This window comes from Butyrivibrio sp. AE3009 (assembly GCF_000420845.1).
GTDB lineage: Bacteria > Bacillota > Clostridia > Lachnospirales > Lachnospiraceae > Butyrivibrio.
Window position 1 is genome coordinate 115,344 of record NZ_ATVS01000003.1, and the last position, 57,671, is coordinate 173,014.

Sequence of the window (57,671 nt, forward strand, 5' to 3'; positions counted from 1 at the left end):
TGGGATCCGTGGTAACAAGCTCATCAGCCATACCCAGAACTCCGGGTTCCTCAAGAGCCTCCTTGGCTTTAAGCTCCGGAGGATTATCCAGGGCTGTAAGAGGAAGGAATGTTGCTCTTCCTGCCTTGGTCTCTTTAAGATAGGCGATCATTTTCTTGGCTGTATCCTCATCATCGGTAACGATGTTCTGGATGTTTCCGCCAAGAGCCACCTCAATAGCTGTCTCATACTTTTTCTCAGTCTTGATGATATCGGCAACAACACCTATGATTCCCTTGGTGTCATCCTTCCTCTCCATGACCTTCTTGACGCTGCCGCCATAACCTTCGTAGCGCTCTGTAATGTTGGAAATGGATGCAAGCTTGGCCTTCTCCATCTGATAGAGCTCCTGGGTCTTACGAAGCTCGGTATCCTTCCTGGTCATTTCCTCTCTGATTGAAACAATCTCAGCATCGGTAGACTTCTGCTTCTTGTTCATCTCAGAAATCTCGGCAGTTATCTTGTCGAATTCATCTCTGAGTTTCTTGATGGTTTCTTCCTGCTTGCTTTCGTCTGAACGGGCTCTTACGAGCTTGCCCGTAAGCTCTGCCTTTCTGATCTTGACCTGTTCGGTCATGGTATCAAGGGAACTGAGCTTAGACTTGATTGTAGCCCTTGACCCCAGGGTTTCGATAATTGTGCTCTTGCATTCTTCAATCTCGTCGTTTATGGAACTGATCTGACCAATTACTCTGTCCAGCTCTTTTCTTGCTTCATTACGATCTGCGGAAAGAGATGCTGCTTCCTTGTCAATCTCCTCCTTTTCCTCGAGATATTTATCAAGCTCAAGGTTTCTTGCCTCGATCTTGGCTTCTTCATCCTTCTGTCTGGTTCTGAAATGTTCATCATTGGTTGATGCAGCCTTGATTTTCTCATTAAGGATACCTATCTGGCCTTCAAGCTTTTCTTTCTGAACAGAGGAATCCGTAATCTTGGCCCTCGCTTCATCAATACCCTTATCTACTTCTGTCAGCTTGGTCTGAATACTGTCATATTCTTCCCTTGCCTTCTCATAGCCCGCCTTGGCTTCTTCCAGTTCTACAGTTGCATTCTCAAGATTGGCGGAAGTCTCTTCAAGGAGCTTATTCTGATTCTTATTCTCCAAAAGAAACATGTTAACATCGAGGGTTTTAAGACGATCTCTGTATTTGAGGAACTCCTTAGCCACCTCGGACTGTTTCTCCAAAGGACCTATCTGCTTTTCAAGCTCGGATAAAATATCGCTAAGACGTGTGAGGTTGATCTTCTCTTCCTCAAGCTTCTTGATAGCTGTCTCTTTTCTGGACTTAAACTTAACAATTCCGGCAGCCTCGTCAAAAAGGTTACGTCTGTCCTCAGGCTTACTGGAAAGGATCTGATCGATCTGGCCCTGTCCGATGATGGAATAACCCTCTTTACCGATACCTGTATCCATAAAAAGCTCATTAACGTCTTTAAGACGACAGGAAGCACCATTAATCATGTACTCGCTCTCGCCGGATCTGTACAGGCGCCTTGATACGGTCACCTCATCATAATCAATTGCCAGGGAATGATCTGAATTGTCCAAAGTGATGGCAACGTAAGCATAGCCAAGGGGCTTCCTCAGCTCTGTGCCCGAAAAGATTACATCCTGCATAGAGCCGCCTCGAAGCTGCTTGATACGCTGTTCGCCCAATACCCAACGAACAGCATCCGCTACATTACTCTTACCGGAGCCGTTAGGACCAACGATTCCGGTGATACCATTGTGAAAATCAAATTTTATCTTATTTGCAAAGGATTTGAACCCATGCACTTCAATACTCTTTAAATACATTAATCTTTACTTCTTCAATGCAAGAATCGCCTGATAAGCAGCCTTCTGCTCAGCTGCCTTCTTGGTTTTTCCTGTCCCCTCTCCAAAATTCTTTTCTCCGATATAAACGCACGTCTTAAATATTTTATCATGTTCAGGACCACTTTCGCCACAAATTTCATAACGGATTTGTCCCAGGTCTCCCCCCTGTACAAGTTCCTGCAATATAGACTTGCTGTCGCTGAACATCTGCATGCTCTCTACGTTTGTAAGGACATAGCTGTCCACAAATCTCTTGGACTGCTCGATTCCGCCATCAAGGAAAAGCGCACCTATGACCGCTTCCATAACATCGGCGATTATAGACTCCTTATTTCTTCCACCTGTGGCCTCCTCTCCCTTTCCAAGCTGAATGTAGCTCTTAAGGTCAAGGGCCTCCGCGTCGTAAGCAAGGGCCGGTTCACACACAAGAGAAGCTCTGATTTTGCTCATCTGTCCCTCTTTTTTGTCCGGATAGTTCTTGAAAAGAAACTCGCTGGAGAGCATCTCAAGTACCGCATCCCCAAGAAACTCAAGCCTCTCATAATCCGGTTTCTTGTTGATCTTCTGCTCATTAACCAAAGAGCTATGGGTAAAGGCCTGTATCAAAAGAGCCTTGTCCTTGAAGGTGTAGCCGATTTTCTCCTCAAAGCTTCTGATTTCCTGTTCGCTAAGCATAATTATCCTTTCCGCTTTGCATGTTTCTTTATTATATACAGCCTTGCGCTATCCATAATAAAGAAAATGAGGCAAGTCACCCCTGCCTCATCCCAAAGTCAATTATTATAGTTTATTATTTGCCTGAGATTGCAGTCTTCAAAAGCTCAACGGCTTCGCCAACTGTTGTGATGTTTTCTGTCTTCTCAGGATCGATCTGAACGTCAAACTCATCCTCAAGTCCCATGATGATCTGGAAAAGATCGAGAGAATCTGCCCCAAGATCCTCTGTAAATGTAGTATCAAGGGTGATCTCCTCAGGATCCACATTCAGTACATTAGCTATAACTTCTTTCATCTTCTCAAATTCCATAATAATCTCCGTTCCTTTTAAGCGTTTTGCTTATATATTTGTATCAGTAAAATTATCTTTATGCAAGCTTTTCACTGATTTTTTCGCTAATTTTTTGCTCAGTAAAATCTACGCACTGAATTATTGAGTTCTTGACCTCAACATCATTAGCGCTTCCGTGAGTCTTAACTACAAGTCCCTTAAGTCCCAGCATAGGAGCTCCGCCGTACTTATCCATACTGTAATTGGAAAGAGTCACCTTCAGATCCTTCTTGATCAAAAGAGCTCCGATCTTGGTCTTCAAGCTGCTCATAAGGCTGGCCTTGATGACATGCATCAAAGACTTGGCTACACCTTCGTACATTTTAAGAATAACATTTCCGGTAAAAGCTTCACATACGATGATATCAGCATATCCTGCAGGTATATCCCTGGCCTCAATACTTCCGATAAAGTTAATATCCGGGCAATTCTTAAGAAGTGGGAATGTCTCCTTAACAAGTGCATTACCCTTCTCTTCCTCGGCGCCGATATTGACAATGGCAACCGTAGGATTCTTCTTGCCCATGATATTCTCCATATAAACGGTTCCCATCTTGGCAAACTGAACCAGGTGATTGGATCTGGCATCCACGTTGGCACCGCAGTCGATAAGAAGTGACTGTCCCTTCTCTGTGGGAATGAGCGGAGCAAGAGGTGCTCTGTCCACGCCCTTAAGCCTTCCTACTATTACCTGGCCGCCTACAAGTGTAGCTCCTGTACTTCCGGCTGAAACGTATGCATCAGCCTCACCATGGTTAACCATGTACATAGCCTTGACAATAGACGAATCCTTCTTGGTTCTGATGGCCATAACAGGTGGTTCGGCCATTTCAATTTCTTCAGTTGCGTTAACAACTTCAATTCGTGATTTGTCGTAGGTATATTTGGAGAGCTCTTCGTTAACCTTATCTTCCTTACCTACCAGGAACACCTTGAGGTTACTGCTCTCATTAACTGCGTCGACTGCTCCCTTTACTGTAACAAAAGGTGCATTGTCGCCGCCCATTGCATCAACCGCAACTCTGACTAATTCAGCCATAAACTTCCCCCATATATGATCATTTTATTGTCTGCTTTCGCAGCCGCTAAAAATTAATATACAAGAGTAAAAGGCAAAAATCAAGGCTTTCCGAAATCTCGGAAAGCCTTAAAATCAATGACTATTCATCATATTAAGCATCAACTTCAACGATGCTCTTCTTATTGTAGTAGCCGCACTTCTTGCAAGCCATGTGAGGCTGCATAAGAGCTCCGCAATGACTGCACTTAACCAGTGTTGGAGCTGTCATTTTCCAGTTAGCTCTTCTCTGATCTCTGTGGCCTTTTGATGACTTATTCTTTGGGCAGATTGACATTTCAGTAACACCTCCTTACCGTATCCGTATAAGAAACTGCCGTATACAGGCAATTGTTTACGTTTATTCATTAGCATACCTTGATATTTTACTAATAGCCGCAGTATTTGTCAACATATTTTTTAACAATACTTTTCTTTCCCGATTGAACAGGTTATCTGTTGCAATATTGCGAATACTTCTTAGGCGATATACCAACGGACTTAGTGAAAGCCTTAAGGAAATTACTGTAGTCAGTAAAGCCGCATCTGTCACAGACTTCACTGACACCTGTTCCTTCAGCAAGGAGCGACTTGGCTATGGAAATACGCCTGGCCGTCATGTATTTGTTGATGGTTGTGCCGGTGGCAGACTTAAATATTCTGCAAATATATGACTCACTTATATAGAAATGCTTGGCAAGATCCCCTATGCTGATAGGATACTGAATATTGTTGTTCAGATATGACAGGATCGCATCCACCTGCTCATTATAAGTTGCTGGTTTCTCTGAAGTCTTGTTGTTCTTCTTGTCGGAAATGATCTGATTGATCATGACAAAAAGCTCTGTAAAAGTAGCCCTCTCAAGAAGATCATGTCCGTAGCCGTTGCTGGTAAGTATCTTGTTTATAAAATAAAGAAATCTTCCCTGCTGTTCCTGATTCAAACTGAGTTTGTGTGAAAATTTCTCTCCTCTGTCCTGAAAACAAGCATCAAGATCAGTCTCATTACTGGAAATACTGCGCATATAATCCGGATCGATCATAATGACGATCCTCTCATGAAGCTCTTTATCAATCTGTGTAAGATAATGTGAATCATACTGATTAATAAGAAACAGATCGCCCGGTTCTATATCATAAACTTTATTGTCTATAAGGAACTGTTTACCACCCGAAATGGAAAAATACACCTCATAGCAGTCATGAATGTGCATCTCCATAGCCTTCTCATCCTTATAAAGATGAGCCACGGCAAAATACTTGTTCTCAATGCTTGCAGCCATGGCATCCTTACATGAATTTAATTCTTTCATAACCTAACCTCTTTCCCAATACATATTTCCCCAAAAACACAAACAACATGTTATATCTTAACCCGTGCCTTCAAAATTTGCAATATTTTTATTAAGCGCCGTTCAAATAAAGAAAATTTTGATATTACTTTAACAAAAGACTAAAGGTCAAAAAAATAAGGACCCTCTCGAGTCCTTATTCTTTGTATTTACATTATTAGAATGATCGTATTCCTGATTATTTGCAAAGTGCATATGTATCACGGGCAATTGCAAGCTCTTCGTTTGTAGGAACTACAAGAAGTGTTACCTTGCTGTCATCACCTGAAATTCTCTGCTCTTTGCCACGAACCTTGTTAGCTTCCTCATTGAGAGTTGCTCCGATAAAGCCAAGTCTCTCACAGATAAGCTTACGAACAAATCCGCTGTTCTCACCAACACCTGCAGTAAAGCAGATATCGTCAACGCCGCCCATGGCAGCAACATAAGAACCGATATACTTAACAACTCTGTAACAGAAGGTATCAACTGCTCTCTTGGCAGCCTCATCTCCCTTAACATATGCATCCTCGAGATCTCTGAAATCGGATGAAAGATCATTTGAAAGGCCGAATACACCTGACTTCTTGTTAAGAAGATTGGTAACCTCAGCTACAGTAGAGTTCTCTTTCTTCATAATAAATTCAACAACTGAAGGATCGATATCACCGGTTCTGGTACCCATGATAAGTCCCTCAAGAGGAGTAAGTCCCATAGAAGTATCTACACACTTGCCGCAATCAACAGCTGAAACAGATGCACCGTTACCAAGGTGACATACGATAGTCTTAAGTGAAGAATAATCCTTGCCGAGGATCTCTGCTGCGCGCTTACTTACATAAGAATGGCTGGTGCCGTGGAAACCGTATCTTCTGATACCGTATTTCTCATAATATGAATAAGGAAGTCCATACAGATAAGCATCCTGAGGCATTGTCTGATGGAAAGCAGTATCAAAAACAGCAACCATGGGAACACCAGGCATAGCCTTCTGGCAAGCTCTGATTCCGATAAGGTTGGCAGGATTGTGTAAAGGTGCAAGATCTGAAACATCCTCGATAGCCTTGATTACTTCCTCATCGATAACAACAGACTTGGTGAACTTCTCACCGCCATGTACGATTCTATGACCTACAGCTCCGATCTCATCAAGAGAAACTACGCCGTTCTCACTGTTTGTAAGTGCCTCGATAACAAGCTCGATAGCTCTGTTATGATCAGGCATGGGCTCAACCTTGGTGATCTTGTCCTTCCCTTCGGGTGTATAAACTATCTGACTTCCGTCAATGCCGATTCTCTCACAAAGGCCCTTGCAGATTACCTGCTCTGAGTCAGAATCAATAAGCTGAAATTTAAGTGATGAACTACCACAATTAATAACAAGAATTTTCATGATATACCTCTCTTTGGAATTCTCTGAAATAAAGTACTTTGACTTTGCAGAATCTGTATGTAAAGATAATATACAAAGTTACATTAATATTTTAACAACGTTCTTTTTATTCGCAAGGAAAAAATTGTACAAAAGTCAGCATTTTTTGAAAGCGCTTACAATTTATGAAAACTATAGGAATCATCGCAGAATTCAACCCCTTCCACAACGGGCATAAATACTTAATTGAAAAAAGCATGCAGGAAACCGGCGCGGATTTCTGCATTGTTATTATGAGCGGAGATTTTGTCCAAAGAGGTGCCCCTGCCATAGCAGACAAATTTATCAGAACCAGAATGGCCCTGCAGTCAGGAGCAGATCTGGTGCTGGAACTTCCTGTATACTACAGCCTTGGAAGTGCTGAATATTTCGCATCCGGAGCTGTTTCCATACTTGACCGTATCGGAGCCTTGGATTATCTGTGCTTTGGCAGTGAGTCAGGAGATATCTCCTCTCTTGAGAAGATTGCCACAGTACTTGCCAATGAACCTGAGAATTTCAGATCAGTTCTCGCAGCCGGCCTCAAAGCAGGCAAAAGCTTCGCTGCAGCCAGAGAAGATGCACTTGCCTCAGAGCTTGACGGCGAAAGCATAAGACCGATACTTCAAAGTCCCAACAATATCCTTGCAATTGAATATATCAAGGCACTTATCAAAAGAAACAGCAGCATCCGTCCATTTACCATCCCTCGCATAGGTGAATCCTTTCATTCCACTGCCCTATCGGATTATGCCAGCGCTACAGCTATCCGCAAGGTTCTTGCAGGAAACACTGAAAAAGAGGCTGTATCTGCTTCCATCCCGGCAAGCGCCATGAAAGAATTTGTTGAATACAGTGGTCATCTGCTTGATTCCAACGATTTCTCGACACTTCTAAACTATAGACTTATCTGTGATAAAGAAAATGGCTATGACAAATACCTTGATGTCTCCGGGGATCTGTCAAACAAACTGATTAATTCGTTCACTCCGGGAGATACCATTACCTGTCTGTGCGAAAAATTAAAGACAAAAGATCTGTCCTACTCCCGTATCAGCAGGAGCCTTTTCCATATTCTCCTTGGGATCACCGATGAAAATATGGCTCAATATAAGGCCGATGACTATACCGGCTATGTCAGGATCCTCGGCCTAAAAAAGGATTCCTCCGCGGTTCTGTCATTGATCCATGACAACTCCTCTCTTCCTGTTCTGGACAGATTGAAGGATGCAGAGCATTTACTGAATCCCCTACAGATGAGACTCCTAAGCGAAACTCTGTCAGCAGGAGCAGTATATAATCTCCTTGCCCAAAACGGCGTAACCTCAGAATACAGCCTTAGAAACATCGTGATATGATATCCATTTTGCGTTAATTATCTTTTAATATTTTGACAGCCCCATTTCATTGAAGTAGCCTTATGAACGTGATACCATTATTATGTATACGGTATTAGGATTCTCATGGAGGAATACTATGGGACTTGTTAAACTCGAAAAAGGTCAGGTTCTGCATAAAGCTGGTAAAGATATTGTCGAAACCGTAGAGGTTATTGTAAAGGGCAGTATCAAAATATCCAATGCCTTCTCCTCCATAACCCTGGGTGTAGGCGGCTTCGTGGGAATAGTTGAAACCCCCGGTGAGCCCTATGTGTACAACATAGAGGCCCTTGAAGAAGGAGCCGTATATTCATACCCCTTCAGTTCCAAAGATGATATTCCCAAAGTAGTAATGTCCAATCCAAAGATTGCACCGATTTTGGCCGCTCAGTCCGCTGAAGCAGCCGCTTTGTGCTGCGATGCTTTTGAACAGGAATATAATGAGGCTCTTACCGAATATGAGAAAATCAAGGCAGACTATGCCGATTATCCAAATCTGTGTATCAAGGTTGGTGAAGTGCCCAAACAGTTCCCTGAACTGGATGACCTCACTCCTCCGGAGCGAAGCGTCAATCTGCCTGAGTGGGCCATCTCCTTTGCAAGATCCTTAAGAACCCACAGTGCAAGCCTCAAAAAGACCTTCTATCCGTTGGGCCTTGATATTGCCACAGGCATGGTAATGACAACCTACGAAATATATCAGAATGTATCAAAAGAGTCTCAGGCTCTTACCGTATACAGAAAAGCGCTCAAGCAAAAAACCAAGGAATTCCAGGCGACTATGCAGATGATAAACGCCAAGCTCAGCAATCTGGACAGCGGCATTATTGGCGGAATTGCAATAGTAAATGCCCTGAACACCATCATTAACTATGCTGAAGTATCTCCTGAGCTTGCAGAGAAATTCGAGGAGCAGGTAAACGAATTCAAATCAAACGAGAATAGAAACGACTCCTCCGATGAGGCAAGAGCCCTCAGAAGAAGCATTGCCTCAACCTTCTATGACATCTACACCGCAGCCTTCTTAAAGAGCCTGGATGATGAGGATCTTCCCCTTGAGGTTCAGATGTTCTTCATGTTCGGTTTCGTTGACGAAGAGCTGGCCGGTGATAAATACACTATGGCCCTTGCCAATATCGCCAGATCCTACATGCCTGACCCCGACGATAACGTAGTCCTTCTCTATGAGTGGCTTGTTAAGATATATAATCTTGAGGTTGAGCCTTCACGAAACGAGTTTGATCAGGACTGGCTCACATACCTGCGTGATCAGAAGCTCAGCGGTGATATCAGGGAAGAGCAGATGGAAGCCATGATAAACGATCCGGAAGCCAGGCTGAAATTTGAGATCCACAACCTCTTTGCATTGGGAAACAGAATGACCTTCGGAAGGATCTCCTCTTTCGTTCCGGTATTTGATTCTCAGAACGTATTAAGGCCTCTTGACATGGCGTATCAGAATACCGCCAAGGTCAATGAATATTTCAGATATATCAGAAGCGTTGATTTCGGTGTATTCTGCAGAAATGCACTGTTCTCAAATGTTGAGATAGGTGTCCCTCAGGTTCACTACCAGGACGACATCACACCATATATGATCCTGATGCCCAATGCCGGAAGCAGAGCCTGCCTCTGGCAGGAAATTGAAGGAAAAAAGAGAAGTTCCAAGGCCCGTATGCTGGTCTCCATCTTCAACACAGAGAACACCGAAGATTGTATGATCAAGCTGTTCGGAGAGTTCAGATGGGAAATGTGCAAGACCGAGCAGGGCGTTCATTGGAACGACGTAACAGATCCTTCTCTTACTTCCATGTACTGCGACTACCTGCAGTTCTTCAAGAAGAACTCTGCACTGTCAACGGAACAGAAGGATAAACTAAGAACTGACCTTAAGAAATACAGCAATAACTACAAAAACGTATTTATTGCCGACTATCTTGCATATATAAAGTTTGAGTCAGCCAGCTCTCCAAGACTCAACAAGGTAGCCCGTGAGATTCTCTTCACCTTCTGCCCCTTCGCCAAGGAGCTCAGGGAAAAGATTGCAGATAACCCTCAATACGGAGAACTGATCAACCACTATAACGCTCATATCGGAGGCCAGATCAAGCCTCTTGTAAACATTGTTCACAGACTTCAGAAGGAAGAGATCGAAGTACCGGAGGTTATCCTGGGGCAGATCGAGCATCTGAAGAAATAACAGCCAAATACTGCAGCTATCAGCCAGCCATAGCTATCTTTTCAGCATAGCGCAAAAGAGCATTCTCTATCCTATTGATATCAACTTCCGTGCTGCATGCATATTCATCAACATGCATGGCTCTATCGTCAAGGTACACATCACAGGTGATCTTCCTTGAGTTAGAGCCATATTTTATGATAGTTTCAGGAAGATTATCATTGACTGCATCAAAAATAAGGCCGTTATCCCTACAGAACTCCACCGCTCTGTCAAGGGGTTCTCCTGCCCTGCAGGTCCAGAGAATAAGCTTATCTCCCATTCGCTGTCTCTTTATCAGATAATCTATAAGCTCCGTATTGGCGGGGCCAACCTCCGGCCATTCGCCCATACTAAGTGTACCGTCAAAATCAACTGCATAAACCATAACCCGGCCTCACTTTCAATTACAAAAAGGAATAACATATCACGACTTGGATTCAAGAAACCATTTGGCTCCGGAGGGAGAATCCTCAAAATACAGATGAATCTCCTTGCCATCGACAATGCAGGTATACACAAGTCCTGCTCCGCCTGCTCTCCTGCTGGCTCCGGGAACACAATCCTTGACTCTGGTGATCATGTATTTCCTGCCGTCTTCCCATTCTATGGACAGAGGCCTTACAGCGCCCTCATCCGAATATTCCACAACCGTATCCACGTAGACCTTATGACCTATCCTAATCGCCATAGCATGCTCCTGTTCTATAAATCGTTATCCCCAAGAACATTGTTGCCATTCTGAAAATAAGCCACAGGATGGATCATGTGATCGTCAGCCTTGGCATCAAGGCCGGACAGCTCCTTATCAAAATACATCAGGCCACGAAGAATGGAATTATATCCAAAACGCCTCCTGATATCATCGACCGCAATATCAGCCTTGAGGTGCTTGTCCCTGACCGCCTCACTCATGAACAGGTCGGTCTGATAAGGCGAAGTATCGGGGATAAGACCTGACACCCTTACTCCCACGCTTCTTATCGGATGTTCCCAATCATAATTGGCCTTAAAAAGCTGCCAGGCATATCCCGCTATCTCCTCCGAGATATTGGTGGGAATCTTGACCCTGTGCTGTCTTGTAAAACTATAGAGGCCATTATCTCTGATACTTAGTCCTATGACATCTCCCTTGAAGTGATTATCTCTAAGTCTTGAAGCCACGCTCTCCGAAAGAAGATAGATAACCATTCTGACGTCTTCATCATTCTCAAGGTCCCTTGGAGTTGTGGTACTGTTACCGACACTCTTGATGGGCGCCGCATCCGCTTCTGCAGCAACCGGAGTCTGATCCTCGCCCCTGGCAAAAGCAGACAGAATATATCCCACCTTGCCGAATATCTGATGAAGCCACTCCGGATCTGCACAGGCAAGATCTCCTATAGTAAGGATCCCGTATTTCCTGAGCTTATTATCTGTGCGTCTGCCAACATAGAGAAGGTCCGATACAGGGCTATTCCAGACTATATCCCTGTAATTCTCCCTGGATATCTGAGTAATGGCATCAGGCTTCTTGTAATCAGAGCCAAATTTGGAAAAGATCTTGTTCCAGGAAACACCTATGGAAACAGTAATCCCAAGTTCCTTCTTAACCCTGTCGGAAATCTCCCCGGCTATACGCATGCCATCAGAAGTTCCCAGCATCCTTGCGGAATCCGTGATATCAACCCAGGATTCGTCAAGGCCATAGGGTTCGATCAGATCGGTATAGTCGCCATATATCTTCCTGGCCTTCCCGGAAAATCTGATGTACTCATCATAGCTGGGAGCGACAAATACCACGTCCCTGCATACCTGTCTGGCCTGCCACAGTGCCATTCCCGTCTTGACGCCCCGCCTCTTGGCTATGTAATTGGCTGTAAGAACAATTCCATGGCGGGCCTCGGGGTCTCCCCCTACCGCCATTGGAACGTCTCTAAGTTTAGGATTATGCAGCATCTCAACTGCCGCATAAAAACAGTTGCAGTCAGAATGAAGAATAATCCTGTCTTCCATACACCCACCTTACCACGCAAACATATGTTGCAAACATTTGTTCTTGGATTAATTCTTATTATACGAATGTATGTTCTGAAATGCAACCGCTATATATAGTACCTTATTAAATTATAAATACAAATTATATAAGTTTTGCTTCGTAGCCCTCAATGCATTCTCTTGCTGCTACTGCATTATCGGGCTTGGTATCCTCGAGAGTCGCATGAATATAGGGCTTGTACTTATGTGCAAACTCCACAATGCTTGTATAATCCATCTCTCCAAGACCGCACCCCATGCTGACGATCCTGTCTTTTTCGCACACGCAGTCCTTAAGATGTATCATGCAGATATCATCCTTAAGAAGATCCATTGCCTCCTCAAATACTTCATATCTCTGAGCATAATTATCAGTCCAGAGAAGATTGACCGGATCAAAAATGATCTGAAGGTTCGGAGACTCTATCCTGTCAAGAACCTCCCTTGCTCTCTTGGGATTCCATACAATATGTCTGTAAACAGGCTCAATGGCAACAATCACACCCATTTTTTCAGCGTAATCAACCACAGGACGAAGATTGGTGATAAAGGTCTCAAGGGCCTCCTTCGAATGGCATGCCTCCTTATCATATGAATAGGTCTCGTTGGGTGCGCCGGTCTCAGTTCCCACCATTCCTGCACCCATAAGGGAAGCAAAACGAATATGAGCCTTATACTTCTCCTGGATAGCATGAAGCGAAGCCTCATTGGGATTAGCCAGATTAAGGTAGCACCCAAGAACTGCCACATCCAGGTCTGCTCTTCTGAAAGCATCCCTCATGTACATAGCATATCCCGGTGTAAGCGCCGTTGTATCAGCCGTAAATCCCGGCACCTTTGAAAGAGCAATATGAGTACAGCTAAATCCCTGTCTCTTAATCTCCTGAAGCCTCTCCTCAAAAGGAAGCTCCACTGTATCATGAAATCTGATTCCTATCTGCATATCATCCTCCTAAATATCTCTGTTATATCTCTGTATAAATCGGGTCTGTAAATCTGACCGTAAGATCATTCTCTGTACCGGCGTATGCGAACATTCCTACAGTTGCGCCTGTAAATCGCTTTCCCTTGGAAAGTCCCTCATCACACAGATAACACACATCTGTCAAAGTATGCCAAATACATTCCTCGCCATTAATACTATAGCTGAGGGTTCTGACAAAATCCACTGTATTCATGGATAATTTAATGCTTCCGGATGCATTTTCCAAGGCTTCCTCGGAAATCGTCCATCTGTCCTCATCTCCAATATGTTCATGGGAAAAAACATGCATTTTTCCCTCAGCGCTCTTTAAACCAAAAGTAAAATATGTATTCTCATCATAATACCCGGTTATTCCTGCGCTCTGCCCATCCTTTAGTTCCGGAATCTCCATGTTCACGTCATATTCAAAAGAAAAACTCGTCTGCCTTCTGAGCACAATATTCCGGGCATCAATTGATGACATAGGAGCAGAACAGCCTTTTATCGTAAAGATCCGTCCATCTTCAGTAGCTTCATATACCAGAGTTCCTTTTTCAAAGGGCCGCGGCGTCATGTAATCAAAAGGAAGTCCGCAAGGAGAAACACCAATTTCATCACTGCAATCATCCCTCTCATCAGCAAAAGGCTTAACCTGCATACATGAGGGCCCTTTGAGTCCGTTAACTATTGGCCAGCCATCTGCAGTCCAGGTCACAGGATCAAGGGCAGTTTCTCTTCCCAGAATGCTGTAGCCATCTCCCAGTTTCCTTCCGCAGAGATATACCATATACCATCGTCCATCAGACGTATCTACAAGACAACCGTGACCGCATCTTTGAATCACGGCTCCTTCATCCGTCTGCCTCATTATGGGATTATAGGGACAGGGCTCATATATCCCCATCAGCTCCCTGCTTCTTGAAACCGTAGCTCTGTGTCCCGGCCCGGTTCCGCCTTCAGCCTGCAAAAGATAATAATATCCGTCTTTTTTGTATATATGTGGGCCTTCAGGTGCTCTTTTGTTACTTCCGTAATACAAAAGCACCGGTTCTGATATCTTCTTCGATGCGGATCTATCAAGCTCAAATATCCTGGCTCCTCTGTTAAGCAGCATGTATCTGCGGCCGTCCTCATCATTAAAAAAGCCAGGATCTATACCGTCTTCATCGATAAAGACCGGCTCAGAATAAGGTCCCTCAGGCCTGTCCGAAGAAACCACCATCTGCCTTCTGTACACCGGCCCCGTATCGTTAAGTCTATATGTTGCAGCGATGTAAAATCGCCCTTCATAATAGGAAATATCCGGCGCCCAGTATCCTCTTCCGCCTTCCAGCCCCTCAAGATAAGCCCATTTCGGCTCAGTGATGGCATGCCCAATTATCTCCCAGTGAACAAGGTCCCTTGAATGGGAAATTGGAATACACGGAAAAAATATAAAGGAAGAATTGACCATATAATAGTCTTCTCCCACTCTGCAGATTGAAGGATCCGGGAAGAATCCGCTTCTTATGGGATTTCGGTAAAAATCGTTGTAGCAATGCCCATATTTTCCTTCAAGATAGCTCTCAATCTGTTTATAGCCTTCGGCGGTCCCATTCAACTCAGCCCTTGTAGCATTCTCATGAACAATATCCCATGGTGTTACCAGCCCCGCATCACCCTGAAGCGGGTCCAGGCCGCACCTGTCCGTCAGATATTCAAACACCTGAAGGTTCCCGCTCTCGGCGGCATAATGAAGAGCTGTTCTATGGTCATCATCAAACTCATTAAGACTTGCTCTTGAATACTCCACGATCCATCTAACAAGCTTATAATCGCCCATTCTTGCTGCTTCATACAAACTGATCGGTCCTACATCCATCTCTCACAGCTCCCTTGTTTTAACAAAAAGAAAGTCAGCATAGCCATTTGAATTCCCTGTCATATCAGTACTTTTTGAAATCGCAAAAAGTCCGATTTTTGCTCCAACCCAGGTATGATCCGAAGGAGTGTAGTTAACTCCAAGATCGGTGTAGTCTAAGCCATCACCCTTTACCTTGATCTTAAGGGCAGGATTCTCTCCCGTAAGAGGACTATGCACATTCTGATAATACAACTTCTCAGATTCTGCCTCCTCATTAAGAGAGAAAGTAAGAAGGAACGTAAAAAGGGATCCTCTTCCGATTTTCTCAGCTCTTATCACCTTTTTAACTACCTCAATTTTATCAGCATCTCCGCCTTCGGACTCTGCAATTTTCAAAACAAACTCGTCATTATCGCCCTTTTCAAAATATGCGGCGACATACTGTCCTCCCGTCATACATATGCCGGCTCTCTCTCCGGCCTTGAGCCCCGAAATATCAACCTGAATCTCGGTTTCAAACACAGGAAAAACAAGTTTCTGAGTAAGTACGTTGGCACTTCGCCATATAATGGGATTTTCCTCACCGGAAACATTAAGTGCATTTAGCCTTAATCCATTTCTTCGGAAGTTTTTCTGCTGACAGAAAGCTTCTGTATGATTACCGAGCCACTGCCAGCAAAGTCCATAATTGCCTCCTACGAAATCATCTGAGGACTCAAGATACATCTTTTCCTCATCCCCTGCTCCCGTATCAGGCTTATCACGCTCAAACACAGGCTCTCCAACCTTATTCTCATCGGGATTAACGCCCACGATTGGCCAGCCATTATCCCAACTGACCGGCTGCAGATGACAGATTCTGCCATACAGCCCCCTGTCCTGGAAATGAATAAACCATTCATCACCATTTACAGTATCTACAAGGCCGCCCTGATGAGGACCGTTTATAACAGTATTACCGGTATGCATTACTTCTTTTATCTCATAGGGTCCATGAATATCTCTTGATCTGAGCACAACCTGCCAGCCGTCCTTAACTCCGCCTGCCGGTGCCCAGATATAGTAATAACCATCTCTTTTATAAACCTTGGGTCCTTCAATGGTTACCGCAGGGTGCTTCGGATCATTGCCGTCAAAAATAAAATGATCCTCAGATATAGCCTTAAGGCCATCCGGACTCATCTCAAAAACACCAAGAATACTCTTAAAGCCAATCCTGCTCTTGGCATAGCCGTGGATCACATATGCCCGTCCGTCATCATCCCATATCGGACAGGGATCAATAAGCCCTTTTCCTTCCAAAACACATACAGGCTCCTCCCATTCTCCGTAAGGGTCCTTAGTTCTAACCACAAAATAGCCCTCGTCCGGCATTCCGTAGTATATATAGAACATCCCCTCATGATAGCGGATTGAAGGCGCCCAAACTCCCTCCGAATGCCTGGGAATGTTGAATCTCTCTCCCGGGATATTCTTAAGCGCATAATTAACCAGCTTCCAGTTCACCAGGTCCTTTGACACCAGTATCGGTAGCCCCGGCGTATAGTTAAAGCTGGAGGCAGTCATATAATAAGTATCACCGACTCTTATAACATCAGGATCACTGTAATCCGCAAACAGTATCGGATTCCTGAATCTTCCGTTTCCCTGATCCGAATAATGCATAGCATCCCCCTTATCCGTTTATCTCAATTCTGCTGCTTTCATTTAGAGCTTCATCTTCAATGATCAGGCTGGAATAAGGCTCTCCCAGTCCTATCAGTCCTCGAGCCACCATTCCCGCATAGAGCATGGCACCTTCATATCTTAGATGTGAGTTGTCGTTCTTTCCCTCAGGAGCCCAGAGGACCTCGCCGGGAGCCAGATTCATATAATATTTCTTAGAAGCTTCATCTCCTGTTTTTTCAAGGAATTCTCTGCTCATGGTAAAAAGATCCACCACCGGCACCTCAAATTTCTCAGAAGCCTCCTTCATCCCCTTCACATACTCAGTATGCTCTGAAGGCTTAAGCTTTCCGTTTTCATCAAAAAGCCTTCTCTCCACCGAAGTAATGAAAACAGGATAAGCTCCCTTATTTCTGGCTACATTCACAAATTTCCCCAGGTTAGTTATAAACTCACCGTGAGGGTCAGTGTATCGGGCAGGATCATTGATCTTTTCATCATTATGTCCAAACTGAATAAAAAGATAATCTCCCTTTGAAATATCATTATAGATATACGCAAGTCTGCTCTCATCAATGAAACTCTTGGTACTTCTTCCGTTCACGGAATGATTAAATACCACTACATCCTCTCTTGTATATCTGTCAAAAGCCTGTGCGATTCCCGTCTGAGGGTAAGTTATATATTTATTGCTTGCTGCGGTAGAATCCCCCGCCCAGAAAATATGTCTCATAAAGCCTCCTCTTATAATTCCAAATATGGATAAAAAAAGACAACCTGCTAATAGTTTTTCATGAAAAATAAAGCAGATTGTCTTTTATCATTTCTAAAATAACCTTAGGAGTAATTACTCCTTAACAGCTCCAACGTTAACACCCTGAACGAAGTACTGCTGCAGGAAAGGATATGCGATCATGAAAGGAAGGATCGCACATACGATAGCTGCGTAATACAGTGTGTTCTGTGAAACCTTATAAGCTGTTGTGGGCGTATCACCGTCCATGATCATAACTCTCAGCTTGTACTGGAAGTTAACTCTGTCAGGGTTAGTGATATAGATCTGTACTGTGCTGTAATCGTTCCATACAGTTACCGCATACATAAGACCAATTGATGCAAGAGCTGCCTTGGAAAGCGGAAGCACGATCTTGAAGAAGATTCCCATAGGAGTGCAGCCATCGATCTTGGCAGCCTCGAAAAGTGATCCGGGAATTCCCTCGAAGAAGTTCTTCATAAGAACCAGGTTATATACGTTCATACCGTGCTTGATAACCAGGATCCAGATTGTATCTACAAGATGGAGCTGCTTCATAACAAGGTACTCAGGAATCATACCACCGCTGAAGATCATGGTGAAGAGCAGGAAGAAGGATAAGAAGTTTCTTCCGGGCATATCCTGCTGTGTAAGTACATAACCACCGAGTGTTGAAAGTACAAGACCAAGAAGTGTACCCAAAACAGTTGTAATAACTGAATTAAGGAATGGTCTGTAAAGTCTAACCGTTGTAAAAATTGTAAGGTATCCGTTAAATGTAAAGTCCTCAGGCCAGAATCTGAACTGATATACACCTACAGAGTTGAAGGAATCTACAAGAACCTTCCAAATAGGAATGAGAACTATTAAAGCAACTATAACGAATACTATGTAGTTAACCACATCAAATACATGTATTTTGGGCTTTTTAGCCTGGACATGCATTGTAGCCTGTTTAGCCTGTGCCATAATATCTCCTCCTTAAATAATTCCGCGTCCGCGGATCTTCTTACTTGCCCAGTTACATACAAGAACAAGTACGCAACCAACCAGGGACTTAAACAAACCAACCGCAGTTGTATATCCATAGTCCGGTATAGCAGTAAGGAATGTCTGACGATAGATATAAGTTGAAATTACATCGGATACGTCGAATACACGGTTGTTATATAAAACGAATACTGATTCAAACAGGTTAAGAACCTTAGCAAGATTAAGGATCAGTACGATAATTACCGTATTCATAAGTGCAGGTACTGTTACATACCAGATTTTCTGAAGTCTTGATGCTCCGTCAATGTCGGCAGCCTCATAGAGCTCAGGGTTGATTCCGGAAAGTGTAGCCAGGAAAATAACTGTTCCCCAACCTGTTTCCTTCCAGATATTGATCATATAGAAGATCGGTCTCCACATTGCTTTGGTGTGCAGGAAGTCGATACTTGTTGACAGAACTCCCCAGGACTTCAATGTCTCATTAACGAAACCTGTTGAAGACTTAGAAAGGAATAACTGGAAAATAGCGGCAACTACTGCCCAAGACATAAAGTGTGGCAAATAGATGATTGTCTGCAGTGTTTTCTTTGCAAACATGTTGTGCATCTCATTAAGGAAAACTGAAACCAGTACCGATGCAAAAGTTGTAATTAAAAGCTTAGTAATGGAAATCTGTAAAGTGTTACTAAAGGCAGTCCAGAACTCCTTCTTAGCAAACATTGTCTGGAAGTTCTTAAGACCAACCCAGTTAATGTTTCTGAGCTTGTACTCATAGAACGCATAACGTACACCAAGCATTGGCCAGTAATAAATAATAATTACGAAAACCAATACAGGTAAGAACATGAGGTAATAACCCAGATTATTCTTGATTCGTGTGCTAAGAGGTTTTTTGTTTATAGGAGCGCCGGTGGATGTCGTAACAGCATTTTGTTTCTTACTCATAGCAACCCTCTCCCTTTATTATCTAAATAACGTTCATATTACAGCTATATTATAGCAGATAAATCGTGAAATTTTCATAAAAATCCCACCCCCAATGAAGATATCGTATACCCCTCAGGGGTGGGAACTTAATCAAAAATTATTTTATTTCAGAAATTACTGAGCGTTGAGCTCATCAACGATCTGCTGAGCAAGATCGCCAACTTCTGCCTGATACTGAGCAATAGCCTCTTCAGGTGTGATCTCACCTGTTACAGCCTGGTTCATAAGAGTTGTCTTAAGCTCTACAAGTGTTGCCTCGTTCTCTGTAAGAGTATCGCAAGAAGCAGCTGCAGGAGCATCTACACAGTTCTCTGTGAAGAACTTGTTACCAGCCTGTACAAGCTCGTCGTTATCTACGAAACCGTTTGTAAGAGGAGCGATTACAAGTACTGGATCAAGGTGATTCTTCTTCCATACAGAGTTAGGATCGTTAGGAGCCTGCTTAAGGTGGAACTCACCATCAGCGTACTCATAATCCTTCTTCTTCTCAGGATCATCAGCGTTTGTTGTGAAGGACTCAGCCTTTGTTGACCAGTGAACATCCTCAGCACCATATGTCCAAAGTGTCTGAACCTTGTCACCGTCAAGCATTGTCTCAAGAAGTGCATCGAAGATAGCCTGCTCACGAGCGTTTGAGCCATCCTGATCGTCTGTGATTACCCATACAGGAGCTTCTCTGTTGATGTAGCCGCCCCATGTATCCTTGATCTCCTGAATAGGAGCAAGCTGTACAAGTCTGTCATCGCCAAGATCGTTGTCAACTTCCTGCTTTTCCATGTTTGTTGTAAGTGTTCTAAGCCATGTACCAGCCCAGTATGTGAATACACCTTCTGATGTTGACTGGTCGTTTGAGAAGAACTTCTCACGAGCCTGCTTTGTTCCGGCTTCCTCTGTATCAGGATCGATTACGCCATCAGCATAACCCTGAGCAAGTCTTGCAAGAGCATCGATTGTAGCCTGCTCCTGGAATCCGTCTACCCATACACCATCCTTCTGATAGAATGAAGGATATGCACCCTGCCAGAACTCAGGCATGTAGTTGATGTAAGGAGCCTCGTCAAGCTTACCGTAACCAGCAGCGATTACACCGTATGTGCCTGACTCCTTCTCATGGAATGCCTTAAGCATTGCATAGTAATCATCGAAAGTCTTGATGTCATCGATTGACATTCCGGCTGCATCGAGCCATGACTTCTTAACATAAGTTACGCATCCGTTTCCGTATGTAGGAGCGAAGCCGTAAAGGTGTCCCTGGTTGTCCTTCATGTTCTCGTTTACTGAAGGAAGAGTTACTCTTGACTGGAACTCAGCGTTTGCATAAGCATCAGCCATATCCCAAAGGAGACCTGTTGTCTGATACTGTCTGAGCATTGTAGCGCTCATGATAAGAGCATCAGGATAATCAGGATCACCGGGCTGACCAGTTGTAAGGAGACGTGAAACTGTTCCTGAATAGTCAGAGTGATCAAGCTGGTTGATGTTAAGTGTTATCTGGTGACCAAGCTTCTCAGATACAGCAGCTTCCCACTGCTCCTTGAATGCATCCTGGCCGTTCTCAACTGTAGCAGTAAGTGTACCGTCTACTACGATGTTAAGAGTCTCAAGTGTGAAGTCCTCAGCTGCAGCAGGTGTCTCAGCATCTGTTGTTGCAGGAGCTTCTGTTGCAGGAGCTTCTGTTGCTGTTGTGTTGTCAGCAGTCTGTGTGTCAGTTGTAGCAGGTGTTGTCTCGTTGCCGCAAGCAGCAAGAGAAGCTACCATTGCTGTTGACAGAAGTAATGATAAAGCTTTCTTTTTCATTTAATTTGTTCCTCCCAGTTAATTATTTAAATTAAATGTAAGCGTTTTCAATTGCTTATGTACGTACTTTAACATGTATTGAAAACCATTGCAAGCATGAATTTTGTTAAATTTCTGCCAGTATTGGTGATTTTTTCCGTGAAGTGCCGTTTTTACTGTATTTCCGTAAGTGCTTACATATCAAAAATTTACAAAAAAATCTTGCAAAAATAACACTTACATTTCCTCGAACTAAAAAAATAGACAAATTGTCATCGGAATTTAATACATTCCAATGTGCAATTTGTCTATCTGTTATTTACAGTGTTACGCCTCTCTTCCAGATGGCCATGTCGTGGAAGCCGGCTTCCTCGCTCTTAAGCTTCTCTCCTGAAGCGGTACGAAGTATCTTATCGAATAATTCATCAGTAAGTTCATCAAAGCTTCTTCCTTCAAGAATCTGACCGGCTCTGAAATCAATCCAGTTGCTCTTCTTCTCGGCAATTGTATTGTTACTAGCTATTTTCATAGTAGGAACAGGGCATGCAAAAGGTGTTCCTCTTCCTGTTGTAAAGAGCACGATCTGCGCTCCTGCACTGGCAAGTGCGGTTGCAGCGCAAAGGTCATTACCGGGTGCACATAACAGATTAAGTCCTGTAACATCGGTTCTCTCGCCATACTCCAATACATTCATAACCGGATAATCACCGGATTTCTGGGTGCAGCCAAGAGACTTATCCTCAAGTGTTGTGATTCCGCCTGCCTTGTTTCCGGGTGAAGGATTCTCATAAATGGGCTCGCCCTGCTTTGTGAAATAATCCTTGAAACCGTTGATCATATTTACGGTATCATTGAAGGTCTTCTCATCCTTACATCTATTCATAAGAATAGTCTCTGCTCCGAACATTTCGGGAACCTCGGTAAGAATAGATGTACCGCCGCATTCAACAATCCTGTCGGAAATTCTTCCAACAAGCGGATTGGCAGTAATTCCGGAGAATCCATCGGATCCACCGCATTTAAGGCCAATGATAAGCTTGGAAGCATAGGCTTCTTCTCTCTCATCCTTAGAAGCAGTCTCAATAAGCTCTGAAAGAAGCTCAAGACCATCTGCCATCTCGTCATCAGACTGCTGACATACAAGGAACTTCACTCTATCCTTGTCATATTCTCCAATATATGGCATAAGAACATCTATATTGCTATTCTCGCAACCAAGACCAAGAACCAGCACGCCGCCGGCATTTGGATGTTTGATAAGATCAGAAAGTATGGTTCTTGTGTGCTCCTGATCATCTCCTGTCTGAGAACAGCCATAGTTATGTGTAAATGCCACAACTTCATCAACGCTGCCCTTTACAAGCTTATTTGCCTTATTAGCCAGTGCTGTCGCGATATTGTTGACACAACCTACAGTAGGAATGATCCATACTTCATTTCTTATTCCTACGCGTCCGTCAGCTCTTACGAAGCCCTTGAAGGATGCTTTTTTAGATCCCATAAGAGTCTTCTTTTTCTCGATGTCTGCAGTGTCAGGCTCATATTTATACTCAAGGATTCCTTCAAGATTGGTCTTGATGTCGTGGGTGTGTACCCATCTTCCCTCGGAAATATCTTCAGTTGCATGTCCGATGGCATATCCATATTTAACAACATTATCATTAGAAGAAATAGACTTGATTGCCATCTTGTGGCCTGCAGGGATTTCCTCTGCAGCAGTTATTGTTCTTCCATCTGAAAGACTTACAGTCTCGCCCTTTGCCATGGGTTCGAGGCATACAATTACATTGTCTGTTGGATGAATCTGTAAAAATTTACTCATTTAACCTACCCCTTTTTACGAAAACAGAAGTTTTCTTACATTTTTATTTACATCTGCTTACATTTTTTACATGCTGAAAAATCAAATTATCAAACATACTAAAAAGTGCCATGTAAGCGTTTACACTTAAATCATATATTTAAAGTCCGGTAACGTCAATAAATTTTTGCTATTGTATTTAGTATTCACGTCCTGTATAATACCTTTGTAAAAAATATGAAAATGCTTACATGTATTTTTAACATTTTACAAAATAAAAATAAGAATAATTGGGAGGGTATGTAAATGAAGACTTTTATGGATAAAGATTTCCTTCTTCAGTCTGATGCTGCCAAGACTTTATATCATGATTACGCTGAAAATATGCCTATTCTTGACTATCACTGTCACATCAGCCCCAAGGAGATCGCCGAAGATCGTCATTTCGACACAATCACACAGGTATGGCTTGGTGGGGACCATTATAAATGGCGTTTGATGCGTGCCTTTGGTGTCGATGAAAAGTTTATGACAGGGGATGCTCCTGACAAGGAGAAATTCTTAATGTTCGCAAAATGCCTTGGCAAGGCCGTAGGCAATCCACTTTATCACTGGGCTCACTTAGAACTTCGCAAATATTTTGGTTACAACGGTGTTCTTAACGAGAAGACCGCAGAGGAAGTATACGATATCTGCAATAAGGTTCTTCAGTCACCTGATATGAGTGTACGTAAACTCATCAAGATGTCAGGAGTAACTCTTATCTGCACTACAGATGATCCTATCGACACTCTTGAGTGGCACGACAAGATCAGAGAAGACGCATCCTTCGATGTTAAGGTTCTTCCCGCATGGAGACCTGACAAGGCCAAAAATATCACTAAACCCGAATTCACATCCTACATCGCTACTCTTTCAGAGGTAAGCGGAGTTAAGATTGACTCCTTTGCTTCATTAAAAGAAGCTCTCAGAGTTCGTCTCGACTACTTCGCATCCAAGGGCTGCAATGTTACAGATCACGCTCTTGAGTATGTAATGTACAAACCTGCTTCTGATGAAGAGATTGAGAAGATCTTCGCAAGACGTATGGCCGGCGAAGAGATCAGCTATGAGGATTCACTTAAATATGAAACAGCCTTCATGCTCTTTGAGGGCGAAGAGATCAAGAAGAGAGACTGGGTACTCCAGCTTCACTTTGGTTGCAAGCGCGACAACAATACACCTATGTATGAGAAGCTCGGACCTGATACAGGTTATGACACTATCGCAGCTTACTACCCTATGGCTGAACTTGCAGACTTCCTTAATGCTCTGCACTGCAAGAATACTCTTCCAAAGACTATTCTTTACAGCCTGAATCCTAACGACAACAAGATCATCAACACCACCCTCAATGCATTTAACGAGGCTCCCGTTGTTGCCAAGATTCAGCAAGGAAGCGCATGGTGGTTCAATGATACCAAGCTTGGTATGGAGGAGCAGCTGGCTTCTGTTGCAGAGTCCGGCAACCTTTCAGGATTTGTAGGAATGCTTACAGATTCAAGAAGCTTTACTTCTTATACAAGACATGATTACTTCCGCCGTATCCTTTGCAATTACCTCGGATCACTGGTGGAGAACGGTGAATATCCTGCTGAGGATATGGATATTCTCGGAGAGATTGCCAAGGATATATCCTACAACAACGCTGTAAGATATTTCGGTTTTCCTTTAGAGACGGTATAAGCCCATGAGCGGCCAGATGACTATTTACGACATATCCAAAAAAGCCGGTGTGTCTATAGCCACTGTTTCCAGGGTGCTTAACGGCAGCACCAATGTTAAGCCCAGAACCAGAAAAAAAGTTATGGACATCATTGAGCAATACGGATACAAACCCAACGCTTTTGCCAGGGGCCTTGGTCTTAATTCAATGAAGACTATCGGTATCCTCTGTGCCGATGCCTCTGACCTTTATCTTGCAAAAGCTATTTATTACATCGAGCAGAACCTTCGCGAGAACGGCTATCATTCAGTTCTTTGCTGCACAGGTTACGAGATGCACCCAAGAAAAGAGTCCCTTAATCTCCTGCTCTCTCAGCATGTTGACTCAGTTGTAATGGTTGGTTCCAACTTCATCATGAACAACTCCGAGGACAACCAGTATGTAAGAGATGCAGCTGCAACAGTGCCCATCATGCTCCTCAATGCTGATTTTGATTGCCCCAATGTATATTGCACACTGTGCGATGACTACAAGGCAACTCAGGACGCCACAGAGAAGATGATTGCATCTGGAGTTAAGGATATCCTTTATCTGTATAACAGTAATTCTTACAGTGGACTTAAGAAGCTGGCAGGTTTCCAGAACGCTCTTCTTACACATGACATTCCACTGAAGAAACAGATGCAGCAGTGCTTCAAGGGAAGTCACGAAGACATCGATGGAGTTAAGAACTTTGTTGAGAACCTTTATAAAAAAGGAATCAAGTTCGACGGTATCGTAACAAGTGATGACTTCCTTGCCATTGGTGCCATGAATTTCGCAAGAGCTAACAACATCAGTGTTCCAAATGATCTTCAGATCATCGGATATAACAATTCTATCCTTACACTGTGTTCAGAGCCTGATATTTCTTCCGTTGACAACCGTCTGGAGGATATGTGTATACAGCTTGTTAAGACTCTTATCGGAACCTTAAGCCAGAGCGAAATGCCTCAGAAGACTATCTTCTCCGGAGAGCTGGTAAAGAGAGGTTCAACCCGTTTCTGATAACAGTTTGAAGTAAAATATAGAGGATTATGTAATGCAATTATTGCTTTACATAATCCTCTTTTTATATGTCTGTTCAGTTCCCTACTCTTCCTTGATAACATCCATATTCCTTCGATATTCCCTTGGAGAAACATGATATTTGGCAGAAAAACATCTGTTAAAAGTCCTCTGACTCTCAAATCCGGAATCATAACAAATATCGGTAATTGACTTATCCGTATGCCGCAGCAGCGTCTGTGCATAGTCAAGTCGGACTTCATTAAGGTACTGGTTAAAATTTCTATGAAAGGTCTTGGCGAACAGCCTTGATAAAGTAAACTGACTGATACCAAAATCATGGGCCATGGATCCAAGTGATACATCCTCAGCAAAATGTCCGGATATATAAGATACAGATTTGTAGATCAGATCCGTGCTACCAATCTCCGCCTTGGGAACCAGTTCCAAGAGCGGAAGGGACCTTGCCAGTAATATGTGGATATAGGAAAGGGCCAAGGCATTCTCATCCTTGGACAGCTGCGCTATATCCTGGTTCTCCTGTCCGTCGGCAAATTCGCTGCAGATGGCCTTAACTGCGTAAATGATGTCTTTATGCACCTTCTTTTTGGTTATGACCGGCTCCTTTGGACTTAGATTCGATATCTCATTCATATATCCCTGTGCAAGATTTGGCGATGTCAAAATATAAATTGCTCTGCTCTCTTCCTCAGAGAAAACCTGATAATGATGAACCATCTCCGGGAACACCACCGCAAAGTCCCCTTTCTCCATGGGATACAGGTTCTGCCCAACTCCAATCGCAAGACTACCCTGGGTTACATAAACAAATTCGATTGCTCTGTGGAGATGAGGCGCACTGTGAGTGCTCTTTCGCTGATATATTGTAAGGCCCAAACCGATATCTTTATATATAGGTAGCATGTATGTTTTCTCCTTTAAAATAGTCCGCGCAAGATTTGGCTACTTTTTTATCTTTTATGACGTGTATTATACAGTGCCAGATGGTAAAGTACAATATGTGAGCAGGAAGTAATAAAAAACATTTAATTTGCTACCCCATATTCATTTACCTTTTTATATATCATTTGTATAACCCCCCAACAAAAGAAGCCGGTACCCAACCGGCTTCTTTTACTATGCTAATAAATCTTAAGTATTCACACACCCTGACAGTCAAAATCCGGGATAAAGCTCTCTTCTGCCGTTTCCCCTACCTGCATAAAGCCATTTGATACACCCAGTTCTGAAGCATAATCTATAAGACTGTTATAATCACGATCAGTAACCTTCCTGTCTATTTCAGGGTAATTATCCAGTTCTCCGTTGGGAGTAAACTGATTCATAAGGCTGATGTAAACCTTATCTCCATACTTTTCATATAAATATTTAACTATCATTTTGGCCTGGATCAGCATTCCGGGCATCAATAAATGTCTTATCACTACTCCTCTTGATAATATATGCTCATCGTCAGAATCATCTTTATCATTAGAAGCATTTTCATAGTACCTGCGATTATTTATAGCATCGCGGAACAGACACTCAGGCTGTTGACGCACCATCTCATCAATGGCTGCTTTGGCCGTCTCAACATACCCGGGAGCATTACTGTATCTCACTGCATCCCGTTCTCTGATATACTTCATATCGGGCAAATAAATGTCTATAAGTCCATCCAGACTCTTTACCACATCTACATTAAGATATGATGAAGTATTCAGAAGAAAAGGAAGATCAAAGCCCTGATCCATGGCAGAAACAATAGCTTCTCTGACCGAAGGAATAAACATATCCGCGGTTACAAGATTTATATTATTGGCTCCTTTTTCTTTGAGTTCAAAGAAAATCTCCGTAAGCCTTGGAATATCTATGTGTTTCCCCACTTCTCCTCTGCTGATCTTCTTGTTCTGGCAGAAAACACAGCCCATATTACAGCCGGAAAAGAATACCGTGCCGGAGCCGGAGTAACCTGAAATACATGGTTCTTCCCATAAATGAAGGGCAGCCCTGCTTACGTGAAGCGTGCTGCCTTCTCTGCAATATCCTATCGTTTTATTCCTGTCTACCCTGCACATTCTCGGGCACAGAGTGCAGGAAGAATACTCCTGTATAATTTCACTCATAATTTTCACAAACCAATATGACTTTGATAGTCCAGCTCATCTATCGCAAGCTTGATTGCTCCCATTATGCCCTGATCATCATTGAGACTGGCAGGTACTATATACTCATCAAGATACTTAAGTCTGTCAGCATTGATGTATCCTGCATTATACTTCTCAAAAGCTTGTCTTATCATAGGAAAAAGCTGTTCCTGATGCATAACGCCTCCGCCGAGAATGATCTTCTGAGGACTCAGCGTCATAACAAAATCAGTAAGAGCAATGCCTATATATTCAGCTTCAAGCTCCCATACTTTTGCTTCATCTTTAAGCTCAACACCCTTTTTCCCCCACCTCTTTTCGATGGAAGGACCGGCCGCAAGACCTTCAAAGCAGTCCTTGTGGTAAGGACATACACATTCGCCGGGATCTGAAGAGAGCTTACCGATTCTGATGTGTCCCAGCTCAGGATGCAGCATGCCGTGAAGGAGCTTACCGTTAGACATAACTCCTCCGCCGATTCCGGTGCCTATTGTAAGATATATCGCATCTGTAAGCCCCCGTGCGCATCCCCAGGTAGCCTCTCCCAGAAGCGATCCGTTGACATCCGTATCAAATCCAACCGGAATGCCAAGCTTGTCCTTAAGTTCGCCGACTATATTATAGTTCTTCCATGCTGTTTTGGGTGTGGAAGTAATGTAGCCGTAGGTATCTGAATTTCTGTCAAGATCGATCGGGCCAAAGCAGGCAACTCCAAGAGCCTTAATCTCATGATCCTTATTCTGATTCCATTCCCTGAAATACTCCTCGATAAGAGGCATTGTCTCTTCCGGAGTTGTTGTAGGAATAGACTTCCTATCCAAAATCTTGCCGTTTCCATCACCAATTGCGACCACCATCTTGGTTCCGCCGGCTTCAAGCGCTCCAAATAACATATTATCCCCCCTTACTTTATCTTATCCGGAATCCTTGTTATCAAAAATTGTGCATTACCGCTAATCTCAAAATCCCCTGATGCAGCAGGTACAAAAAGAGATTCCCCTTTCTTAAGTTCGATACTCTTGCCCCTGCAGGTAATTACTGAATTTCCTTCAATCGCGATGATACTTACAAAAGATCTCTCATCAGCTACAGATTCATAAGTATTTCCATCTGATACATCAACATAATCAACATCAAAGAAATTGCAGCTGACAAGATGCTCAGCACCGCTACTAAAAGCCTCCGGTCTTGTAAGCTCTGTAACATCAAGTGACTCCTTGATATGGAGCTGCCTTGGCTTGCCATCAGCGCCAACTCTTCCGTAGTCATAAATCCTGTAGGTAACATTGGAATTTTGCTGTATCTCGGCGATCAGTATACCTTCACCTATGGCATGCAGAGTTCTTGGCGGAATAAAGAGAACATCACCTTTTTTAACATATACTTTGTTAAGAACCTCTTCCAGCGTGTTGTTCTCAATTCTTTCTTTGAACTCCTCCCTTCCTATCTCATGGGAAAAGCCCTGATACAAAAAAGCTCCTTCTTTGGCATCAAGCACATACCACATCTCGGTTTTGCCAAGCTGATTCTCATGCTCAAGGGCATATTCATCATCAGGATGAACCTGAATTGACAGAGGCTTTTTTGCATCAATAAACTTGATCAGGATTGGAAAATCCTGAAGGCCTTTGCAATTTGCTCCAAGAAAATCACTGCCAATAAGCTCTATAAGCTCAGGCAATGTCTTTCCATTGTACTCACCGCCTTCTATTACCGAACAGCCATCCTTATGGCAGGACAGTAGCCAGGCTTCTGCCAGGATGTCACCGTCATATTTAATGCCGTATTCAGCGGCAAGTCTGTTTCCTCCCCACAGATAATCCTTGCAGGCAGGTATCAGTTTGAACATTTCCATAAATCTACTCCGTTAAATCTTAAACACCAGAACAGCTATTGTCTTCTTTCCGGAATCAAAAGACCCTGAAACAACAGCGTCAGTCTTTTTCAAAGATACCTTCTGAGGCTCCTTGATGCTATTGCAGTCATCCACATCGCCTTCCATCAGATAGACTTCGTCAGACTTTTTGTCTGTAACAGCTAAAATATCTACAGTTACATCCTTATCTCCGGCATTGATGACCTTGATATAGATCTTTTCATTATCCTTAGATGCTGCAATATATACTTTATCATTTTCATAAGCAGAGAAATCTGCTTCTATAACCTCTGTTCCTGTGAAAACAGAATACATCTTCTGAACATAGTAACTGGGTGAACCGTAAGCTGTTTTACCATCAAACCAGATAAGATCAGGATGCCACTGAGCATAGCCAAGTCTTGCGAACAAAGGTGCATAGGAAGCCATCAGTACAACATCGGCATTCCTCTCAAGGCCTGTCATGAAGGCTGCTTCTGCAAGAGCAGCACCAAAGCTGTTGCGCTCCTCGGGCTTCCTGTCTCCATTTATATGGCAGGCATATTCTCCTGCGAATACCTTTCTGTGCTTCTCATAGTTGTCATACATGTGGACGTTTTCATACATCCACTTATCAGAAACATAATAGTGCTCATCCACAGCAACACTGTAATTGGGGTCTGCCTTCATTCTGGGGGCAAAATGATCCCAGGCATCCCTGTAATGCTCCGAAGTAACATCGGGGCCGGCACTTCCACAGCACTTGATCTCAGGATATTTCTCATGAATTGCCTTTTCAAATGCCTCATAACGGTGGAAGAAATCAACCTTGTCTGTCTCCCACTGCTCATTGCCGATTCCGATAAATTTTATATTAAAAGGTGCGGGATGTCCCATCTTAGCTCTTACAGCGCCCCATTTTGTGCTCACATCGCCGTTGGCGAACTCAATAAGATCAATAGCGTCCTGAACAAATACGTTAAATTCAGGGCTGTCGCTGTAAACAAGCTCGCTTGACTGATACTGGCACGCAAGGCCAACATTCATTACAGGAAGGGGCTCACAACCAAGATATTCGCATAGAAGAAAATACTCAAAATATCCGATTCCGAGAGTCTGGTTGTAATAGGGGTAATTTCCAATATCCTTCTTGCCATCGTCATTGCCGTGAACTGCCCATCTGTTCCAATTTGACTTCCTCTCCTCAGAGGGGCCTACAGACTTCTTCCACTGATATCTGTTGGTAAGTTCATTTCCTTCGATAATGCATCCTCCGGGAAATCTCATGAAGCCGGGGTGAATATCCTTAAGGAGCTCTGCCAGATCTTTTCTGAAAAGACCAAGTACAGCGTCATCAGGAATCATTCTGAACTGGTCAAAACATATTACGGAAGGCTCTGAGGCAACAACTGTGAAAACAGCCTTCTCTACAGGAGTCTCAGATACGATATCACACTCATACTTAGTCCAGTCAGCTCCTGTTACAGTAAGGTTCTTAGAGGAGCAGATTTCTTTACCATCAGTGTCAAACAGCTTGATGCAAACAGAACTCTGTCCTACTGTCTTGGCATAGAAACTGATATGAGCAGGAACCCCCGCCTTCATATAGATGCCATCGTAGGCCTTGTTGGTAAAGCCTGCATTCTCAGAGACAGTTCTAAGGCACATATAATGAGGATTAATCTCATTAAGTGGCTCAATATCAAGAACAGTTAACTTGGCTCCACCCTCGTTAGGGTAAGCATTCCATCCGTAGAGATAAGCGCCCTTCTGATAATAATGATCCTTGTAGCCATGCCCCTCAACAAACTCAAATGCCCTGTTCTCAAGCATTTCGGCATTAAGTCCGCCGTCCAGGCCATAATTTATATCTTCAAAAAACAGTCCGAACATTCCTTTGCTAATCTGTTTAGCCATAAAAACTCCTTATTATGTAATATTTTTTAGTCTATAACTCTGTCGATGATACCACCGCCAAGAACAATTTCTCCGTCGTATAAAACAGCTGACTGTCCTGCGGTTATAGCACGCTGTGGTTCATCAAACACAATTTTCGCACATCCATTTTCAAGGGCAGTTACAGTACAGGGCTGCTCCTTGTGTCTGTATCGTATCTTGGCTGAGCACTTAAAAGGCTCTGAGGGAACATCTCCGGAAATATAATGGAAATCCCTGACAATAAGCTCTTTTTTGAAAAGATCGGCATTATCGGCAAGAACAACCTCATTGTCCTCCACCTTGAGCCTTGTTACATAGAGCCTTCTGTCAGCAGGAATACCCAGGCCTCTTCTCTGACCGATGGTGTAATTGATTATTCCGTCATGAGTTCCCAGAACATTGCCCTCAAGGTCAACAAAATTGCCCTTAGGATACTTCTTTCCGCGGTATCTTTCGATCATACCGGCATAATCACCATCAGGAACAAAGCATATATCCTGGCTTTCCTTCTTATGGGAGGTTACGAATCCATTTGAATCAGCAATCTCCCTTACCTGAGTCTTGGTAAGTTCTCCGAGAGGAAAAACTGTGTGGGCAAGCTGCTCCTGAGTAAGGTCATACAATACATAGCTCTGATCCTTATTAAGGTCTGCCGCCTTCAGCAGATAGTACACTCCATCCTTCTCCTGAATCCTTGCGTAGTGCCCTGTAACAATATAGTTATATCCCAGTTCCCTTGCCTTGTTATAGAGACTGTCAAACTTAAGATACCTGTTACATCTTATACAGGGATTGGGGGTCTCACCCTTCTCATAGCTGCAGACAAAGGGCTCTATAACCTTGTCACGAAACTCAGCTTCATAATGGTAAATGTTATAGGGAATACCGATGCGGTCACAGACTGCCCTTGCATCCTCAGTATCCTTGAGGCTGCAGCAGGTCCCGAATAGGTCCTCCCCTATCATATCGTTTTCATATAGTCTCATGGTACAGCCCATGCTGTCATAGCCTCTGTCAGCCATGATCCTTGCTGCAACCGAGCTGTCCACTCCGCCGCTCATAGCAATAAGAGCAGATTTATTATCCGGCATAGTTTAATCCTTTATACTCATATAATTACAAAAATGCAGAACCGAAAGGCCCCGCATACCCATAGAATAGTATAACGTAAAACGCAAGTTTAAGCATTATATTTTATATCGATTTAATAGTAATTTCAATCAAGTAATGTTAACATAAACTTACCTTCATGTGGGGCGTTCATATGCCCTGCATCTCATAAGAAAAGGGCCATCACATACGTGGTGGCTCTTTCTTGTATGATTTTTGATCAATTCTCATATCCGATGAACTTAAAGCCCACCATAGTCTCATCATCAAACTGCTCCTCTTCACCGACAAACTCATGCAGTTCTCTGGAGATTCGTGGTAGCAGTCTTTCCATGGAAACATCCTTATTTTTGTTCAGTGCATCAAGTATTCTGTCTGTACCAAACTGTTCCTTTTCTTTATCGATACCCTCCGGAAGACCATCAGTGTATACAAATATGGTATCTCCCTTTTCCAGCCGGAGTTCGTATTCCTTGAATTTCATGTCCTCCATTATGGCAACGGCGGCGCTGTGCTTATCCTTTAACAGTTCGAAGTCACCGGCAGCTTTCCTGATCATTGGATATTCATGTCCTGCATTTGTGCACTTCATTATGCCGGTCTTAAGGTCAAGAATTCCTATCCACACCGTCACAAACATATCCGCATCATTTCCTTCACAGAGCGTATTGTTGGCTCTTTCAAGAACCTCGGAAGGCGCAAGCCCCGATTCGGCCATTGTCCTTATGGCAGTCTTACTTCGCATCATAAAGAGCGCCGCAGGTATTCCCTTACCCGATACATCTGCGATCACGATACAGAATTTATCCAGACCGGTAAAAAAGAAATCATAGAAATCACCACCTATTTCCTTGGCAGGATTCATTGTTGCATAAATCTCAAATCTTCCCCCCTGAAAATCAAAATTCTTGGGAAGAGCCGATTCCTGAATGGTCTTGGCAAATTCAAGCTCCTGGGCAATTCTTTTCTCTGCAGCCTCAATATAGCTCTTTAGTACGGCAACAGTCTGATTGATATCATTGGACAGGGATGCAAACTCCGAGGAGTTGTATACAGAAACCGTCTCATTGAGATTGCCGTTAGTTATCTTGGACAGTGATTGATTCACCAGATCAAGATTGTCAACCACGATCGCTTTTACCAGCATAGAGATCAGAACATATATTACTGCAAAAAGCAAAATATCAGCAAAAGCATTCTCATAGGAGGCCGCATCTCTGTCTTCATATACCTCCGAGGCAGGAAGTCTTACAAGAAGTATCTCATCATCGGAAAGTTGTTCGATATAGCAAAAGCTCACGGTCTCAAAAAAGGTCTCTGTGACAAACTCATTCTTTTTGTAACTCCATACCTTCTCCAGGTCCTTTTGTTTTATCAGATTTCCCTTGTGATCTCCGGCAAGAATACTTCCGTTTTTCTGAATAATGTCAAAGGAACCCTCCTGTCCCACATGGAAGTGTATGATGCTGGTATCGTCGCCGTATTTTTTTACTTTGGTATAGGTTGCCTTGATGTCGTCTGCCTGGGTCCTGAGCTGACTTCTTGTCTGCTGCAGAGCTGTCTCTGTCTGAATCGCGAAGGCAAATAGAAAACTGAGAACAATGATGGTCCCTGTGACAATAAAAAGCCAGAACTGAAACTGCTGTGATACCTTGGTCTCCTCGTCCTTAAGCCTTATAAAGGGCTTGTAATCCTTTTCAGAAAGGAGCCTTATGGCCAATGAAACAATAGCAAGGCCAAGGCCACAGAAAATTATCATTGGAACTGAGCATATCTTTACCACATAGAAAGCCATTTCCATGTCATTTCTATGGGTAATGAATACCACGTACATATGGAAAACTTCCATTACCGCGCCCATAAAGAAGGAATAGGTAGCGGAAGGTTTCTTTTTCTTAAATATGAATATGTGCAAAACAGCAGCAACAAAGCCGGAAAGACAAGTGGATAAACTGCAGGCAATCCTGGTATAGGAGCCCACTCCGAAATAGGTACCTGCGATGTAACGCTCGATACCTCCTATGAGGCCGGCAATTATACCGGATACGGAATCAAAATACAGGCCTGCGATAAGAGGACCAAGATCCCTGACATTAAGAACCATATGGCTGTATGCCACGCCGAAATGGGTAGATAATACAGCGCAGCATCCGTAAATGATGCCTATAAATATGCGCCAAAAAGCTGTGACCTTCTTATCTCCCCTGTATTTCCACAGACAAAGGGTAAGTATCACATGTGCCAGAACGATAAGGGACATCTTGATTATCATTGAAATCATAGAAGTAACCTCCAAAGTAAAACATATTATCTACTTTGTTTTCCCCGATCCCTGAAGACCTTTAATATCTCAAAGATGGAATCAATGAGAAGTAAAAAGCCGCAGGAATACATATACCAGCTGTTTCCGATCTCCGGAACAACAAGTATATATCCCCCAAGAATAAGTGTTACTATTCCTTCAAATGAATATCTGAAACGTTCAAAATATTTATCGTTATAGATTCTGAAATTAATAACATTCTGGTATGCCAGAGTCAAAAGCACTATTCCGACAACCATACTTGAAATAACGAACAGAGCGTCATGTTTGACAAGTACAGCACAGGCGCCAACCCACAAAACAATACATATGGATACCCTGGGCCTTTCCTTTTTAAAATTCCATTCCGATTCCTTGAGATGTCTTATGGTCAGAACAACCTCATATATGCACAAGGCCACCAAAAGGAATGATATAACCGACTCCATTGCGAAATCCGGAAACAAAAAGCACAGAGTGGACAGTACCAGTGATACTGCAATTCTTACAACCTTTTTTCTGTTAACAAGTCCCCATATCCTGGTGAATATATTTTTGGACTTATCGTCCTCTTTTTTGATATTGGCAGCTTTATTCTTAATATTCAGAGCATCATTGCCTGCCATTTTTACAAGAATTTTCTCAAAGGCAGCAGGTCCCTGAACAGCAAATTCTTTGATAGTTGTAACGCCGCCTTCGGCCATGGAATCAAAGAGCGTATCAACAAAGTTCTCTCTGGCCCCAAGATCCATTCCTTCAACAAATCTCTTTATAAGGTCATTCAAAAGATAACTCTCCGGAGAATGGTCGCCGCAGGTAACCAGCCCGGATTCGGATATTTCCCAGTTCTTCATGCTGTGCTGCATAAGAGCCATGGCAGAGCTTCTGACGATGTAATTTTCTTTGCCTTTGGTCTCATAGAGCCTTCCGATGATGGAGTATTCCGGTGTTGTGGTGGTGAGTTTATCCCTTATGGTATCAATAAGACTCTTATCCAGAACATCATCGCAAAAGCCCGGGCCATCATTCATATAAACTCTTGTAAGTTTGTTCTTACTTTCATCAGGAAGATGGGCCGCAGCATAAAGAGCCAGATGGGCACCTTTGGAATGGCCGCAGATAATAACCTTGCCCTGTGCCTTCGCCACATGCTTCTTGGCATATTCAAGAGCAAGTTCCTGGGAAGGAACATTCGTATAGCTTATCATGAAATCTTCCTTCCAGCCTATGATGGTACTGTCTGTTCCCCTAAAAGCTATCACCGTTGTTCCGTCATCCAGGTTATAGGTCACAGCAGCAAACTGTTTGTCGGAATGATCGATTATATCCTGATAATCCTCAAGTATCGCTTTGCCAAATCTAATGGCTTCTCCGCAGGTAATAATAAAGTCCTCATCCTCTTTGGTAGATCCGGCTCTTGTAACATGTATGGGACCTTTTCGCTTTGCCCTTTCAACTGCATCACAAAGAGTGACCTTTTCATCTGAAGAGATCACTTCTTTGAAATCAACATATGCAAGTTCCGATAGAACCAGATTGTCCTCTATTTTGAAGGACCTTTCCTTAAAAGAAAGATCCCCTCGCCACTTAACATAATCATCGATATTTGCCATGATTTACCTCTGACAGATCATCATAAACAAAATCAGAACTTAACTACCTCGGGCTCATGAACAAAGGAGCTGAAGGTAGCTGTTGCATCCTTCATGTAGAAAACTTCAGTGTTTCTGTCATCAGCACTGTACATATTCTGAAGCTCCGGATAGGCATCAAGCATGCTGGCCTTGGCTTCTCTTCTGTCATCCGCAACAAGTGTGCAGGCGACTCTCAGCCACTCTTTGCCGTTAAATGCGCATATCTCAACCTTGGGATTCTTATGAATCTGCTTGGATACGTCCTTCATTCTTCCGGTCTGGATATAGAGCTTACCCTCGAAAATATTTACAGTTCCAAAGGGTCTTACTCTGGGCTGGTCTCCATCAACAGTTGCCAGATAATATGTGTTTGCTTCCTTCAAAAACTTCTCTACTCTCTGCATCTTTTTTCTCCTCCTTATGATCATTTATTATTCATTTTGGCAGTGAATTCTTTTTTATCCTTGTAATGGAAATTTTCAAGTTTCTCATTGCTTGCTGTTCTGTCGATAATGCATTTCACCAGGAAATCGAGTTCGCTCCCTTCCTCATAGTTGGCGGCTGCGAAATACTTGATCCTGTTCGCATACATCATTTTGTAAACCTTGGTCTTATCTCCGGTCTCATCATTATAAACGCCGATTGAATGACCTCCGTAGGCATTAACAAGTCGCATGCAAGGCACATCGGTGTCGCTGTCGCCTATGTATACAAAGTTCCTGAAAGGAACCCTTCTGTCCTCCGGTGCACAATAATCGTTAACTCCGGGATCGTTGATATCAAGAACTCCCTTTTCTATTCTGAAAAGGAACTGAGTCTTATTCGTATAGTTGACAGCCTGGGCAGGCCATCTGGCAACACCCTTGTCATCATAGTAGAAACAGCTTGCATATACCTTCTCGAAGGCCCCGTTTCTTGCCGGGATTGTGCCTTCTATCATCTCCTTAAGACCGGAGGAAATAATGTAATGCTCTACGATTACTCCTTTTTGCTTGCCATAAGCTCTGATTCTCTCAAACCAGTCCTCAACTCCCGGAAAGAGCTTAACCTTGCTGCCGTATTCCTCCAGGGTCTTGCGATTGAGAATGAGCTTCCCTTCAGATTCCTGAAGCATCTTGTACATGTAGGCCAGGTTCTGATCCATGTCATTTTCTCTCGCAAGCCGAGTACATTCCTCCCAGAATTTGGGAACATCATAGCCTACCGACTGAATATACCCTTGCGCCTGCATATCATCAGGAGAAAGCGTCTTGTCAAAGTCATAGCAGATAGCCACGACAGGTTCACCTGTTTTATATTTTCTTACAAATGTGTCCTTCTCCAATAATTGTTCCTCCTGTTTATTTCTCATTTAGTATCTCTTTTACTTTATCCCAATCAAGATTTTTAAGTGCCTTGGCAATACTGCTTACCTTGTCCTGTTCTTTGGGAGGCAGTCTGTATTTACCGATCTCATCCAAAGCCATCTGTGCAGAGTCATAATCCATGCTGCCGGCATACTCGGAAAGGGCTACATAGGCATCCTTAAGTTCCTCTTCAGGCATCGGTTCTTTGATATCCTCACCGATTTCTCCGGAAAGTGCTGACAAAGGTGCCAACTTGTTCTTGAAAGAAAGATATTTCTCAATAAGCTCATCATAATGGGCAGTAATATAATTCAGATCATTATTTTTGCCAGCTGCTTCCATTTTGCCTGCGATTGCAGCAAGCCTTTCCGCTCCTATGATTCTGCTTGAAGTCTTAAGGGCATGTACCTTTACAGCCATGAGATGAAGATCTTTCGCCTCATAAGCACTGCCTATTGCTTTGGCATTCTCATCAATGGTATCAAGGAAAAGAAGCAATGAAAAAATGTATATCTTAGCTCCTCCGCAGGCCTTGATGCCGGCAGTAACAGATAAATCATCAATCTCATATAGCCACTTAAGATCAGGCGCAAGCTCGGTATCCATAGGTGCATTTTCCATGAATGTATTTATAGTGACCAGCTCTTTATCTAGTTTTTCAAGAAGTAGCTTTTCCATTTCCTTAATATCTATTGGTTTGGTCAAAAATCCATCGAAGCCTTTGCTCTTATAAAACTGCTCAGCGCCGTCGAAGTAATTGGCTGTAAGCGCTATAACCGGAAGTTCCTTATTCTTTTCACGGATGACTCCCACAGTTTCAATTCCGTCCATTCCCGGCATCATGTGATCCAGAAGAACCAGGTCAAACTTCATTTTATCCAGCAGGTTAAGGCACTCTTCACCGGAGCTGCAGGTTACTATCTGCATCTTGGTATCCTTAAGGAGGTTCTTTTCGACGCTGAGGTTAACAGGATTGTCATCTACGATCAGAATATTTGCCTCAGGCGCCGTAAACTGCGGAATATATGGGCCTCTGAATTCAAATTCAGTCTTTTCTACAAACTCACCGGAAGGTGCTCCATCAATAATCTTCTGTTCTACTTCAAAGTAAAAAACAGAACCCTCACCATAAACACTCTCGCACCAGAGTTTGCCGCCCATAAGAAGTGCAAACTGCATTGATATATCAAGTCCAAGGCCTGTTCCCTGAATGCTGCTGTTTCTGCTTTCATCAAATCTTTCAAAGGCATTGAACAGATTCCCTATATTTTCCTGTTTAATGCCTATGCCGGTATCTTTTACCTGAAACTGCAGGCGACATTTATCACCATTAGTCTCCAAAACTTTAATCTTAAGGGAAAAGCCGCCCTTTTCAGTATATTTTACCGCATTTGTAAGCAGGTTTAAAATCACCTGCTTGATCTTACCGGAATCTCCATACAGCTTGGAAGGAATATCCTCATCAACCTCAATATCGAAAGAAAGTCCCTTCTGGTTACTTCTACCTCTTATAAGCGAAACAGTGCTGTGAAGTTTGTCAAAAGGCTCGTACTCCTGCTGAACCAGATGCATCTTACCGGATTCAATCTTGGATATATCAAGAATATCATTGATAAGCTCAAGAAGATTCTCGGATGCTCCCATGATATCAAAGGAATGATTCATGATTGAAAGGAAATACCCCTTAGGTACACCTGCAGGGTCTTCCCGAAGCAGGAGCTCTGCAGAGCCCATAATTGTATTGATAGGTGTTCTGATCTCATGGGACATGTTGGCAAGAAACCTTGACTTGGCATTACTTGCCTGTTCAGCAGCCAGTTTTGCCTTCTGGATCATGTTCATATTTCTGATCTCAAAAAGATACAGAAGCACTATCACACCCACGATTGTTATGTTGGTAAGTGACAATCCGTAAAGAAACATCTGCAGGATCGTGGCCATATAAGGGAGTATGGAAAACAGAACCAGCGGAATAATAACTCTCTTCTCAAGCACTTTGCGGCAATCAAAAATAACTGTTATCAGAAGAAGTGTCATGGTAAGAGGGAAAAAGTAGTTGAGCAATATTCCGGGAGCCCTGTGATACTTGTTAAACTCATCAAAGTAATAATACAGCCCCGTAAACTGTGATATTATCAGCATGATAATCCCGCTCAGAAACAGCACTTCACAAACAATAAGTCTCTTGGGAAGCCTGTCCAGTTTGCCCTCGTTCCTGCACAGGTCCATCAGATACAGATTAAATGCATGGGTGATAAAAAGAGACAGCAAATAAACAAGGAAATTGGATATCCTTACAACATAGTATCCTGTTGCAGACATATCTCCCCTGTAAATATATGCGAAATAATCCGCCAAGAGCAGAAACATAGCCTCCGTTTCCATAGATACGAGAGCCTGTTTCCTTCTTGGAGAAAGAGTTCCGGTGAAAAGAGATAACACTATGAGTACGCCGCAGCTGCCGCTTAAATACAGCATGACGCTAAGTTGTATCTGTTTAAGTGCTTCAATCATTTCTTTTTGGATTTGCCCTTCTTGTCCTTCTTATTCTTCTTAACTACGCTATATCCGAATTTGCCAATCCTCTCGCCAAGTGTGAAATACTCACCGTGAGAATAAGTGATAGGATTCGATTTGGTAAGATCGAATTTTCCCTTGGAATCCATGTAAGCATCGTCCACCGTTACACAGACAACTTCTCCGATGAACATGTCATGACTTCCAAGTTCTACAATGCTGTGAACCTTACATTCAATATTGACTGGACATTCCGCGATTCCGGGAGCTGAGATCTTCTGTGAAGGAAGCGGTGTAAGCTTCATCTCCTTGAATTTGTCATAATCCCTACCGGACCTTACTCCGCACCAGTCGGTAGCCTTGGCCAGTTTCTTGGTTGTGAGGTTGACGACAAATTCTCCCGTTTCTTTGATTATGTCATAGGAATATCTCTCTTTTCTTACAGAGATTGACAGCATCGCAGGACTGCTGCATACATTCCCGGCCCAGGCAACCGTAATAATATTGGGCTTCTCCCCTTCTCTCTGACAGCTAACCATTACAGCTGGGATGGGATAAAGCATATTGCCTGGCCGCCAAACTTCTTTTGCCATATAACTTATATTTCCTTTCAGATTCCGCTTATAAAAAACGGATGAGATATAATAATTATATCCCATCCGACACACAAATCATATTATAAAAATAGGTTCACATACCAAAGGCTCAGTCCCCAAGCTCGGATGTGCAATGAGGACATCTTGTTGCCTCAATGTTGATCTCGCTCTTACAACGAGGGCAGATCTTGGTGGTTGCAGGTGCCTCAGCCTCTTCCTTGGCAAACTTGTTGCTGACACTGTTCATGAACTTAACAAGAAGGAAAATAACCAGTGCCATAAGAATGAAGTTGATAACTACAGTTATAAAGGTTCCGTAGTTAAGAGTTGCTGCTCCTGCCTCTTTGGCTGCATCAATTGTAGCATAGGAGCCACCATCAAGAACCACAAATTTGTTGTTAAAGTCGATTCCGCCTGTAAGAAGACTGATAACAGGCATAATGATGTCATCAACAAGTGATGAGATGATCTTCTGGAATGCGCCGCCGATGATAACGCCGACTGCCATGTCCATTACATTTCCGCGCATGATAAACTCACGGAATTCCCCGGCAAAGCTCTTGCCCTTACCTGCTGCTTTTTTCATTTTCTCCGTCATACATTTTCTCCCATTCTGAATAGTATTTATTATTCAAAAAACTCCAACAATACACTTGAAATTATACCACAGATTCTGTAAAATGATACATGTCGCCGGTTAAAAAACACGTTTTTTACGCAGATGTAGTTCATCGGTAGAATGCAAGCTTCCCAAGCTTGAAAGGCGGGTTCGACTCCCGTCATCTGCTTCTTTTTATAGCAATAGGACCGAAGGTTATATCCCTTCGGTCCTATTACTTTTTCTACGATTATTTTTTTATTCAAAATGATGTAAATCAGGTATTATCAGCTGTTCTCATTTACATAGATGCTTACTCTGCTCTGGATGATATCAGCTACTTCCTTGGCTGTTTTCTGTCCACTGTAGAAGGCCGATGCTTCTTCCTGGATGATGGCGTTAACACTTTCATTAACGCTGTATACCAGAGTAATTGAAGCTATAAAATCTTTTACTTCCTGAACTTCCTCAGCAGTAAGAGGCTCTATGATGATCTCCATATCATCTACATAGTAGCTGTCATCATATTCTACCTTCTCGTCACCTTCCATATAGAACTCTTTGTGCATTGAAGCTTCGCCCATCTTGTCAAAGGAGGACTGTCTTATAGGGAAATTGTATTCTCCAAGCTTATCCTGGTATTCCTCAGTAAGGAAGGTCTTAACAAAATCCCATGCTCCGTCTTTAGAGCTACTCTTGGAACTGATGGCAATCCTGCACTCGGGGTAGATTACAGAGCAGTTTGCTCCCATATCATTCGGGAAGCCAATAAATGAAATGTCCTCTCCGAAAATACCCTGCTTGTACCTCTTGTATCCTCTGAAATCAGATAGATATGTCATATTAAAAAGGGACTGTCCATCTCTGTAGAAGGTCTCCTTGTAGGTCTCCCAGGCATCGTCCTTGTATTCCTGAGGAAACTTCTCTGTAAACTCAAGGAAATTGATAAAGGACTCACTGTTAAAGCTGCAGCTCTTACTTTCCCAATCGATGTATTTATCACCGGATAACGCAAGTCCATTGCTTAAAAGCTCATTTCTGTCAGCTATGCCAAAGGCAAACTCATAACTTGCACCTGTAGCCTTGATCAATTTGTTACAGTCATCAAAAGTAAGAACATTTTTGCCTTCAAGATATTTGGTCTTGGTTGTAACGGTGGCTACATAGAAAGCAGGTACGATCTGGTACAGTTTACCATTTGTCTTAAGCGCATCAATTACGCTGGGAAGGAAATCCCCCTGGGACATATCGGGTTCTTTTTCCATATATCCCGTAAGATCTTCAAACAGGCCTTTGTTAATATAACTGTCCACCGGCGATGAAGATCTGAATACCATAATATCAGGTACATTTCCGGAGGCTATATCAAGGTTAAACTGATTCATCCCCGCTTCATAGTCTTCATCAGTGTCCAGAGATGAATAATCTACAATCTTGATCTTGTACTCATCGCTGTTCTTATTGAAATTGATGGCATTCATTCTGATGTCATAATCAACATAATAACCGCCCAGTGTGATGATCTTCTTATCCTTGACCTGGTCAGCCGGAACCTTGGTGAGTCTGTTCAAGTGATAGCAATAATCCTCATCCTGAATAAGAGTAATAAACTCTGTATCGCTCATTGCTACCAGCTCGGTTAACGCATATCCCACCTGAAGGTCTGAGTCAATATAATCCAGAAGCTTGACCATGTTGTTGTTAGCAATATCATATCCGTAAACAGCACTTTCATCGGATACATACAGAGGATACCCATTTCCCTGAAGAATATAATAATCTGAATTACGTGATGCCACCGGTATCTCTATAGCATCGCCGACCTTGCCGTTCTCCAGATCAAATTCATGCAGTTCCAGCCCCTTATCACCGTAGTTGGTAACATAGATCTTGCCGTCTGAGCCAAGATGCGGTGTGTAATAGGACATGTAAACATCTTCTTTGGTCTCAGTCTTAAGTACCGACTTGAAGCCTTCATCCTTGCTGTAGGACAGGACGCCGCCATCATAAAAGATGTACAGTCCCTTACCCTCAAGATACACCATTCCTCCGCAGGAAAAATATCCGTCGGTAGAATACTCTGCAAGAGAAACCTTGTCTACAAGATTTCCGTTTGCATCATACTCAACCAGATACTGAAATTCGTCTGAGGAACTATCTTCCATATTATCTGAATCGTCAGAAATGATATCCGAATCTCCGTCTTCATTCTGAACCGAATTCTCCTCAGCTGCTTCTGATGATTCCTCATTTACAGCGTTATCCTCTGCTGACTCCTCTGTAGTTTCATCACCTTCAGCAGTTTCATTACCTTCAGCTTCTTCGCCATCCTCGTAGGTCTGGACATCTCCCTCATCATAGGAATACTGATAGTATATGCAGTAAACATTACCCTCAGAATCATATGCAAATTCGTTATGGCCCTCATTTTCAGTCTCAGGAACAGTGAAATCCTTCACATCACTTCCGTCGGGATTAAAGCTTATAAAACGAAGGATATTAGTATCGCCTGAAACGGCATGTATTCTGCCGTTATATAGACCTAAGCTCCTGAAATTATCGGTCTTAATGCCAATATCCAATTCCTCGGCCCTGAACACATAATCCTTGGAAGGCTTGGAAGCTTCCTCGATCACGTTGCTTTCATTATCTTTATTCTTTTTGCCGCAGCCTGATAAAGAAGCTGCCATAAGTGAAATTGCCAGTATAGCGCACAAAGGTTTCTTATAGAAGGTCCTTTTCTTTCTCATAATGTCTCCTCCTCGATTCAAACTCATATTTCTTATCAGCCAGATATTCAATAATATCCCTTGCCCCCCATGTCTTATGCCTGTACAGATGAACGATCCAGATCACCAAACTGATTACAAGTATCATCACGCACAGTATTCTGAAAAACAGCAGTACACCAAGAACATCCTCCCAGCCTCTTGCCGTGTTTTCCCAATAAGGATAAAAGATGGGTTTCCCCCACATGCTTCTTGTTCCAAACTCCTTTATTACCTTAAGGATTGAAAAGAATGAGAATCTGTCTGTGTTATCAATTGCATAGATATATTTATCATCTACACCGGTACTCTCCTTGACACTCTTAAGGGCTATTCCGTCAACGGGATTGGGCATTATTACCTCATAGCAATTAATGCCTCCTGTAAGAGCTGTATCCCCATCCTCAGATGCTTCTTTGGACTGAGTTCTTCCGCTTAGTATCTCGCCGTATCTGCTAAGGGAATCATAGGACAGATACACATAGCTCTCATCAAGACCTGCCGCTTTTCTCATCCTTCCGGTGTCCTTCTTGACAACACCTCTGATATAATGTGGAATTCCACCAATGCTAACCATCTGATCAATGACATCGCTGGATCCAAAAAGCTGCCAGGCAAGCTCCTCGTCAATAATGACTGCGTCCTTCATCAGACTGTCCTTGTCAAAAAAGGATCCGGCAACCAGTGTAAGGGGATGGATTATAAAAAAGTCACCTCCCACGCCGATGGCATTAACATTTTCAGCCGTTCTGTTCTCAAAGCTGATTGTTACAAGGCCCTGAGCGCTATAGCAACTTGAGTAGAGATCTGACAGTTTGGGACCCTTTTCTTCTCCCTTAGGTTCCTCCCCCATGTCCTCGATTCTGATGGTCTCAATTACCTGCTGATTGTTTTCATTAGCCGGTAATTCATCAAGGTCATAATAGGTCTCAACGGTAATACCCACTTCTGTCATTTTCTTTTCCAGATTGTACTCAAGCCTTTTGATACCGTCTTCTTCCACCATCTGATCCTCAGTGAAATAAAGACTTATCTGAGCCATTCTGTGATTCTCGGACCATCTCTCGGCGCCGTTCATTTCAGGCATCAGCGCTACTATATGCTCTGAAACCGCACCAAGAATCAGATTTATAACAAAGAGTGCCGCAAGAACAATCAGTATGATGTTGCGTTTCCTGTTGGAAAAGAATGCCGTAATATTCTGTTTGTCTATATTTATCTCAAAGTTAAATAGCTTCATTATCCGTTAGCAAGCCTCACCTGATCACCCGATTTAATAGGCTGTGTTGAAGTTGTTATAACATACTCATCTCCGTCAAGCGCTCCGCTTATGGCGCTGTTCTTGTCATCGGAAGCCACAACCTGCACTTCAACTTTGCTGGCAATATATCTGTTTCCAAGAGGGGTTGACTTACTTACAACAGCCAGTATGAATTTGCCGTTGCTGTCAGTCTTAATGGCGCTGTTGGGTACGATCATGTCGTAGTCTACAGCCCTCTCTCCTATAGTAAGTGAAATGCTCTGTCCGGGAGTTACATCCTTACTTTCGATTTTGAATGTAAGAAGCTTTCTGTTTGAAGGATCGGACTTATCATTTCTTATTCCTGTGAGAGTTGCCTTAAAATCAGAGCCGAACTGCCATGCATTCTGAGGCTGAGCGGCATCGCCTATCTTAAGCTTCTGAGCCTGGGCATTGGTAACGGAAAAGCTGGTGGTCATATCCTTGCCATCCACCTGAATAACAGCAATTGTCTCGTCCGCAGAGGTTGATTCTCCTGACACCTTGGATACTTCGGATACGATACCTGCAACGGGAGACTTAACAGAAGCACCAACGGATTCTTCCTCCAGCTTGGCGATCTTCTCCTTCTGTTCCTTGATCTTGTCACGGCTCTGGCACAGGCCTATCTCGGTATTTATACTCTTTAACAGCTCTGTCTTTTCTCTTTCAGCGACAACCAGATCCTGTGCTGTCTTGTTCTTTTTCTGAGTTGCGGTGGCAAGCTTCTGGGAATAGCTAAGTCCCTGCTGGGTTCCGTAGTTAGTAAGCTGAGCAGTATCCTTGTTGTTCTCGGAAATGAATCTCTCAAGCTCCTCAACTTTCTCCGTATCTCCGTTTTGCTGTGCGATCAGAAGATCATGCTCTGCCTGCGCAGTTGTATATGCAGGTGTAGCAGCATTGTAGGAGGTTCCTGCCGCATCATATGCTGCAAGCTGAGTGAGATAATCTATCTCAGCCTGGGCAGCTTCATCCGCAGCCTTGGCGGCATCATACTTATCGTCAGCAGCCTTAAGTTCTGCCTGATAGGTATCATAAGTAGTATTGCGGCCACTTCTTACATTGCTGATAACTTTGTCCGGAACATCTCCCGAGAAAAGAGTCTGCTCGTAAGAAAGTTCCAGGGTCTGAAGATTCTCTTTTGCTTCCTTGAGCTCCTGTGATTCCTTATCCTCAAGGTAGTAGATGATATCTCCGATCTCGACGTGAGCACCTTCTTTAACAGCAACGCCTGAGATCTTCCTGGTCTCCTTAACTGTGATATTATAAGGATCCTCAGCAGATACCGTTCCTGAACCTCTTACCTGTGGGCTTATGGAACCACTCTCTATCATCTGGGTTGCCACCTGCGGAAGTGAGAAATTCATTATGGTGTTGGAAAAAAAGGTAAGAACCAGCATAACTGACAAAAAGGCAATAGCTACGTTTTTGATCGTATCCTTTCTGTTAGAAGGCCCTTTCTGCGGCTTTTTCTCCTCCAGTTGTTCCTTGGTGAACTCTCCGCTGAGTTCATTCTTTTCATCAAAAAAATCTGACATGTTATTTCTCCCTCTTATCCCTTTATTCCTCCCTGGTATGAGATTCCCTCAACCAGATAGTCCTCGCCGTACAAAAAGATCAGCATCGGCGGAACCAGATATATTACTGCAACTGCAAAAGCAAGACTAATTTCCCCAGTATTAATCTTGGACAAAAATACCGATAACGGATGCAGATCCGAATCAGGCAATAATATAAGCGGCTGTTCAACCATATTCCAATAATCAAAGAAAACAAGGATTGATATGGCAGCTATACCGCCCTTACAAAGCGGCATGTTTACTCTGGAAAAGATGTACCATTCATCCGCCCCATCAATCTGCGCCGCCTCAATAACTTCAGTCGGTATCCTCTTCATAAACTTGGTAAGAAGATACACGGCAAAGGGTGAAAATATACCCGGAAGCCATATGGACCACCTGGTCCCATATATCCCAATCGCCTTAGAAACCAGGAAATTGGGAACCAAAGTAACCTGATAAGGCATCAGCATCATGATTATGTAAGAGAAAAAGATCACTCTTTTAAGCTTACCGTCATATCTTGCAAATCCATAGGATGCCAGCGTGGCAACAGCCAGCTGAAGCACCACTATAGGAACGGTATATATGATCGAATTCCAGAACTTGAACAAGTACTCCGGACTCTTGAATAGTACCGTATAGTACTGATAAAAGCTGACAATATCGGGAATAAACTTAAGATTAACAGTCTTTGATATAAAAACCTTGCCGCCCTGCTTGGTTGTGGCAAAAACGCTTCCGTAATTGGCACTTATCTCAGATGCCGACATAAAGGAATTGGTTATTGTCAAAAATATCGGCATGATAAACAGTATTGCGAAAAACAGTGCCGCGGCCGTGACCAAAAAGGTCTTAAGGTTGTCTATTCTCTTTTTCTTCCTGCGTATTCTCGCAGTGTATTTATTCATAACTCTCATAAGCTTAAGCCATAAGGCTATTACCCTTCCACATCCTTGCCATATCTGTTCTCCACCCTGAACATGACAAAAACCAGGGCTGTAACTACAATAAACATAATTATTGCAGCCGATGAGAGCTTTTGATAATCAAGAGAAGTAAATGTATTGTTCATAAAGTGCTGCAGCATATACAGCGGATTATAGGGATAATCTCCCGTCATCAGATATATCTCTCTGAAAACCTTGAAGGAATTGATCAGAGACATTATCGCCACAAACAATATCGTTGACGAGAGATATCTTAACTTGATCATCCAGAATATCTGAAATTTGTTAGCATTCTCAAGGGCTGCAACTTCCAGAAGATCCTTGGGAATACTTGCCAGGGCTGACATAAAGAGTATCATGTTATACCCCAGGTTCTTCCACAGAAACAGTGCAACGATAACAATCTGTGCCTGATCCGATTTGAGCCAGTCGACTCTGCCGCCACCGAATATCGCAAGTGCGTTATTCACAAGACCGTTCTGGTGGAACATAACCTGCCATATCAGCACAATGGATGCAGTCGGTACCATCAAAGGACTTAAGAAAAACGATCTGAAATAGCTCTTAAAAGGTATCCTTGATTCCATAACCGCCGCAAGAAACAATGAAAGCAGCACCGCCAGCGGAACAGCCACAAAGGAAAACTTAAGTGTATTTAGTCCTGCCAGTCTGAAAGCGGCATTATTCCAAACATTTACGTAATTCTGAAAACCTACAAAGTTGTTCTGTATCGGGTTGTCTATAAGCGAATAATAGATAACCACAAAAAACGGCGCCACAAAGAAAACCAGAACGCCCAAAAGCGAAGGGAGTAGAAAGAGCCATGATACCAGGCTCTTTCTCTTATGAAATTGTACTTTTTGGAAGAAACAAAACTTTTTCAATTACTTATTAGTGTCCGCGATCACGAAATCCGGAACCTGCCCCTTCTTGAATGTATAAGAAATATAGCTGTCATTATTGCCTTTGTCTGTCAGATAAGCGGATATGTAATACTTATCTGAAGTAAGCTCATCATAGTCATACCAAGTACCATAATACTCTGTCATAATCGATGCTTCAAGGATTCTCTTAATATCCTTACTGTCTTCATAGGTCACTGTATAGGATTCCGTATCAGGAACAGCATCCCCTGTTTGGAAACTCTCAACATCATATCCGGGATAATAGTCGGTAACTTCTATCCTCTTTATCATATCAGGAGTAATATTATTCTCATGATACAGTCCGTATTTCTTAAGTAGTTCAATGGTATTGGTGTAGGTATCGTAAATATTTATATCAAGGCTGCCATAGCTGTCTGTATTGATCTGATAGCTGATCTGACCTATAGGAAGCTTATCTCTGGTCTTAGCGAAACCATAATTAGCTGAGATATCTTTCCTCAAAGCATCGCTCAGTTCATCATAGCTTTCGATCTTTTCGGTATATTCCTCAATGTTAACCCTGTAGGTAAGTTCGCGCCTTGTGTTTAATTTATCCTCCTGCCTGAAGGCTTCATCATTAAACACCGCAAAATACCCCTCAAGATACTCTTTTCCTGAGAACACGCTGTCCATCAGAGCCGGATCAACATCCCTTGGTATAAGGATATTTCTGTATACTTCTCTTCCATCCTTAAACCTGTAAAGTACGGTAAAATCATAGCCGGTAATATATGTATCCTCATTGTTCTTCTGGATATTTCCCGCTTCATTCTGGGCCTTCATGCCAAGCTTGGCCAGCTTAAGAACATCATCTATATTCGTAAGATACATATTTTCTTCGGAATAATCCTCATAATAATCCCGATTGCCGATAAAGAGCTGCATTTCCGAATTATAACCCTCAAGAAGTGCGCAGCTTTCAAGCCTTGAAGCAGCCGGAAGATAGCTGTCATATCCAAGAAGATCTCCCCTGAATATTACAAATACAAGTGCTACCAATGACAGTGCTATAACTGTCTGTCCTTTTCCCTTGGCAAAGGCCTTGATATCTCCCTGGAGAATTATCTCGGCAAAAATGCAGCTTGCCAGAGTCGCAAGAAGCATCAGTACAAACATCATAACATAGATTCTTGTATTCCAGACCATTGCGTAGATCTCTTTTACAATGATTCCGGTACCAAGGCCAACAACAACACAAGCTACTATCTTAACCACCCATCTAAAGGGTCTGTAAACTATGGTCTTACCTGCCCATTCAGACTTTCTTCCTCTGCTGGCAACTCCAACAAGAATGAGGCTTATAAGCGCCACCAGGAATGTATCAAGATCTCGTCTGTGAGATACGTCAAAGAATCTAAAAATCGATTCACAGTTAAGAAGATAGTCGTCCATTTTCACGAGATCTGCAAAACCGCCTAAAACAGCAGCCCTGTCATAGAAAGGAGACGCAATGACCTTAATGCTCTCTCTGTAGCTTACTGTATCAAAGAAGATTCTCTTAAGTCCCAGTATCTCGCCACCAATGACTGTAGTAATGAAGAAAAAGAACATGGTCAAAAGCACAGCCATAGGCATTGTTCCGCTGAGCATCATGGCAAGAACAGTAACGCTATATACTGCGATAAAGAAGACAAGATTTCTGACAAGCTCAATAGAAACCATTAAAAGCAAAGGTCCGTTAACCGCTCCATAGGCAGCAGCCACTATAAGCCCAAGAATTTTGGTAAAAATATCCATTATCAAATATGTTGATATGGATATGAGAAGGTTTCTTGTTACCCTCTTTCTTCTGGTGGTGGGCTGACTCAGATAAAAATCAAGCTGGCTCTGATTAAACAGATAGGAAAAGCCCTGGAAAGCAAACATAACTGCGATAATAGTTGTAAGGATCCAGCCCAAATTTTCCATACCCATAATACTTGATACAGCCCTTAATTTTTCATGGTACAAAAGTTCTGCACTCTGCTTGTAGACCCTGGCATAATTAACCGATCTTGAAAGGAAAATGATCAGCATCAGAATGTTGTAAGCAGCCATAAGGGGCAAAGCTATAAACGATGTCCATAGTGTTCTGGATACGTATTTTCTGTGGTTTTTAAGCTTCTCAGTCAAGGACAAATTTTTTGATGTCATATCCCACTACCTCCGTCTCACTTATAAATATCTCTTCAAGTGAAAGTGCAAGAACCTCGAAGAACACAGGATTACCTCTCTTGAAGGCTGTCTCTATCTCTTCTCTCTCTCCTCTCATTGTTATTGTATGAAGTCTTCCGCGCTTCTCATGAATAAGGACCTTAAGGCCTTCCAGAGCCTTCTTCTCATCCTCTTCATCTCTGAAGACGCACTGAACCTTCTGCATCTGAAGCTTCATATCAGCAATATCCTCGGAAAGGATGACTCCGCCCTGGTGAAGAAGTCCCACGTGATCACAGATATCTTCAAGCTCTCTCAGGTTATGTGAAGCGATAACCGGTGTAAGTCCCCTGTCTGCCATATCTGCTGCGAAAAGGCTCTTAACGCCCTGTCTTACCACAGGATCCAGGCCGTCAAAGGTCTCGTCACAGAATAAATACTTGGTTCCTGCGCACAGGCCAAGAAGAATCGATACCTGCTTTTTCATACCCTTGGAAAAAGTATTGATCCTGCGGCCCTTCTCAAGGCCAAAGCCGTCACAGAACTTAAAGAATCTCTGCTTGTCAAAGTTCTCATAGATTCCTTCGTAATAATCAGCCATTTCTTCAGGCGTGGAATTAGGAAGAAAATACTGGTCGTCGGAAATATAGAAGATATCCTTCTTAACCTCAGGGTTGTCATAAACAGGTCTGTTATCCACCAGAACTATTCCTTCATCCGGCTTGATAACTCCCGCAAGGATCCTGAGTATGGTACTCTTACCGGCGCCATTGGTGCCAAGAAGTCCAAATACTTCCCCATCGGACACATTAAGCGAAACACGATTGACAGCTTTTATGTTGTCGAATGATTTTTCAAGGTCAATTAATTCAATCATGCGTTGCCTCCCATTTTGTAGTAGTTTGCAAGCCGAAGCTTAATCTCCGCAAAAAGCTCCTCCAGAGGTATGCCAATATCATCAGCCTCCTTAAACAGCTCAAGAACGGCGGAAATAAGTTCCTCCTTCTTGCTGTCCTTAAGCGCATCATTACCTTTTACGAAGTTGCCCTTTCCCTTAACAGTGTAAATAAAGCCCTGGCGCTCAAGTTCCGCATAGGCTTTTTGAACCGTGTTGGGATTGGTGGACAGTTCGATGGCAAGGCTTCTGACGGAAGGCATCTGATCATCCGGCTGCAAAATCCCCTTGTACATCTGCAGTTTGAAATTTTCAACAATTTGTTCGTAGATAGGTCTGCTATCCTGATAGTCTATTAGTTTCATATTTTCCCACCCATACATTAAGTGTACTATCACAACTAATACAGTTATATCACCCCGTATATCATAATGCAATACTATGTCACGATTTTTTTTGCTTTTACATAAAAATAGGACTTTGCTCTCCTACGAGATCAAAGTCCTATACATTCATATTGGAATAATACGAATAAAATCAGTTCTTGAAGCTGTGAACAGGTGCGGGAATTCTTCCCGTTCTGTTAACGAAGTTATCGCAGGAGAACTGGTTAACAGGCATTATAGGTGCATATCCGAGAAGGCCACCAAATTCAACTGTCTCACCTACACCCTTACCGATAACAGGGATAAGACGAACTGCTGTAGTCTTCTGGTTGATCATACCGATTGCCATCTCATCAGCGATAATACCAGCAATTGTGGTATCCTTGGTATCTCCCGGAATAGCAATCATATCAAGACCAACTGAGCATACGCAGGTCATGGCCTCAAGCTTCTCTATTGTAAGAGCACCTGCCTCTACTGCATTGATCATACCCTGATCCTCACTGACGGGGATAAATGCTCCGGAAAGTCCACCTACATAGGAAGAAGCCATTACACCGCCCTTCTTGACCTGGTCATTCAAAAGTGCAAGAGCAGCTGTTGTTCCGGGAGCACCTGCGTGCTCTACGCCAATCTCATGAAGAATATCAGCAACACTGTCTCCGATCGCAGGTGTAGGTGCAAGGGACAGATCGATAATCCCAAAAGGAACTCCCAGTCTCTTGGAAGCTTCCTGTGCAACAAGCTGTCCAACTCTTGTTACCTTGAAGGCGGTCTTCTTGATAGTCTCGCAGAGAACCTCAAAGTTCTCGCCTCTGACCTTCTCAAGGGCTGTCTTAACGACTCCGGGACCTGAAACACCAACATTGATGATCTTATCAGCCTCAGTCACTCCGTGGAATGCTCCTGCCATGAACGGATTGTCATCAGGTGCATTGCAGAATATTACCAGCTTGGCACAGCCCAGAGAATCATTCTCCTTGGTTGCTTCAGCAGTCTTTTTGACAATGGTTCCCATAAGTCTTACGGCGTCCATATTGATACCGGTCTTGGTGGAACCTACATTTATTGAAGAACATACCACATCGGTTGTTGAAAGAGCCAAAGGAATAGACTCAATAAGGTGCCTGTCAGCCTCTGTCATACCCTTGCTAACAAGAGCTGAATAACCACCGATGAAGTTAACTCCCACTTCCTTGGCTATTTTATCAAGAGTCTTTGCAATACTTGCAAAATCCTCAGGGCTCTTGCAGGCTGCGCCTCCGATAAGAGCTATGGGTGTAACTGATATTCTTTTGTTAACTATTGGAATACCGAATTCTCTGGAAATCTGATCTCCGGTTTTTACTAGATCTTTAGCTGCGTTGTAGATTTTATCGTAGATGTTTTTGTTAAGCTGATCAAGGTCAGAACTTATACAGTCCAAAAGGCTGATACCAAGGGTGATGGTTCTGACATCAAGATTCTCTTTTTCTATCATTTCATTGGTCTCAACGACCTCAGATACATTTATCATGGCTCTCTCCTCAAAACTGTCATTTTATGTGCCGCTATCATTCAGATTCTGTGCATTGAATCAAAAATCTCTTCTCTCTGACACTTAATGACTACGCCGATTTCCTGTCCAAGAGCATCAAGATCATCCGCTACCGCGTTGAACTCCTTGGCTGAGCCTGACATATCAACAATCATCATCATATTAAAGTATCCACTTACGATAGTCTGGGAAATATCAAGAATATTGATCCCGGAATCTGCTAAATATGTGCATACCTTAGCGATAATGCCGACTGTGTCTTTTCCTACTACAGTAATTATTGTCTTATTCATAATTCCCTCCAGAAAAAACCTATTTCAATCAAAGTTAGCAAGATATCCGGGAAAAGTCAAATGCTTTTGTCTCAAAATTCCAAAATCGGTGATAATTCCGACCTACTGGCTACAATAAGAGGGAAATCATTTCCTCTGTAGGGGGTGTCGCCCATTTCTATTTCCACGCGGACAGTTTCATAGGCAAGCTCAGGTAGATTGTTTTCCTGTGACAAGTGGCCAAGGAAAATACCCTTCATCTTATCATTGAGAAGCCTGCAGAGAAGCTCACCGCTCTTCTCATTGGAAAGATGTCCCTTATCGCCGAGAATGCGTCTCTTGAGCTGATATGGGTAAGGTCCTGTCTGAAGCATGCGAACGTCGTGGTTAGCCTCCAAAAGAAGCGCGTCACAGTCTGTAAGACAATCAACGGTGTATTCTGTATAACAACCAAGGTCGGTGGCAACTCCGACTTTTTTTCCCTGACAATATACGCGGTAGCCGCAGGGATCCAGAGCGTCGTGAGAAATTGTCATGGGATCTATGATCATATCTCCTACGCTGACTTGCTTGTCGGCCACAACCGGAATAAAGCGGGATTGTATCATCTCGCTCTTTTTGTCGCTGTTTCTGATGCCCTGTATGGTTCCTACAGTGGCATAGATCGGAATATCATATTTTTTCAAAATGGTATGAAGTGCCGATATGTGATCCACATGCTCATGGGTCACAAAAATGGCGCTGATATCGGAAAGCCCAAGATCCAGACCCTTAAGACCTTCTTCGATTCTCTTCTTGCTGACTCCCGCGTCAATTAAGATGTGGGTGTTGTCTGATCCCACATAGGTGCAGTTCCCGCTGCTACCGCTGGCAATACTTGTAAAACGCATAAAACAAAACTCTCCCAAAAAAACTTATTCATAAAAAGACTTATTTGCACCGGAAAACAAGCACAAATAAGTCTTAAATTCCAATTACCTTTTAATTATTTCCAATAAACTTCTATCTTATCGCCTTCATGTATAGGCTCCATATAATCCGGTGTTCCGCCGTTAAGGCTTGTAACAATGCTCCTGCCGTTTGGCTTGGACAGATCAAAATCAATGGCGTCGAAGATATCAACGAAAATATAATCTGCCTTGCCATGAAGGGTTATCGGATCATTGTTGACCATCAGGTGAAGATCATGGGCCAAAATATTTCTGACGGGCTCCTGCTCTGCTTTCTCGTATACATTCTCCTCAGGCTCTTCCTTCAGAGTCATCTGGCCTTCTTCATCGGTGGTAAGCTTGAGGCTCTCGTCAAGGTCTTCAAAGGATTCCTCATTCTCCTGACTGATTGCCACCTCATCTGCGCTGGGGAAGTCCTCGTAGTAATCCATAATGGCTTCCTCGGGATCCTTGAACTCTACCTTGAAGTTCTCATATACAGGTGTCCCTGCATCGCCGCGCTCATTGTTTACTATTATAACAGTATCTTCCGTAAGCTCAATATCCATTAGCTCGGCAATCTGAGCAGCGGTATTATAATCAAGTACTTTGACGTCATCTCCGGGTTTGATATTGTAAAAACCGGTCTGAGTTTCGCCGTTAACTGTGGCATATCTTGAAGCTTCTACGTTTTTGCCGTTAACATTGACGTTAAACTTGGTCTTAAACTCAGGGATACTCTCTATGGTAGCCTTACCGGGTGCTCCTGCGGTAGATGGCGTTACATTTATTATGTCGTTGGCATGAATCTTGGAGTGAATATCCGCAGGCTGACCGTTGAGGGAAATAACAGCTGCCTCACCGGGTTCTCCCCTGGTTGTTCTCTCTTTGCCGTTAACAGTGAATTTTAGCTCTTCTCCTCTCTTCGGGAAAAGATCTTCGTTGGGGAATGCCACCTGCATGGCAGCATCCACAATCTGGAGCTTTCCGTTGTCATAGAGCTTGGTCTGTGTTCCGTTAAAGGATACGAAGATAAAGTTGTTGGCCTCTTCGTAGTAGCTGATACAGATACCAAGCGGTGTAACAAGAAGAGAATCTTTCTCAATCTCGTCATTGGTGAGGAAAACAATATTCTTCATTACTTCCTCACCTCTAAGAGCAACACGTTCCTCCGGAATATCCATATCCTTGGCTATAGCCTTGGTATAACCGGGAACACAACCGCCTCCGCCGACAACAAAGACAGCGCTGACAGGCTTATCGCCGTTAAGCTTCTTAATCTCCTCTGTGGCGCGTTTGGCCATCTCGTCAACCTTAGGCTTGATGACCTTGGCTATTTCCTTGGCGGAAATAGTTTTGTTAAGTCCCATAATGTCAACATATTCAACCTTGTCATTATGGCTTGCGGCTATCTTGATCTCATCCGCTGTATTAAAATCAACCAGACAATGCTGGGCGATTATCTCTGTTATATCGTCGCCTGCAATTGGAAGCATTCCGTAGGCTGTAATAGAACCATCATCTGTGACACAGATATCGGATGTTCCTGCGCCCACGTCCACAAGAGCAAGATTCAGCATTCTGAATCTGTCGGGAATGGCAACCATCATTGCCGCAATAGGCTCGAGTGTAAGATTGGCAACGTTAAGGCCTGCTCTCTCACAGGTTTTGTACAGACCGTCTACGCAGTCATCGGGAAGGAAGGTTGCAATCAGTTCAACGCTTACCTTACCGGCCTTATGGCCTTCCAGATTGGCTATCTGATATCCATCCAGATAATAATGCATTACAGAATAACCAACCAGATAGAACTTCAGCTCAGAAGTATTCTTCTCAAGGAACTCGGCATAGGCCTTCTCAACCGCCGAGGAATCCAGGTTGTAGATATCTTCATCGGTTATGGTATGTCCATCAGGGAATTCATAGTCATAGTTAATTCTGACCGTGCGAAGGACACGTCCGGCTGCAGCGATACATACATCGGTAAGATGTACATCCGTCTGCTGTTCAAGGCGTTCCTTAACGATCCTGACCGTCATGGCAACCTTACCGATATCATGGATCTGACCGTCCAGCATAGCTCTTGTCTGATGCTTCTCTACAGTCTGAGCAATGACATTGAACCGGTTGTCACTCATAAA

The 57,671-nt window shown here is 43.1% G+C and carries 47 protein-coding genes and 1 tRNA gene (2 of these 48 cut by a window edge); 5 read left to right on the forward strand and 43 right to left on the reverse strand.

The annotated features are described in order from the left end of the window. The 7 genes from smc to G588_RS0102740 form a co-directional block, all read right to left on the reverse strand. Nucleotides 1-1,837, reverse strand: partial view of a chromosome segregation protein SMC gene (gene smc, locus G588_RS0102710; RefSeq protein WP_022777225.1) — the 5' portion only. The gene continues 1,721 nt to the left of window position 1, outside the view; the window shows 1,837 of its 3,558 coding nt (coding positions 1-1,837); it begins with the start codon at nt 1,835-1,837; the stop codon falls past the left edge of the window. Between the two features lie 6 nt (nt 1,838-1,843). Beyond that, nucleotides 1,844-2,533, reverse strand: a complete 690-nt coding sequence (gene rnc / locus G588_RS0102715) for a ribonuclease III (protein WP_022777226.1) — start codon at nt 2,531-2,533, stop codon at nt 1,844-1,846. 115 nt (nt 2,534-2,648) lie between these two features. Further along, the gene (gene acpP / locus G588_RS0102720; protein WP_022777227.1) at nt 2,649-2,885 is read right to left on the reverse strand and encodes an acyl carrier protein; all 237 of its coding nucleotides are present in this window, start codon (nt 2,883-2,885) and stop codon (nt 2,649-2,651) included. Between the two features lie 58 nt (nt 2,886-2,943). Next, nucleotides 2,944-3,945: a phosphate acyltransferase PlsX gene (gene plsX / locus G588_RS0102725; protein ID WP_022777228.1), complete on the reverse strand. Its 1,002-nt coding sequence runs from the start codon at nt 3,943-3,945 to the stop codon at nt 2,944-2,946. A 133-nt stretch (nt 3,946-4,078) separates the two neighbouring features. Next, complete coding sequence (rpmF, locus tag G588_RS0102730; protein WP_022777229.1) at nt 4,079-4,261, reverse strand: 50S ribosomal protein L32; 183 nt, start codon at nt 4,259-4,261, stop codon at nt 4,079-4,081. A gap of 154 nt (nt 4,262-4,415) precedes the next feature. Continuing rightward, on the reverse strand, nt 4,416-5,276 hold the full coding sequence (locus G588_RS0102735) for an AraC family transcriptional regulator (protein ID WP_022777230.1): 861 nt from the start codon (nt 5,274-5,276) through the stop codon (nt 4,416-4,418). A gap of 217 nt (nt 5,277-5,493) precedes the next feature. After that, nucleotides 5,494-6,687, reverse strand: a complete 1,194-nt coding sequence (locus G588_RS0102740; RefSeq protein ID WP_022777231.1) for an acetate/propionate family kinase — start codon at nt 6,685-6,687, stop codon at nt 5,494-5,496. A 164-nt stretch (nt 6,688-6,851) separates the two neighbouring features. Here G588_RS0102740 and G588_RS0102745 point away from each other — a divergent pair, with 164 nt between their 5' ends. After that, complete coding sequence (locus G588_RS0102745) at nt 6,852-8,063, forward strand: nucleotidyltransferase (protein WP_022777232.1); 1,212 nt, start codon at nt 6,852-6,854, stop codon at nt 8,061-8,063. Between the two features lie 118 nt (nt 8,064-8,181). After that, on the forward strand, nt 8,182-10,284 hold the full coding sequence (locus G588_RS0102750; RefSeq protein WP_022777233.1) for a cyclic nucleotide-binding domain-containing protein: 2,103 nt from the start codon (nt 8,182-8,184) through the stop codon (nt 10,282-10,284). A 19-nt stretch (nt 10,285-10,303) separates the two neighbouring features. On the opposite strand, the gene G588_RS18900 is transcribed toward G588_RS0102750, so the two are convergent. From G588_RS18900 to G588_RS0102805, 11 genes are all read right to left on the reverse strand, one after another. Further along, complete coding sequence (locus G588_RS18900) at nt 10,304-10,690, reverse strand: hypothetical protein (RefSeq protein WP_022777234.1); 387 nt, start codon at nt 10,688-10,690, stop codon at nt 10,304-10,306. A 39-nt stretch (nt 10,691-10,729) separates the two neighbouring features. Further along, nucleotides 10,730-10,993: a hypothetical protein gene (locus G588_RS0102760; protein WP_022777235.1), complete on the reverse strand. Its 264-nt coding sequence runs from the start codon at nt 10,991-10,993 to the stop codon at nt 10,730-10,732. Nucleotides 10,994-11,007: 14 nt separating this feature from the next. Further along, the gene (gene dinB / locus G588_RS0102765) at nt 11,008-12,297 is read right to left on the reverse strand and encodes a DNA polymerase IV (RefSeq protein WP_022777236.1); all 1,290 of its coding nucleotides are present in this window, start codon (nt 12,295-12,297) and stop codon (nt 11,008-11,010) included. A 124-nt stretch (nt 12,298-12,421) separates the two neighbouring features. Next, the gene (locus G588_RS0102770; RefSeq protein WP_022777237.1) at nt 12,422-13,261 is read right to left on the reverse strand and encodes a sugar phosphate isomerase/epimerase family protein; all 840 of its coding nucleotides are present in this window, start codon (nt 13,259-13,261) and stop codon (nt 12,422-12,424) included. Between the two features lie 22 nt (nt 13,262-13,283). Beyond that, complete coding sequence (locus tag G588_RS18905; protein WP_022777238.1) at nt 13,284-15,143, reverse strand: family 43 glycosylhydrolase; 1,860 nt, start codon at nt 15,141-15,143, stop codon at nt 13,284-13,286. Nucleotides 15,144-15,146: 3 nt separating this feature from the next. Next, nucleotides 15,147-16,790: a glycoside hydrolase family 43 protein gene (locus G588_RS0102780; RefSeq protein WP_022777239.1), complete on the reverse strand. Its 1,644-nt coding sequence runs from the start codon at nt 16,788-16,790 to the stop codon at nt 15,147-15,149. Between the two features lie 10 nt (nt 16,791-16,800). Beyond that, nucleotides 16,801-17,523 (reverse strand): rhamnogalacturonan acetylesterase, encoded by a 723-nt coding sequence (locus tag G588_RS0102785; protein WP_022777240.1) that lies wholly within the window; start codon nt 17,521-17,523, stop codon nt 16,801-16,803. A gap of 114 nt (nt 17,524-17,637) precedes the next feature. Further along, nucleotides 17,638-18,513, reverse strand: a complete 876-nt coding sequence (locus tag G588_RS0102790; RefSeq protein WP_022777241.1) for a carbohydrate ABC transporter permease — start codon at nt 18,511-18,513, stop codon at nt 17,638-17,640. Nucleotides 18,514-18,525: 12 nt separating this feature from the next. After that, complete coding sequence (locus G588_RS0102795; protein WP_022777242.1) at nt 18,526-19,482, reverse strand: ABC transporter permease; 957 nt, start codon at nt 19,480-19,482, stop codon at nt 18,526-18,528. Nucleotides 19,483-19,638: 156 nt separating this feature from the next. Continuing rightward, nucleotides 19,639-21,321, reverse strand: coding sequence for an ABC transporter substrate-binding protein (locus tag G588_RS0102800; protein ID WP_022777243.1), 1,683 nt, complete (start codon nt 21,319-21,321; stop codon nt 19,639-19,641). Between the two features lie 298 nt (nt 21,322-21,619). Then, the gene (locus tag G588_RS0102805; RefSeq protein WP_022777244.1) at nt 21,620-23,122 is read right to left on the reverse strand and encodes a UxaA family hydrolase; all 1,503 of its coding nucleotides are present in this window, start codon (nt 23,120-23,122) and stop codon (nt 21,620-21,622) included. Between the two features lie 285 nt (nt 23,123-23,407). Between G588_RS0102805 and uxaC the strand changes: the two genes are divergently transcribed. Beyond that, nucleotides 23,408-24,826 (forward strand): glucuronate isomerase, encoded by a 1,419-nt coding sequence (gene uxaC, locus G588_RS0102810; protein ID WP_022777245.1) that lies wholly within the window; start codon nt 23,408-23,410, stop codon nt 24,824-24,826. A gap of 4 nt (nt 24,827-24,830) precedes the next feature. Then, nucleotides 24,831-25,853 (forward strand): LacI family DNA-binding transcriptional regulator, encoded by a 1,023-nt coding sequence (locus G588_RS0102815; RefSeq protein ID WP_022777246.1) that lies wholly within the window; start codon nt 24,831-24,833, stop codon nt 25,851-25,853. An 84-nt stretch (nt 25,854-25,937) separates the two neighbouring features. Here G588_RS0102815 and G588_RS0102820 read toward each other — a convergent pair whose 3' ends face one another. From G588_RS0102820 to mscL, 13 genes are all read right to left on the reverse strand, one after another. Beyond that, on the reverse strand, nt 25,938-26,777 hold the full coding sequence (locus G588_RS0102820) for an AraC family transcriptional regulator (RefSeq protein ID WP_022777247.1): 840 nt from the start codon (nt 26,775-26,777) through the stop codon (nt 25,938-25,940). A gap of 236 nt (nt 26,778-27,013) precedes the next feature. Further along, on the reverse strand, nt 27,014-27,979 hold the full coding sequence (locus G588_RS0102825; RefSeq protein ID WP_155830724.1) for a radical SAM protein: 966 nt from the start codon (nt 27,977-27,979) through the stop codon (nt 27,014-27,016). Between the two features lie 5 nt (nt 27,980-27,984). Further along, nucleotides 27,985-28,893 (reverse strand): ROK family protein, encoded by a 909-nt coding sequence (locus tag G588_RS0102830; RefSeq protein WP_022777249.1) that lies wholly within the window; start codon nt 28,891-28,893, stop codon nt 27,985-27,987. Nucleotides 28,894-28,904: 11 nt separating this feature from the next. After that, nucleotides 28,905-29,855 carry a type I phosphomannose isomerase catalytic subunit gene (locus tag G588_RS0102835; RefSeq protein WP_022777250.1) on the reverse strand — a complete coding sequence of 317 codons (951 nt, stop codon included), beginning with the start codon at nt 29,853-29,855 and terminating at the stop codon, nt 28,905-28,907. 12 nt (nt 29,856-29,867) lie between these two features. After that, nucleotides 29,868-31,772: an alpha-L-arabinofuranosidase C-terminal domain-containing protein gene (locus tag G588_RS18910; RefSeq protein ID WP_022777251.1), complete on the reverse strand. Its 1,905-nt coding sequence runs from the start codon at nt 31,770-31,772 to the stop codon at nt 29,868-29,870. A 26-nt stretch (nt 31,773-31,798) separates the two neighbouring features. Then, entirely contained in the window at nt 31,799-32,884 is a 1,086-nt protein-coding gene (gene mnmA / locus G588_RS0102845; RefSeq protein WP_026668550.1) for a tRNA 2-thiouridine(34) synthase MnmA, read from the reverse strand. A 239-nt stretch (nt 32,885-33,123) separates the two neighbouring features. Further along, nucleotides 33,124-35,184: a SpoIIE family protein phosphatase gene (locus G588_RS21185; protein WP_022777252.1), complete on the reverse strand. Its 2,061-nt coding sequence runs from the start codon at nt 35,182-35,184 to the stop codon at nt 33,124-33,126. Nucleotides 35,185-35,210: 26 nt separating this feature from the next. Then, nucleotides 35,211-36,818 carry an Mbeg1-like protein gene (locus tag G588_RS0102855; protein WP_022777253.1) on the reverse strand — a complete coding sequence of 536 codons (1,608 nt, stop codon included), beginning with the start codon at nt 36,816-36,818 and terminating at the stop codon, nt 35,211-35,213. A 32-nt stretch (nt 36,819-36,850) separates the two neighbouring features. Continuing rightward, entirely contained in the window at nt 36,851-37,243 is a 393-nt protein-coding gene (locus G588_RS0102860; protein ID WP_022777254.1) for a pyridoxamine 5'-phosphate oxidase family protein, read from the reverse strand. Nucleotides 37,244-37,263: 20 nt separating this feature from the next. Then, nucleotides 37,264-38,190 (reverse strand): HAD family hydrolase, encoded by a 927-nt coding sequence (locus G588_RS0102865; RefSeq protein ID WP_051139899.1) that lies wholly within the window; start codon nt 38,188-38,190, stop codon nt 37,264-37,266. After that, complete coding sequence (locus tag G588_RS18920) at nt 38,180-40,699, reverse strand: response regulator (protein WP_022777256.1); 2,520 nt, start codon at nt 40,697-40,699, stop codon at nt 38,180-38,182. The genes G588_RS0102865 and G588_RS18920 overlap by 11 nt, the downstream gene beginning before the upstream one ends. After that, complete coding sequence (locus G588_RS0102875) at nt 40,696-41,295, reverse strand: flavin reductase family protein (protein ID WP_022777257.1); 600 nt, start codon at nt 41,293-41,295, stop codon at nt 40,696-40,698. Before G588_RS0102875 ends, G588_RS18920 begins: the two co-directional genes overlap by 4 nt. A gap of 112 nt (nt 41,296-41,407) precedes the next feature. Beyond that, nucleotides 41,408-41,896, reverse strand: coding sequence for a large conductance mechanosensitive channel protein MscL (gene mscL, locus G588_RS0102880; protein ID WP_022777258.1), 489 nt, complete (start codon nt 41,894-41,896; stop codon nt 41,408-41,410). Between the two features lie 119 nt (nt 41,897-42,015). Between mscL and G588_RS0102885 the strand changes: the two genes are divergently transcribed. Then, nucleotides 42,016-42,086: transfer RNA gene (locus G588_RS0102885), tRNA-Gly, on the forward strand. A 97-nt stretch (nt 42,087-42,183) separates the two neighbouring features. On the opposite strand, the gene G588_RS0102890 is transcribed toward G588_RS0102885, so the two are convergent. From G588_RS0102890 to G588_RS0102945, 12 genes are all read right to left on the reverse strand, one after another. Continuing rightward, a complete protein-coding gene (locus G588_RS0102890) occupies nt 42,184-44,646 on the reverse strand; it encodes an ABC transporter substrate-binding protein (RefSeq protein ID WP_022777259.1) in 2,463 nt (820 codons plus the stop codon). Further along, complete coding sequence (locus tag G588_RS0102895) at nt 44,621-45,904, reverse strand: ABC transporter permease (protein ID WP_022777260.1); 1,284 nt, start codon at nt 45,902-45,904, stop codon at nt 44,621-44,623. The genes G588_RS0102890 and G588_RS0102895 overlap by 26 nt, the downstream gene beginning before the upstream one ends. Beyond that, entirely contained in the window at nt 45,904-47,481 is a 1,578-nt protein-coding gene (locus G588_RS0102900; protein ID WP_022777261.1) for an HlyD family efflux transporter periplasmic adaptor subunit, read from the reverse strand. Before G588_RS0102900 ends, G588_RS0102895 begins: the two co-directional genes overlap by 1 nt. Before the next feature lie 14 nt (nt 47,482-47,495). After that, complete coding sequence (locus tag G588_RS0102905) at nt 47,496-48,422, reverse strand: carbohydrate ABC transporter permease (RefSeq protein WP_022777262.1); 927 nt, start codon at nt 48,420-48,422, stop codon at nt 47,496-47,498. 20 nt (nt 48,423-48,442) lie between these two features. Further along, on the reverse strand, nt 48,443-49,252 hold the full coding sequence (locus tag G588_RS0102910) for a carbohydrate ABC transporter permease (protein ID WP_242830329.1): 810 nt from the start codon (nt 49,250-49,252) through the stop codon (nt 48,443-48,445). Nucleotides 49,253-49,336: 84 nt separating this feature from the next. Continuing rightward, nucleotides 49,337-51,511: a hypothetical protein gene (locus G588_RS0102915; RefSeq protein WP_022777264.1), complete on the reverse strand. Its 2,175-nt coding sequence runs from the start codon at nt 51,509-51,511 to the stop codon at nt 49,337-49,339. Next, nucleotides 51,483-52,388 carry an ABC transporter ATP-binding protein gene (locus tag G588_RS0102920; protein WP_022777265.1) on the reverse strand — a complete coding sequence of 302 codons (906 nt, stop codon included), beginning with the start codon at nt 52,386-52,388 and terminating at the stop codon, nt 51,483-51,485. The genes G588_RS0102915 and G588_RS0102920 overlap by 29 nt, the downstream gene beginning before the upstream one ends. Beyond that, nucleotides 52,385-52,771 carry a GntR family transcriptional regulator gene (locus G588_RS0102925; RefSeq protein WP_022777266.1) on the reverse strand — a complete coding sequence of 129 codons (387 nt, stop codon included), beginning with the start codon at nt 52,769-52,771 and terminating at the stop codon, nt 52,385-52,387. Before G588_RS0102925 ends, G588_RS0102920 begins: the two co-directional genes overlap by 4 nt. 172 nt (nt 52,772-52,943) lie before the next feature. Next, a complete protein-coding gene (locus G588_RS0102930) occupies nt 52,944-54,308 on the reverse strand; it encodes a PFL family protein (protein ID WP_022777267.1) in 1,365 nt (454 codons plus the stop codon). A 41-nt stretch (nt 54,309-54,349) separates the two neighbouring features. After that, on the reverse strand, nt 54,350-54,622 hold the full coding sequence (locus G588_RS0102935; RefSeq protein ID WP_022777268.1) for an ACT domain-containing protein: 273 nt from the start codon (nt 54,620-54,622) through the stop codon (nt 54,350-54,352). Nucleotides 54,623-54,693: 71 nt separating this feature from the next. Beyond that, on the reverse strand, nt 54,694-55,491 hold the full coding sequence (locus G588_RS0102940) for an MBL fold metallo-hydrolase (protein WP_022777269.1): 798 nt from the start codon (nt 55,489-55,491) through the stop codon (nt 54,694-54,696). 95 nt (nt 55,492-55,586) lie between these two features. Beyond that, a protein-coding gene (locus G588_RS0102945) for a cell division protein FtsA (protein ID WP_242830330.1) crosses the window boundary here: on the reverse strand, nt 55,587-57,671 show its 3' portion. 84 nt of this gene lie beyond the right edge of the window; only the last 2,085 of its 2,169 coding nucleotides appear in the window; its start codon lies off the right edge, out of view; its stop codon occupies nt 55,587-55,589.

Coding starts and splice junctions, on each gene's coding strand:
- G588_RS0102745 (WP_022777232.1), top strand. CDS start 6,852: ATGAAAACTATAGGAATCATCGCAGAATTCAACCCCTTCCACAACGGG.
- G588_RS0102785 (WP_022777240.1), bottom strand. CDS start 17,523: ATGAGACATATTTTCTGGGCGGGGGATTCTACCGCAGCAAGCAATAAA.
- G588_RS0102860 (WP_022777254.1), bottom strand. CDS start 37,243: ATGCAGAGAGTAGAGAAGTTTTTGAAGGAAGCAAACACATATTATCTG.
- G588_RS0102830 (WP_022777249.1), bottom strand. CDS start 28,893: ATGTTATTTGGAGCGCTTGAAGCCGGCGGAACCAAGATGGTGGTCGCA.
- acpP (WP_022777227.1), bottom strand. CDS start 2,885: ATGGAATTTGAGAAGATGAAAGAAGTTATAGCTAATGTACTGAATGTG.
- G588_RS0102930 (WP_022777267.1), bottom strand. CDS start 54,308: ATGATAAATGTATCTGAGGTCGTTGAGACCAATGAAATGATAGAAAAA.
- G588_RS0102825 (WP_155830724.1), bottom strand. CDS start 27,979: ATGAGTGAAATTATACAGGAGTATTCTTCCTGCACTCTGTGCCCGAGA.
- G588_RS0102835 (WP_022777250.1), bottom strand. CDS start 29,855: ATGGAAATGTTCAAACTGATACCTGCCTGCAAGGATTATCTGTGGGGA.
- G588_RS18920 (WP_022777256.1), bottom strand. CDS start 40,699: ATGATTGAAGCACTTAAACAGATACAACTTAGCGTCATGCTGTATTTA.
- G588_RS0102795 (WP_022777242.1), bottom strand. CDS start 19,482: ATGAGTAAGAAACAAAATGCTGTTACGACATCCACCGGCGCTCCTATA.
- G588_RS0102915 (WP_022777264.1), bottom strand. CDS start 51,511: ATGACATCAAAAAATTTGTCCTTGACTGAGAAGCTTAAAAACCACAGA.
- G588_RS0102750 (WP_022777233.1), top strand. CDS start 8,182: ATGGGACTTGTTAAACTCGAAAAAGGTCAGGTTCTGCATAAAGCTGGT.
- G588_RS0102855 (WP_022777253.1), bottom strand. CDS start 36,818: ATGGCAAATATCGATGATTATGTTAAGTGGCGAGGGGATCTTTCTTTT.
- G588_RS0102925 (WP_022777266.1), bottom strand. CDS start 52,771: ATGAAACTAATAGACTATCAGGATAGCAGACCTATCTACGAACAAATT.
- rnc (WP_022777226.1), bottom strand. CDS start 2,533: ATGCTTAGCGAACAGGAAATCAGAAGCTTTGAGGAGAAAATCGGCTAC.
- rpmF (WP_022777229.1), bottom strand. CDS start 4,261: ATGTCAATCTGCCCAAAGAATAAGTCATCAAAAGGCCACAGAGATCAG.
- plsX (WP_022777228.1), bottom strand. CDS start 3,945: ATGGCTGAATTAGTCAGAGTTGCGGTTGATGCAATGGGCGGCGACAAT.
- G588_RS18910 (WP_022777251.1), bottom strand. CDS start 31,772: ATGGCTAAACAGATTAGCAAAGGAATGTTCGGACTGTTTTTTGAAGAT.
- mnmA (WP_026668550.1), bottom strand. CDS start 32,884: ATGCCGGATAATAAATCTGCTCTTATTGCTATGAGCGGCGGAGTGGAC.
- G588_RS0102890 (WP_022777259.1), bottom strand. CDS start 44,646: ATGAGAAAGAAAAGGACCTTCTATAAGAAACCTTTGTGCGCTATACTG.
- G588_RS0102805 (WP_022777244.1), bottom strand. CDS start 23,122: ATGAGTAAATTTTTACAGATTCATCCAACAGACAATGTAATTGTATGC.
- G588_RS0102735 (WP_022777230.1), bottom strand. CDS start 5,276: ATGAAAGAATTAAATTCATGTAAGGATGCCATGGCTGCAAGCATTGAG.
- G588_RS18900 (WP_022777234.1), bottom strand. CDS start 10,690: ATGGTTTATGCAGTTGATTTTGACGGTACACTTAGTATGGGCGAATGG.
- G588_RS0102895 (WP_022777260.1), bottom strand. CDS start 45,904: ATGAAGCTATTTAACTTTGAGATAAATATAGACAAACAGAATATTACG.
- G588_RS0102770 (WP_022777237.1), bottom strand. CDS start 13,261: ATGCAGATAGGAATCAGATTTCATGATACAGTGGAGCTTCCTTTTGAG.
- G588_RS0102935 (WP_022777268.1), bottom strand. CDS start 54,622: ATGAATAAGACAATAATTACTGTAGTAGGAAAAGACACAGTCGGCATT.
- G588_RS21185 (WP_022777252.1), bottom strand. CDS start 35,184: ATGATTTCAATGATAATCAAGATGTCCCTTATCGTTCTGGCACATGTG.
- G588_RS0102760 (WP_022777235.1), bottom strand. CDS start 10,993: ATGGCGATTAGGATAGGTCATAAGGTCTACGTGGATACGGTTGTGGAA.
- dinB (WP_022777236.1), bottom strand. CDS start 12,297: ATGGAAGACAGGATTATTCTTCATTCTGACTGCAACTGTTTTTATGCG.
- G588_RS0102920 (WP_022777265.1), bottom strand. CDS start 52,388: ATGATTGAATTAATTGACCTTGAAAAATCATTCGACAACATAAAAGCT.
- G588_RS0102820 (WP_022777247.1), bottom strand. CDS start 26,777: ATGCTACCTATATATAAAGATATCGGTTTGGGCCTTACAATATATCAG.
- G588_RS0102780 (WP_022777239.1), bottom strand. CDS start 16,790: ATGCATTATTCGGATCAGGGAAACGGAAGATTCAGGAATCCGATACTG.
- G588_RS0102905 (WP_022777262.1), bottom strand. CDS start 48,422: ATGAGAGTTATGAATAAATACACTGCGAGAATACGCAGGAAGAAAAAG.
- G588_RS0102865 (WP_051139899.1), bottom strand. CDS start 38,190: ATGAGAAATAAACAGGAGGAACAATTATTGGAGAAGGACACATTTGTA.
- G588_RS18905 (WP_022777238.1), bottom strand. CDS start 15,143: ATGGATGTAGGACCGATCAGTTTGTATGAAGCAGCAAGAATGGGCGAT.
- G588_RS0102900 (WP_022777261.1), bottom strand. CDS start 47,481: ATGTCAGATTTTTTTGATGAAAAGAATGAACTCAGCGGAGAGTTCACC.
- G588_RS0102790 (WP_022777241.1), bottom strand. CDS start 18,513: ATGGCACAGGCTAAACAGGCTACAATGCATGTCCAGGCTAAAAAGCCC.
- uxaC (WP_022777245.1), top strand. CDS start 23,408: ATGAAGACTTTTATGGATAAAGATTTCCTTCTTCAGTCTGATGCTGCC.
- G588_RS0102800 (WP_022777243.1), bottom strand. CDS start 21,321: ATGAAAAAGAAAGCTTTATCATTACTTCTGTCAACAGCAATGGTAGCT.
- G588_RS0102940 (WP_022777269.1), bottom strand. CDS start 55,491: ATGCGTTTTACAAGTATTGCCAGCGGTAGCAGCGGGAACTGCACCTAT.
- G588_RS0102740 (WP_022777231.1), bottom strand. CDS start 6,687: ATGAAAATTCTTGTTATTAATTGTGGTAGTTCATCACTTAAATTTCAG.
- G588_RS0102815 (WP_022777246.1), top strand. CDS start 24,831: ATGAGCGGCCAGATGACTATTTACGACATATCCAAAAAAGCCGGTGTG.
- mscL (WP_022777258.1), bottom strand. CDS start 41,896: ATGACGGAGAAAATGAAAAAAGCAGCAGGTAAGGGCAAGAGCTTTGCC.
- G588_RS0102875 (WP_022777257.1), bottom strand. CDS start 41,295: ATGGCAAAAGAAGTTTGGCGGCCAGGCAATATGCTTTATCCCATCCCA.